Raw genomic sequence first — 42,555 nt, 5'->3', positions numbered from 1 at the left:
TGCTCGAGATCGGTGGTGACTTTCACACACGGAAACGTGCGGCGCCCACTGTCGTTGATCCCTGGAGAGATGCCGGCCCTGTCTGCCCCCGGCCCCGCCTGCCCCCCGGCCCCGCCCGCACGACAAAGGGTCGCGAATTGGGGGTGTCGATCGTGGACGACCCCAATTCGCGACCCATTGTCGCCGTGAGGGAGGTGAAGCGGGCGCGGAGGGGAGGGCGAAAGGAGGGTGAGCGTCAGCTCTCCTGCGTCGCCTCGACCCACGCGAGGTACTCGGCGTCGATGTCGCCGGCGATGTACTCGCCCGTGAAGCAGCTCTGCTCGAGCTCGGTGACGCGGGTCTGCCCCTCGAGAATGGCGCGGTTCATGCCGTCGACGCTCAGGTAGACGAGGTGGTCGGCGCTGATCGCCTCGGCGATCTCGGCCGGAGTGCGGCCGTGCGCGATGAGCTCGCCGGTCGACGGCATGTTGATGCCGTACACGTTCGGGTAGAGCACCGGCGGTGCCGCCGACGCGAAGATGACCGACTTCGCGCCCGCGCTGCGCGCCATCTCGACGATCTCGCGCGAGGTCGTGCCGCGCACGATCGAGTCGTCGACGAGCAGCACGTTCTTGCCCTTGAACTCCGAGCTCATGGCGTTGAGCTTCTGGCGCACGCTCTTCTTGCGCACCGACTGTCCGGGCATGATGAAGGTGCGGCCGACGTAGCGGTTCTTGAAAAAGCCCTCGCGGTAGTTGGCGCCGAGGCGCTGCGCGAGCTGCATCGCGCTGGGGCGGCCCGAATCGGGGATCGGCATAACGACGTCGATGTCGACGCCCTCGAGCTGCTCGGCGATCTCTTCGGCCAGCACGTCTCCGAGGCGCAGGCGGGCCTCGTAGACCGAGATGCCGTCGAGCACCGAGTCGGGGCGGGCGAGGTAGATGTATTCGAACGCGCATGGCGCGAGGCGCGACTGCGCGGCGCACTGGCGCGACTGCATCGTCCCGTCGGGCGAGATGAGGATCGCCTCGCCGGGCTCGACGTCGCGCACGACTTCATAGCCGCCGGATTCGAGCACGAGCGACTCGGAGGCGACGACCCACTCGTCGGAGCCGGTCGCGCCCGTGCGGCGGCCGAGTACGAGAGGACGGATGCCGTTCGGGTCGCGGAAGGCGAGCAGGCCGTAGCCGGCGATGAGCGCGATGGCCGCGTACGACCCCTCGACGCGCTCGTGCACGCGCTCGACGGCGCTGAACACCTGGTCGGCGTCGAGGGTGATGCCGGTGATACCCGCCTGCAGCTCGTTCGCGAGCACGTTCAAGAGCAGCTCGGTGTCGGAGTGCGTGTTGAGGTGGCGGCGGTCGACGTTGTAGAGCTCGGCGGTCAGCTCGCGCGTGTTCGTGAGGTTGCCGTTGTGCACGAGGATGATGCCGTAGGGCGCACCGACGTAGAAGGGCTGCGCCTCCTCCTCGGTGGCCGCCGACCCCTTGGTCGCATAGCGCACGTGGCCCAGCCCGACGTTGCCGAGCAGGCTGCGCATGTCGCGGGTGCGGTACGCCTCGCGCACCTGCCCCTTCGTCTTCACCATGTGGAAGAAGTCGCCGTCGAGCGTGGCGATTCCCGTCGAGTCTTGACCGCGGTGCTGCAGGAGCAACAGGCTGTCGTAGATCTGCTGGTTGACGGGTTCGGATGAGACGATTCCGACGATGCCGCACATGCTGTGTTGTTCGCTCCCTGTGGAATGGGGTGAGCGCCGAACTGGCGTAACGTCTAGTGTCGCATATGCGGCAGGGATCAATCCCCAGGCACGGTACGATGTTGGGGTGACCGAGAACTCGTCGATCTATGCCCAGTCCGGAGTGGATACCGCTGCCGGAGACCTCGCCGTCGAACTGATGAAGTCGGCCGTGACGCGCACGCACGGCCCCGAGGTGCTCGGCGGCGTCGGCGGCTTCGCCGGCATGTTCGACGCTTCGGCGCTGCTGCAGTACCAGCGGCCGCTGCTCGCCTCGTCGACCGACGGCGTCGGCACGAAGGTCGCCATCGCCCAGGCGATGGACAAGCACGACACTATCGGCCAGGATCTCGTGGCGATGGTCGTCGACGACATCGTCGTGGTGGGCGCGAAGCCGCTCGTCATGACCGACTACATCGCCTGCGGCAAGGTCGTGCCGCAGCGCATCGCCGATATCGTGCGCGGCATCGCCGAGGCCTGCGAGGCCACGGGCACCGCGCTCGTCGGCGGCGAGACCGCCGAGCACCCGGGCCTGCTCGGGCCCGACGACTACGACGTCGCGGGCGCCGCGACGGGCGTCGTCGAGGCCGACAAGCTGCTGCAGCCGTCGCTCGTGCAAGACGGCGACGTCGTGCTCGCGATGGGTGCCTCGGGGCTGCACTCGAACGGCTTCTCGCTCGTGCGCCACATCCTCGCCGAGCGCGGGGTGTCGTACACCGACCACGCCGCCGATCTCGGCGCCTCGTACGGCGAGGCGCTGCTCACCCCGACCGCGCTCTACACGACGCCGCTGCTGCGCGTGCTCGAGGACCCGGCGACCGACGGCGCGATCCACTCGCTCAGCCACGTGACCGGCGGCGGCATCGCCGCGAACCTCGCCCGGGTGCTGCCCCAGGGGGCATGGGTCGAGGTCGATCGTTCGAGCTGGTCGCCGCTGCCCGTCTTCCGTCACCTCGCCGACCTCGGCGGGCACTCGCTCGAGTCGCTCGAGGGCGCCTGGAACCTCGGCGTCGGCATGTTCGCCGTCGTCGCGGCAGACCGTGCCCCGCAGGTGGCCGCGGCCCTCACCGCCGAGAAGCTCGACGTGTGGGTCGCCGGCACCGTGTCGATGTCCGCCCGCGATTTCGAGGGCTTCGAGCAGGGCGCGAAGGGCGTCGACGGCGGCGCCGTGCGCCTCGTCGGGGCGTACGCCTCCTAGGGCATTCGGCCAGGGATCCCTGGCCCTGCGGCTGCCAGCGGCCGGCCCCGGGCCCTGCTGCGCGCCGCCCCGCCCGAATTTCGGCCCTCACCCGTATTTCGGATCGATTCGTCGATTCTGCTCCGAAATACGGGTGAGGGCCGAAGTATTGGTGCGCCCGTGCCGAATTCACGAACCGGCCCGACGTGTTGTCGGGGGCCGACGGTAGTGTGGAGCGCATGAGCGTTGTGATTGATCCCGCATTCGATCCTGTCCCTTCTCTGCAGCACTCGCCGCGAGTGAGCGTCTCGGCCGAACCGCCGAGTTCGGCCGCAGCGATCGCGGTATTCGTCGCCGCCGAGGGCGACCTGCCCGCAGCGCTGAGCGACGCGTCGCTCAGCCGTGAGGCGCTCGCCGCGGCCGGCTTCACCGGTGCCAAGAACCAGACCTTCGTGCTGCCCGGAGCGCCGATGCGCGTGCTCGTCGGCACCGGCGCGAACGGCGTCGAGACGGACGCGCAGCTGCGCGACGCCGCGGCTGCCGTGAGCCGCGCCGCGCGCGAGGCCGGCACCATCGGCATCGACCTGCGCGACCTCATCGCCGGCGGTGATAGCGGCGCCGAGGAGTGGGACGCCGATGTGGCCGTGCAGGCCGTCATCGAGGGCGCGGTGCTCGCCCGGTACCGCTACGACGCGCTGAAGAACGACCCGAAGACCGTCGCGCTCGACGAGCTCGAGCTGCAGCTCGGCGAGGGCGAGCACGATGCGGCGGCGTTCGGCGTCGAACGCGCCCTGATTCTCACCCGCACCGCCACGATCGCGCGCGACCTCGCGAACACCCCGCCGCGCCACCTCAGCGCCGTGAAATTCGCCGAGGTCATCGAGCAGCTCGCGCCCGAGTTCGGGCTCGACGTCGAGGTGTTCGATCACGAGGCGCTGACTGAGCTCGGCACCGGGGGGCTCCTCGGTGTGAACGCCGGCAGCGTCGAAGAGCCGCGCATGATCAAGGTCTCGTACCGCCCCGCCGACCCCGAGGGGCACCTCGCTCTCATCGGCAAGGGCATCATGTACGACTCGGGCGGCATCAGCCTGAAGCCGTCGAACGCGATGCACGCGGCGATGAAGTTCGACATGATGGGCGCGGCCGCCGTCTTCTCGTCGATGACGGCGCTGCGCGACCTCGGTGCGAGCACCGCGGTCACCGGCTGGCTCATGTGCACCGACAACATGCCCTCGGGCAGCGCGACGAAGCTCGGCGACGTGCTCACGATTCGCGGCGGCAAGACCGTCGAAGTGAAGAACACCGACGCCGAGGGCCGCCTCGTCATGGCCGACGGCCTCGTGCTCGCCACCGAGGACGAGTCGGTCGCGGGCCGCCGCCCCGACGCGATCGTCGACATCGCCACCCTCACCGGCGCAGCGATGGCCGCGCTCGGCACCCGCACCGCGGTGATGCTCGCGAACAACGACCGCATCGCCGAGCAGCTGCAGCTCGCAGCCGACGCGACCGATGAGAACATCTGGCGCTTCCCGCTCGATCACCGCTACATGGATCAGCTGAAGTCGAACGTGGCCGATCTGTCGAACATCGGCGGGCAGTACGCGGGGGCGATCCTCGCCGCGCTGTTCCTGAACGAGTTCGTCGACGGTACCCCGTGGGGCCACCTCGACATCGCCGGCACCATGCAGGCCGAGAACGACGACCTGTGGCGCTCGGTCGGGTCGACCGGCTTCGGCGCGCGCCTGCTCGCCGAGTTCGTCGACGGCTTCGAGGCGCCCGAAGCGGCAGACGGCGGCGTGAGCGCCGAGACCGCGGAATGAACGCCGCAGCCTCGCAGGCCGCGTCGCGTCGCTCGCGCCGCAGCCGCTCGCCCCGTGCGCCGCAGAACCTGCTGAAGGAGCGCGACGCCTACATCGACTACCTCTCGAGCTTCATCGCCGACGCGCCGTCGTCGTACCACGCGGTCGCGGCGCTCACGGCGGCGCTCGAGAACGCCGGGTTCGTGCGGCACGACGAGTCGGAGGAGTGGGCGGCCCTCGAAGGCGGCTCGCTCGGCTTCGTCTGCCGCGACGGCGCCCTCATCGCGTGGCGCGCGGGCGCCTCGGTGGGGCCGGCGAGCCCGGTGCGCATCATGGGCAGCCACACCGATTCGCCCGGCTTCGCCGTGAAACCGCAGGCCGATTTCACGGCGCAGGGCTGGAGCCAGGTCGGCGTCGAGATCTACGGCGGGCCGCTGATGACGTCGTGGCTCGACCGCGACCTCGAGTTCGCGGGCCGCATCGTCACCTCGAGCGGCGACGAGCACCTCGTGCGCACGGGGGCCGTCGCACGCATTCCGCAGCTCGCCATCCACCTCGACCGCGAGGCCAATACCGGGCTCGCGCTCGACCGGCAGCGGCAGACGCAGCCCGTCATCGGGGTCGACGGCCCCGATGCGCCGACGCTGCTCGGCCTCTTGGCGGCGGCCGCCGACGTGCAGGCCGCCGACATCGCCGGCATGGACGTGCGTACGCACGACACGCAGCCGCCCGCGCGCATCGGCGCGACGAGCGAGCTCTACGCTTCGCCGCGGCTCGACAACCTCAGCTCGGTCGTCGCGAGCCTCGTGGCGCTGCTCGCGACGGAGCCCGCAGACGGCACCGTCTCGATGCTCGCCGCCTTCGATCACGAAGAGCTCGGCTCGAACAGCCGCTCGGGCGCCTGCGGGCCGTTTCTCGAGGACGTGCTGCGCCGGCTGCGCGCCGGTCTCGGTGCGACCGCCGACGAGGCGGCGCGGGCGATGGCCGACTCGTGGTGCATCTCGGCCGACGCGGGGCATTCGGTGCACCCGAACTACGCCGAGAAGCACGACCCGCACGTGCGGCCGGTCGCCGGCGGCGGGCCCATGCTGAAGATCAACGCGAACCAGCGCTACGCGACCGATGCGCACGGCGCGGCGCTGTGGCAGCGGGCCTGCGATGCGGCCGGGGTCGCCTCGCAGAAGTTCGTGTCGAACAACACGGTGCCCTGCGGGTCGACGATCGGCCCGTTGACCGCGACGCGCATCGGCATCCGCACGGTCGACGCGGGCGTGCCGCTGCTGTCGATGCATTCGGCGCGAGAGCTCGCGCACGTCGACGACCTGCACGGGCTGGCCCGCGTCATGTCGGCGTTCATCGCAGGCGCGTAGGCCGCGCACAGCGCGGACGGCGCGGCGGTGCGCGGCGCGATCCCTGGCGAGGAGTCCTGCAGGATTCCGGTGCGAGGGGTCGCGCGGCACCGCGATTTTCGGGTCCTATCGTCGGCAGACTCATTTCGCTAGTATCGAGCTATGAGTGAGATGCAGCACACGGGAACGGGCAGCGTCGCGCTTTCGACTGAGCGACTCATGCCCAGCATGCAGCGCATCGGAGCGCGTGACATCGAGATCACGTTCCTCGGGCCGAACGCGCAGGGACAACCCACGTGGGTGATGTGGAACGCGAGCGAACCGCACCTCATCGGGCTGCTGTCGCAGGGTCGCATCGGCTACCACTTCGAGCAGCGCACCAGCTCGGGCGTCTTCGTGCACGAGAACATCTCGTTGGCCCGGGTGCAGCGGGCACTCGGCGGCTGACACCGTCGGGCGAGACGTGCCCGCCGGCCGTCGGCCGTACGGGCCCGCCGCCTGCGGTTCCGGGCCCGTTCACGGAGGCGACACGCCAGGGATACCGTGAACTTCGGCCCCGATTTGCACCGCACCGCGAACTCCACGTAGTATTTCATCTCGGTAGCAAGCGGGAAATCGCTTCGGCCCCATCGTTTAGCGGCCTAGGACACCGCCCTTTCACGGCGGCAGCACGGGTTCGAATCCCGTTGGGGTCACTAACTACCGCCCACAACTTAATACATCATGGCCCTGTAGCGCAGTTGGTTAGCGCGCCGCCCTGTCACGGCGGAGGTCGCGGGTTCAAGTCCCGTCAGGGTCGCTGGATGAAGAGCCCTTCTTCGGAAGGGTTTCTTCGTCTCTGGCGATCGACATATGATTGCTCGGCTCTGTAGCTCAGTTGGTAGAGCGTTCGACTGAAAATCGAAAGGTCACCGGATCGATGCCGGTCGGAGCCACGTAACGGCTATTACACCGTTGCTGAACCCCCGCGTAGCTTCTACATCGCGGGGGTTCTTTCATTCTCGCCGGTGGGTTCGAGCGCAGTAGCTCGGGGCGGAACTGGTGCGTTCAGCCGTTCGCGGCGGTCGGCAGCGTGCGGAGCGCGAGGGTCTGGCTCGCTGCGAAGAGCGCAACGCTGGCGGCCACAGCGAGAACGGCGATCGCAGCCGGTACGGTCGCTGCTGCGAGCGCGCACACCGCGACGAGCAGGGCGGCCACGATATTCACGCCCAGCACGAGCCGCAGTGCGGTGCGGAGGCGCAGCTTCGTCGGCATCCAGAGCACGATGCCGGCCCAGAGTACGACGACGACGCCGACGGCGGCGATCAGAGGGAAGGGAAGCGCCACGGCTGCAGAGATAGGTTCCGCACAGATTGCGACTGCGGCGCCCAGGAACGCGCAGTAGATCGCGTCGAGCCGAAGGCTCCACTTGCCGAGCGTGCGCCCGTCGATCTGCTTCATGCCGCCGCAGTCTACCCGCAGCGGGTGGGGTGCGGCTTTGGCGTGGCGGTTCGACTGTCTTCGTCGGCCGGTGAATGGACTTCTGGTGCCGTGCGCAGGCGGGAGCGATCAGCTCGATAGAAGGGATGCCGATGGCGTGCGCGATGGCGTGCAGCGTCGAGACCCCTACAGCTACTCGACCGACTTCGATCTGGATGATCGTCTTTCTGCGTACACTTTGGGCTTCTGCGAGGTCGGCGATCGGCCGGGGCCGTCCCCGCCGCAGCAGGACGATGTGTATACCGAGGGCGCGCATATCGGGGATCGGTGCTGCCCTTCTGCATATCCTTCGCTATTGGTAAATAAAGCACAGGTACTTTAAGGCTCGTTATTTCAGGTATGGTGTGCGAGGAACGTGGTGTTCCTATGCCACTCCGGTACCTGTCAACCCGAGAGAGACGTGAAACTCATGCGCCGACTGACTACCTTCGTTCTGCCCGCCGCATTGTTGGCCGCGACCGTCGGGCTCACTGCCTGCTCGCTGGGTTCGAAGCCCGATACGCCGAGCGGTGTTGCTCAGTCGTATCTCAAAGCGTTGGAAAAGGGCGACATGGAACGAGTGATGGAGTTGACTGCAACAGAATTGCATGGTGATGCCAGTGACGCGGTACAAGTTGACCCGCCCAAGCAGCGCATCTCAGACGTCCAGATCCGTGAGGAGTCTTATACCGACGGGTTCCCGACGGTAGCCGCCACGTACAAGCTCGGTGATAGAGCTCTGAGTACGAAGGTCACTTTGGGTCAGGTGATGATCGACGGAGAGCCGAGCTACGTCGTTACGAATGAGCTGCCGGTAGTGAGGCTGGGCAGCAGCGACTCCGAGGACAGCCAGTACTCGATCAACGGCGAAGAAGTGGAGCCCGGAAGCGCGCTGCTTGTTGTTCCTGGGGTATACGACGTCGAACGGCGCTTCACAACCCAATATCTGGAGGAACCGACGTGCACGGGCATCGCAGCAGTGACACTGGGGGAGAGCGGTGCGATAAGCACAGAGATGAAGTCTGCTGACGACTGCCTGACGGTCGATATCCGAGACCTTGAACCCAGCGGGAAGAAGACTAACGGGGCTCTGAAGGAAATTGAGGCGGCCATTGCGACGCTAACTGAGAAGTGCTCAGGGGCCTGCGACTCGAAAACGTGGGAGCCGGTGGGGCCGGACGGGATGCGCGAAGGCGTCGGGTGGAATTCGGGTGGCGGAAACCGCGGTCCGCTAGTGAGGCTCGCGGCACACGGAGAACAGGGCGTGACTCTGAGCTTCGCCGACAGTGCAGGTGGCGAACTCTGGTTCACGGACTCGCTGTGGAAGACCGAGTACTGCTGGCAGGAATGCACTCTCCCCGAGAGCTGGAGCGTCTCAACTCGGGGTAATGGGGACGACATTCTCGACTTGGAGGACAGCGCACTCATGAGTAACGCGCTGAAAGGCTCTTTCGACGACGGAGAGATCGAGTTCTGGACACGCTAGCTCGGCGCGTACCCATCGATCTGCGCCATACCGCAGCAGTTTCCCTGCAGCGGGTGAGGCCGGGTGCTGGCGCGGCGCTGGTGCTCAGCCTGGCCGCTGGGTCAGCTTGGCCTCAAAGTCTCGATGCACGACAGACGCCATCTCCGGTCTGGGGCAGATGCATGAGACCGCACGCGCATACACGGAGCGGCACCGGGAATGGGTCGACCGGTCATTTGCCCGTGCGTTGAGCGGTTCCCCGCAAGCAGGCATTCAGGTGGAACCGCGTTGAGAAGATCTGTCAATCAATAGAAACAGAGCTGCACATATGTTTCAGCTGTGCCGACTACGAAGGATTTACAGGTGAAGACTGCGCGCCGACGGAAGGACATCCAAGCGCTCCGCGCCATGGCGGTCATGCTGGTCGTACTGAACCATTTCTGGCCGCTTCGAATCAGCGGCGGGTTTGTCGGCGTCGATGTGTTCTTCGTGATCTCCGGGTTTCTCATCACCGCCCATTTGCTCGCTGAACTCCAATCCACGCACCGCATCAGACTGGCGCGCTTCTACCAGCGCCGCGCGAACAGACTGCTCCCAGCAGCGCTACTCGTAACGCTCGTCTCGCTCGGGCTCACCGTGTTCCTGCTTCCCGTACCGAACTGGGCTGCGGGCGCGACAGAAGCACTCACCAGTACGGCGTATGTGCAGAACTGGTGGTTGGCCTCGCAGGCGGTCGACTACTTCGCGCAGCAAAACAGCGCCACCATGTTCCAGCACTACTGGAGCCTCTCCGTTGAAGAGCAGTTCTACCTCTTCTGGCCGCTCCTGCTGCTCGCGCTGTGCGCGCTGACACTCAAACTCAAACAGTCACCGCCGAGCAGAGCGCAACTCACTGCGGTCATCGGTGCCCTCTGGGCCGCATCTCTCGTGTACTGCGTGCTCCAGACTGCGCAGTCGCCTGCAGCGTATTTCAATACCTTCGGGCGGGCCTGGGAGCTCCTCACCGGTGCGTTGATCGCCCTGCACGTGCGATCCCTGGCCCGTGTATTTATGAGGAGCAAGCCGTTGAATCGCGTACTGCAAGCCGTGGCGCAGCTCGCAGGCTACGGGATGATCGCGTATGCAGCGCTGCGTTTCACCGCGGAGACGGCGTTCCCGGGCCCGTGGGCGCTGATGCCCGTGCTCGGAACCGCGCTCGTCATCGCGGCTGGACCGGGCATTGCTCCCCTCAATCCGGGCCGACTCGGTGAGCTGCCGCCGGTGCAATTCATCGGCGACATCTCCTACTCCCTGTACCTCTGGCACTGGCCCCTGCTCATCGTGGCACCCTATGCACTGAAACGGACGGTGACATCGAAGGATCTGGTCATCCTGCTGCTCGTCAGTATCGCGCTCGCCGCTGCAACGAAAGTGTTCGTAGAGGACCGCTTCCGAGACCGGCTCCTCGTTCCGCGCCGCCCGCGAACGACAGGCCTGCTCGTCATTGCCAGCATCACCACGGTCGCACTGCTCGGAGGGTACGTGGGTGTCGTGCATGCTCCGAACTCGCTCGCGGCCATCGAACGTTCGATGGCCGCAGCGCAGAAACACGCTGACCCGAACTGCGTCGGCGCCGCAGCGCTCGACCCCGAGCGAGGATGTGTCGACCCCTTCGGCCCCGCCACTACTCTCGCGGACTGGAGCAGGGACGAGCCGCTCCTTGCGACGCGCCATGAATGCGAGCCGCGGGAAGACCTGGGCCTCTCTCTGGGGCCGATCATCGATTGCGACTTCACTGACGGTGCCGCGGATGCGCGCACCGTGCTGCTCGTCGGCGACTCTCACGCCGCGCATATGGTCGGGGCGCTCCTCCCCGTTGCCCAGCAGGAGAAATGGCGCTTCTTCCACACCTACGCTGCAGGCTGCAGCCCGTTGGACGTCACTGTGACGAAGCTTCGGGGCGGAAGATTCCCTGCGGATGCCGCGGCGCAGTGCGTGACATGGGTGGGTGAGGTAGGCGAACGCGTCACAGCGATGAAACCGGATGTCGTACTCATGGTGAACCACGCCAACAAGGAAGTCGCTGATGGGACAGGGCGTTCCCAGCCCGACCAGCTGAGGGATGCACTGCAACGCGTTACTGAACCCTGGGCAGCTTCTGGCACCCGACTCGTCGTGATCCGCGATGTGCCGGAGGGCGGAGGCACTCTCGGGCCCGATTGCACCCTCAGCTTCGGATCGCGAGACCGCGGCTGCGTCGCGCCGCAGAGTCAGCAACTGCTGCCCGACCATCTTGCAGCCGCGGCGGTGTCGCTTGGAGTGCCGGTGGTAGACCTCAGCGACCGGCTCTGCGACGGTGACATGTGCTCCGGGGTGATCGGCGGGCTGCCGGTGTTCATCGACGGCGATCATCTCGCGCTCCGCTTCGCAGAAACGCTGTCCGTGCCGCTTGCCGAACGCCTGCGATCTGTGATGTGAGCTGTGATCGATGCTGACAGTTCCCCGGGGAGCAGCACTCTCAGGCACTGAGTCTCCTCCTCGCCGAGGTGCTCTACCGCTTCATCGAACTCCCGTTGATCCAGGCGGGTCGACGCCTCTCGCGTCGTCGGAGAGGCGAGATGCGGCTTTGCGCGTAGGGTGGCCTCTCTGATGCCGAACTCGGCCGGCGACGGTCGGAGTCGAAGCAGCGGGCGAGTGACGGATGAGCGCGTTGCGTCGAGCCATGCAGTAGCGTGAAGGCACCCGAGGCGGAGGCGAGGTGACCGATGACGCGAACACCCGTGCGCTGGGTGCTCGCTGTATCGGGCGGGCTCATCGTCCTCATGTGGATTCTCACCACGGTGCGCTCGCAGTTCACGATGCCGTGGAACAACGAGTGGCTCGTCATGCTCGTGCTGCTCGCGATCGTGGCGTTCGTCGGGCTGCCGCATTACACGCTGCCGCTGCCGCAGGGCGCCTCACGCGCGCGAGACGCCGACGGCGAGCTCATCGAGAAGCCCGAGTATCCCTACCCGTTGCTGCGTACGCTGTCGACCTTCATCGCTCTGTTCCTCGGGCTGACCTGGCTACTCATGGCCCCGATCCCGTCGAGCGAGGGGGCGCGCGGATCAGCGGTCGTGGAACGCGATGGACGGGATGTCGCCTATGTAGCCTACGACCGCTACGGGCCGCAGGGCATGCTGCAGATCGCGCTTCGAAACTTCTTCCCGCAGAACGTCGTCGCGATCGACGTCGAAACGGGCCAGCATCTCTGGGCGACGAGGATCGCGGAGGACAACTTTCTCGACGCTCGTGTGGTCGCCGCGAACGAGGAGTACGTCTACGTCGCGTACGGCGCAGGGCTCCGCGTACTCGATGCGGAAACCGGGCGAACTATCGTGACACCCGAAGATTTCGCGGGGCTCGACGAAGGGAGCATCGGCGTCGGTCGTTTCGTGCACGACCGCGCGACGGACCGCATCCTCGCGCAGACGAGCAACGGTCTCGCGCAGATCAGCGTGGGCGAACTGGCTGCGACCCGGGCGACCGAGGAGGACGGCTACACCTGGACACCGCTGTTCGGCGACGAATACCACGATCTCGTCGCGACCTTCCCGACCGCCGATGAAGCTGCGGCGGGCGACGCGCTCATCGAGATCGACGACGACGGCATCACCGTGCGGCGCGCGGACGAGGCCGCCGAACTGCTCACCGATCACCGATTCGAAGGCGGTGATCTGGTCATCGACCCGGTACCGCCGGTGCGCGCGACGCAGCAGTTCAGAGCGGTGGGCGTCGACCCGCACCCGCTGATCCCTGCCGACACCTCCGATGCCATCGGAGCCGCGGGCGGATACGTCGTCGTCAGCGAATCCTCCTACAGCGATCGCACGAGAACACGACTGACGACGGTGAGCCTCGAAACAGGCGAATCGCTCGACTCGATCGTCGTAGACGAGATTCCTACCGGTGGGGCGACCTCGGCGACCGGGTCGAGCGTCATCACTCTGCGCGAACGATTCATCGGCACGTCGCCCGTGGTGCTCATCTCCCCTCGAGGCGCCCTTTCGACCTCGATGGTCGGTCGCGCCGATTTCTTCGGCACCGCGCTGTGAGGGCGGGAGAACACCGGGGCCGCGAACGCGGGCGCAGAAGCCGTCGCTCTACGCGGGCTGCTCGGCGGGCTGCTCGGCCGGCTGCTTCGCGGGCCGTTCGGCCTGCTGCTTCGCCGGGCGTACTCGCTGGTAGGGCTTCGCGATCGATTCGCCGATCGTGTCGGCGATGAGCTGCTCGGCCGAACGATTCTTGCGCGAGAGCTTCGCGATCCACTTCGTGAAGCGGGCGCCCCGCGCGAGCTCCTTCGCACTGCGATCTTCGACCGCAAAGAAGTAGAGCGCGGTCTCGGGCAGCAACGACAGCACGCCGTTGATGATCTGCCGCGCGACCCACTTCGCGATGGGGCCCTTCACATCGGGGTGGCGCAGCGAATGGCCGGCGAGGGCCGCGAAGATCGTGAGCGCCTTCGTGTGGAGCTCCTCGCGGATGTACGCGTCGAGGTCGGCGAACGTGGTGAAGTACGGGCCGGGCACATGGATGCTCTCGGCGCCGTGCCGGGACTCCTGTACGAGCTGGTCTGCCTCGGCGGTCGTCATGCCCGGGCCGAACTCCTGGTAGCCGCGCACGGCCGACCAGATGTACGTCCACCACGTCCACCGCTGCCACGCCGGCTGCTTCGCGCTCGTCACTTCGCCGGTCTCGGGGTTCGTCCATGACGCGCGCTCGTGCAGGCGGTCGACGTGGGCCGCAGCGGCGTCGGCGTGCGCCTTGTCGGCGAAGACCGCGTCGCGCAGATAGGCCGAGGTGCGGTCGAAGCGTGCGGCCATCTGCTCGGCCCCCTCGCTGGTGAGCGAGACCCGTTCGAAGTGGGTCATCATGCCCGGCTCGAGCATCTGCAAGAAGAGGGCGTTCTTCGCGCCGAGCATCGACCCCGGGTCTGAGAACACGCGCCACGACATGCTGTCGGGGCCGTAGTACCCCTCGTCGGCGCGCGGTGCATCGGCGAGCGTGCGGCTCGGATTCTCTTCGGTCACGGTTCCCCCTCGGCGGTGACATGAACTCCATTCAGGGGACAGCGTAGTGAGCAGCGGTCTGCCGCGCCCCCGAAATCGGGGCCAAGTCATGCAAAGTCGGGCCAGTTCGCGTGCCACGGGAAGAATCGCGCTGAACAGGGGTGTTCGATGTATGCCCGCAGCTGTATATTGATGCCATGCGGTCGGCTTCGGCGCCGCAATGGGCGTGCGTCGGCGCGGCCCGATGCGTGCGAAGGAGACCGAGATGTCGTATCCACCAGCCGGTGCACCGCTGCCGAAGGGATTCGCGCTCGGCTCGCTCATCGCCGGCCTCGCGGGTCTGCTGCTCCTGGTGGTCTTCTATACGAGCATGGCGGGGGTCGTGCTCTTCATCGGCGCGGCCGTCGCGGGCGTGCTCGCCGTGATCCTCGGCATCATCGGGCTGAAGCAGCGGCAGCCGAAGGGTTTCGCTGTCACCGGCCTCGTCATCGGCGCGGTCGTCGCGGTGCTGTGCGCCGCGATCTTCGTGTTCGCGCTGCTGTTCCTCGGTGCGTTCGCCGCAGGCTAGGCGAGCACGGTCGTCGGCCGGGCCGGGCCGGGCCGGAGCTCGGAGCGGTACACTCGACCGCGTGAGTTATCGAGAGCTGTACTCCCAGCGTCAGGAGGTCGTCGGCGAAGCGCTCGCCGACGGTGATTGACGCAGCCCGCCGTGCCCGCCGAATCCCCGGGCATGGCGACCCGTCGACCCTTCTTGACACAGTACGAGGGGCGGGAGCGCCAGTGCGCGGGCCGCGAGCCCGGTGCGCTTCGCACCACGCCCCGGAAAGCAGACTCATGCAACCCCTGACCGAATCGACCATCCGCGCCTCCTTCATCAACGCCTCGCGTCGCGAGGTGAAAGAGCTGATGCTCCCGACCGGATTCGACGAACTCACGGCCGCCGACTGGGAGGCCCGCGACTTCTTCGGCTGGCGCGACCCGAAGTTCGCCCGTCGCGCTTACGTCGTGTTGCCGCGGCTCGACGCCGAACCGGCGGGCGTGCTGCTCACCCAGGCAGAGGCTTCGCCCCGCTCGCGCGCGATGTGCAACTGGTGCCAGGACGTGCGGCTGCCGAACGAGGTCGTGTTCTGGGGTGCGAAGCGCGTCGGCGAGGCCGGGCGCCGGGGCAACACCGTCGGCACCCTCATCTGCCGCGAGTTCCAGTGCTCGCGCAACGTGCGCAACGACCCGCCCCCGGCGTACGAGGGCTACGACGTCGCGGCCGCGAGAGTGCGCCGCATCGACGATCTGCGGCTCAAAGCGGCCGGGTTCGCGGAGATGCTGATCGCGGGCCGCTGACTCCGGCCCCCGAAAACGGGCCCGCTGACATGCGCGGCCAGGGATCGCCGGGCGTGCAGCCGGAGACCCCTGGCCCGCACCTCAGCGCAGCGAGGTGCGTCGCTCGACCGAGCGCGCCCCGCGCCAGGCGAACAGCACCGTCACGACGAGGCTGAGGAGCACGATGCCGACGCCGAGCACGCCGGGCTGCGTCTCGCCGGTCGGGTCCGAGACCGCTGCGACGAAGCCCGAGAGCATGCCCTCGGCGACGAATGACCCGGTATCGGGGCCGTCGACGCGTATGCCGAGCGGGATGAACAGCGTTGCCGCGAGCCCGAGGACCTGCATGCCGAAGTAGGTGATGACCGCACCGATCACCGGGGCGCCGAAGCCGAGATGGTTGAAGCGGGCCTCCGAACCGATCGACATGAGCGCTGCGCCGGTGACGACGATGGAGACGAGCTGCAGCAGCAGCGCGCCGGCGAAGAAGACGGACACACCGACGCCGACCAGCTCGATGCCCGTGCCGAGTTGCACGAGCACGTCGCGCACGATGTCGAAGGGGCCGAGCCCGTCGGCGAGCGCCGCCGCAATGCCGACCCCGGCGAGGATGAGCGCGGCCACGACGAGCGCCGCGACCGAGGCGGCCAGAGCATAGAGCACTTTCGCGGTGAAGAGGTCGCGACCGTGCACGGGCAGCGTCATGGTGAAGTACCCCTGGCGGCCGTACATCGTGCGCCAGTAGCTCGCGGCAAGGATGCCGAGCACGAGGGGGAGTACGGCGATCGCGGCGATGGTGCTGCCGCCGATGCCGAGCGTGCCGAGTATCGGGATGCGCAGGGCGGCGGCCGCGAGCGCGACGACGGTGCAGAGCACGAGGATGCCGACCGCGGTGCAGAGGGTTCTGCGGGTCGTGCGGAACTCCTGGGCGAAGAGCGTGCCGATCATGATGCGTACACCTTTCGGAAGAGGGCGTCGAGGCTCGACCCGTGCTCGGCGCGCAGGTCGTCGGCGTCGCCCTGCAGCAGCACGCTGCCGCCGCGCAGGAAGACGACGGAGTCGACGACCGCCTCGATGTCTTGGATGAGGTGGGTCGAGACGAGCATCAGTGCGTGCTCGTCGAAGTTCTGCAGGATGCCGCGCAGGATCACGTCGCGGGATGCGGGGTCGACGCCCGAGATCGGTTCGTCGAGCAGGTAGACGTGCGCTCGCCGCGACATGGCGAGCGAGATCTGCAGCTTCTCGCGCATGCCCTTCGACATCTCCTGCAGCGTGCGATCCCACGGCAGGCCGAAGAAGTCGACCATTTCGCGAGCCTTCGCCTCGTCGAAGTCGGCGAAGAAGCGCCGGTACTGCGCGATCGCGTCGGCGGGTTTCTGCGAGTCGGGCAGGAACGAGGCATCGGGCAGGAAGGAGACGAGCGCCTTCGACTCGGGGCCGGGGGCATGGCCCGCGATGCTCACGCTGCCGCTCCAGTCGGCGAGCACGCCCGCGAGGATCTTGAGCAGCGTCGTCTTGCCCGAACCGTTGTCGCCCATGAGGCCGACGATCTGGCCGGGGGCGAGGCTGAGGGTGAGGCCGCTGAGCGCCTCGCGCCCGCGGTACGTCTTGGTGAGGCCCGCGACTTCGACGGCGGGTGCGGTGCGGGCCGGTGCGGTACTGGTCATCGTTCCGTCCTTTCGGGTGAGGGGCGCGGTGCGGTGTCGAGCCGCGCCCAGCGTTCGGCGAGCAGCCGCTCGGCATCGGCGAGCGGCATGCCGAGCCCGGAGGCGGCCTCGGCGAAGGCGTCGGCAGATGCGGCGGCGAGTTCGCCGCGGCAGCGCGCGATCACGGCGTCGTCGCTCGTGACGAAGCGGCCCGAAGTGCGCTCGGCGGTCGTGAAGCCCTGGCGGTCGACCTCGGTCAGCGCCTTCTGCACGGTGTTGGGGTTGACGCCGAGCTCGAGCGCGAGCTCGCGCACCGACGGCACTTTCGCGCCGGCGGACCATTCGGCGGCGGCGATGCGTCGGCGGAACTCGTCGACGAGCTGCGCCCAGATCGGCCGGGAGTCATCGATCTGCACGGGCGCCTCCTTCTGCGATGCGGGCGAGGGATCACCGCTCGGTGATGTGTCCCACTGTATTACTACATTAATACAGATGCAAGCCCCGCCCCGCGGTCACCCGCGGGCGCCGACCCGATTCTTCGCCCGCACCGCGAAGAGCGCGCAGCCGACGACCGCGAGGCCGCCCGCGACGGTCGACCAGCCGATGTGCTCGTGCAGCAGCAGCCCGGCCCACAGGATGCTCATCACCGGCTGCGTCAGCTGCACCTGGCTGACCGTCGCCATCGGTCCGATCGCGAGACCCCGGTACCAGGCGAAGAAGCCGAGGAACATGCTGACGACCGCGAGGTATGCGAACGCGCCCCACTCGATGGCGCCGCCGCGCGGCGGCTGCTGCACGATCGAGACGACGGTCAGCGCGGTCATGAGCGGGAAGGCGAGCACGAGCGCCCACGAGATGGTCTGCCAGGAGCCCAGCTCGCGCGCGAGCAGTCCGCCTTCGGCGTAGGCGACGGCGCACGAGACCACCGCGCCGAAGAGCAGTAGATCGGCCCACTGCAGCCCGCCGAATCCGCCGCCCTGCAGCGCCGCGAAGGCGACCGCGGCGCAGGCCCCGAGCCCCGCCGCGACCCAGAACGAACGGTCCGGGCGCTCGCCCGTGCGCAGCACCGCGACCACGGCGGTCGCTGCAGGCAGCAGTGCGATCACGACGGCGCCGTGGCTCGCGGGCGCGGTCGTCAGGGCGAACGCCGTGAGCAGCGGGAAGCCGAGCACCGCGCCCCCTGCGACGACCGCGAGCTGCAGCCACTGCCGGCCGCGCGGCATGCGCTGTCGGGTGAACCAGAGGGCCGCGGCCGCAAGCAGGGCCGCGACGACCGCGCGGCCCGCCCCGATGAAGAGCGGCGACATGAGGTCGTCCGCGACCGCGAAGCGCGTGAACGGCACGGTGAACGAGAAGGCGGTGACTCCGAGCAGCCCCCACCACAGGCCGCTGCGCGGCGTGGATATCGGTTCGCGAAGCTGAAGAGTAGCGGTATCATGTGTCGACATGACTCAGAGTAGCAGTGATCGCATCGTTCAGGCACTCCGGAGCTGGGTGGCGAACTCCGCGGCGGGCGCGCAACTGCCGTCGACCCGCGCCCTCGTCACGCAGTTCGAGGCGAGCCCGGTCACCGTGCAGCGGGCACTGCGCGTGCTCGTCGCGCAGGGGCTCGTCGAGTCGCGGCCCGGCATCGGCACCTTCGTGCGCGCCGTACGCCGAGCGAAGCCGAACGACTACGGGTGGCAGACCGCGGCCCTCGGCGCCCCGCAGCACCGCATCCCGCAGCTGACCGCCGCCCTGCGCACGGCCCCGAACGACGTCATCGCCCTGCACTCGGGCTACCCCGACAAGGAGCTGCTGCCCGAGCGTCTCGTGCGGGCAGCCTTCGCACGTGCAGCCCGCAGCGAGACGGCTATGAGCCGCACCCCGAGCGCCGGCCTCCCCGAACTGCAGGCCTGGTTCGCGACCGAGCTCAGCAGCTTCACCCCGGCAGGCCTCTCGGCGCCCGAAGCGCGCGACGTCGTCATCCTGCCCGGCAGCCAGAGCGGCCTCAGTACCCTCTTCCGCACCCTCGTCGGCGCCGGCCGGCCGATGCTCATCGAGTCGCCGAGCTACTGGGGCGCCATCATGGCGGCGGCGCAGGTGGGGGTGCGGCTGATCCCTGTCGCGACCGGGTCTCACGGGCCCGACCCGGAGGACCTGCGCCGCGCGTTCGCGCAGACCGGCGCGCGCGCCTTCTACGCGCAACCGAACTACGCGAACCCGTCGGGGGCGCAGTGGTCGCCCGAGCTCGGCCGGCAGGTGCTCGACCTCGTGCGCGAGCACGGCGCCTTTCTCATCGAAGACGACTGGGCGCACGACTTCGGCATCAGCAGCGACCCGGTGCCGGTGTCGGCGTTCGACGACGGCGGGCACGCCGTGTACATCCGCTCGCTCACGAAGAGCATCTCCCCGGCGGTGCGCGTCGCGGGCATCATCGCGCGCGGCCCGGCTCGCGAACGCATCCTCGCCGACACCCAGGCGCAGGCGATGTACGTGAGCGGAGCGCTGCAGGCGGTCGCACTCGACGTGGTCACCGGGCCCGGCTGGCGCACGCACCGCCGCTCGCTGCGGTCGCTGCTCGAGGCCCGCCGCGACCTGCTCGTCGCGTCGCTGCGCGAGCACGCCCCCGCCGCGCACCTCGAATCAGTGCCCCGCGGCGGCCTCAACCTCTGGCTGCGCCTGCCCGACGGCACCGACCTCGCGCGGCTCACCCGCGAGTGCGAGGCGGAGGGCGTCATCGTCGCCCCCGGAGTCGACTGGTTCCCGGCCGAACCGACCGGCCGCTACCTGCGGCTGAACTACTCGGGGCCGCGGCCCGGCGAGTTTCCCGAGGCGGCGCGCGTGCTCGGGCGGGTGCTCGGGTAGCCGGGCGGTACGGGCTCCGGGGCGGTGCGGGCTCCGGGGCGGTGCGGGCTCAGACGCCGCCCGCGAATCCCTGCTGCCGCCACGCCTCGTAGACGGCGATCGCCGCGCAGTTCGCCAGGTTCATCGAGCGCCGCGACTCGAGCATGGGAATGCGCAGTCGGTCGGTCACGGCCGCATGATGCAGTATCTCGTCGGGCAGCCCGGTCGGCTCGGGCCCGAACATGAGCACATCGCTCGGCTCGTATGCGACGTCGGTGTAGCGCCGCTCGGTCTGCGCCGTGAACGCGAAGATGCGCGCCGGCCCCAGCGCCTCGAGCGCCGCCCCGAACGAATCGTGCACGTGCACCACGGCGAGGTCGTGGTAGTCGAGGCCCGCGCGGCGCAGCTTCGCATCCTCGAAATCGAACAGCGGTCGCACGACGTGCAGTTCGGCGCCGGTGCCCGCCGCGAGGCGGATGGTGCTGCCGGTATTGCCCGCGATGCGGGGCTCGAAGAAGAGTATGCGGGTCACCAGCCCAGGGTACTCGATGGGGTGCGGCCCGGCGCGGCTATCGGCGGTGCCCTTACGCACGGGAGGTGCTGTTGCGTGCGGTGCATCAGGGCACCTCTCGTGCATACGGGCACCTTCGGGCACCTTCGGGGAGCTCGGGGGCGCGGGGGCCTCGACAGGGATCGCGCGGGCGCCCGGCCCGGGCGGTGTTCGCGGCGGAGTTTGAGATGATGGTGCCATGCGTGCACATTCACCGGGCGACCATGGGACGGGCGACGACGGGCTCGCGATCTGGGCGCTCGCGGGCGTGCCCGAGGTGCGTGCCGGCGACGACCTGGCCGAGCTGATTGGGGCGGCGCTCGCCGCCGATGCCGAAGCGCGCCCCGAACGGCGGCTGCGCGACGGCGACATCCTCGTCATCACGAGCAAGATCATGTCGAAGGCGGAGGGCCGTATCGTGCACGCCGACGACCGCGAGGCCGCCATCACCAGCGAGACGGTGCGCGTCGTCGCATCGCGCCGCCGCAAGAACGGGCCGGGCTCCACGCGCATCGTCGAGAACCGTCTCGGCATCGTCGGCGCTGCGGCCGGCGTCGACGCGAGCAACACCGCCGAGGGCACCGTGCTGCTGCTGCCCGAAGACCCGGATGCGTCGGCCGAGCAGATCAGAAACGCTATCTCCGAACGCTTCGGCGTCGCGATCGGCGTTGTCGTCTCGGATACGCTGGGGCGCGCCTGGCGGGTCGGGCAGACCGACATCGCGATCGGCGCCGCCGGGCTCCGGGTGCTGCACGACCATCGTGGCGGTATCGACGCGGGCGGGCGGCCGCTCGACGCGACCCAGGTCGCCGTCGCCGATGAGCTCGCCGCCGCCGCCGACCTCGTGAAGGGAAAGGCGAGCGGCCGGCCGGTCGCCGTGGTGCGCGGGGCTGGCCATCTGCTGCAGAGCGAGGGATCGCCGAGCCGTGCCCGCGATATCGTGCGCACGGGCCCGGACGACATGTTCCGCCTCGGCGTCGATGAGGCGATGGCCGAGGGCTACCGGCGTGCGCTCGCGGGGGAGCCGCTCGAGCAGTAGCGCCGCTTCTACGCGGGTATCTCACCGGAAGTTCCGCGGCCCCGGGTCCATCCGTGCATGACGATGAGTGTCTTGGTGCCGGCGACCTTGCCGGTTCTGCGGATCGCGTTGACGACCCGCTGCAGATGATCGACATCGTCGGCGCGGAGCCGGATCAGTACATCGGGGTCGCCCGAGAGCGTGTGGAACTCCTCGGCCTCAGGGATCTGCCGCACGATGTCGGCGACCTCGTCGGTCTCGGTCTGGCCGTTGAGCCGCACTTCGACGAACGCTTCGAGGGTGCCGCTGCGGTGCTCATCGATGATGGCGGTGTAGCCGCGGATGACCCCGAGCGACTCGAGCCGCTCGATGCGCCGCTGCACCGGAGCCGGCGTGAGGTTCACTCTGCGCGCGATCTCGCTGATGGGAACCCTGGCGGAGCCGCGCAGGATCGCGAGGATCTGCCGGTCGACGGTATCGATGGAGTCTGACATCTTGCTCGCGATCGGTTCGTGCGTTGGGTGCACGAAAGTCTAGTAATTTCTGGCGCTTCGCGCTTGATTCTAGTGTATTCGCATCAGCCTTTGCGTGAATCGAATGTTCGACCGCTCGGTGCGGTGGGATGGGGATGCGGAGGCTCTCGGGCCTCGAGTTCTTTGATCTGAGCACTGTCGCACAGGAGGTAGCGCGTTGACGCATACAGTGGAGCTTCGCAGAGAGATGCATGCCGTGGAGACACGGCTGCGCCCGATCGCTGATCGGGTGCGGTGGCTCGCTACGGCGATGGTCGACCACGCGAATCGCGTGCGGCCGAACCCCGCCGGGCTCAAGGTCGGCGGGCACCAGGCATCGTCGGCGTCCATGGTCGAGATCATGGTGGCGCTGTGGTTCCACGCCCTTCGCCAGGAGGATCGTGTTGCGGTCAAGCCGCACGCGTCGCCGGTGCTCCACGCGATCAACTACCTGCTCGGAGACCTGGACGAGCGTTATATGACGACTTTGCGTCAGAAGGGCGGGCTGCAGAGCTACCCGAGCCGCACGAAAGACCCGGACACAGTGGATTTCTCGACCGGCTCCGTCGGTATCGGGGCTACTGCGCCGGTGTGGGCCGCGATCGCGCACCGATACCTGCGTGCGCATGATCCGGAGACTCCCGAGGCCGGCCGCTTCATCAGCCTGGTCGGCGATGCGGAGCTCGACGAGGGCGCGATCTGGGAGGCGCTGGGAGACCCGGCGGTATCGAAGCTCGGCGAGCTGCTGTGGGTCGTCGACCTCAACCGCCAGTCGCTCGACCGCGTCGTACCCGATATCCAGAGCCTGCGTCTGCAGCGCCTCTTCGAAGCGCAGGGCTGGGAAGTCATCACTCTGAAGTGGGGCACCTATGTGAGCGCCCTGTTCGGGCGCGAGGGCGGAGACCTGCTGCGGCTGCGGCTGGAGACCATGGGCAACGAGGAGTACCAGCGCATGCTGCGGGCCGACGCCGTCGAAGTGCGCAGTCGGCTGCTCGGCGGCGAACCGGAGCTCGGGCTCGCGGCTCTCGTCGATTCGTTGAGCGATGACGAGCTCGCCCGCGCGGTCCGAGATCTGGGAGGGCACGACCTCGGTCTGCTCGTCGAGACGTTCGACGGCACTGACCGGACACGGCCGACCGTGGTGCTCGCCTACACGGTGAAGGGCCGCGACTTGCCGGTCGAGGGGCATCCGGCGAATCATTCGGCGCTGCTCAGCGAGGCCCAGATGATCGATCTGGCTGCCCGAAGCGGAATGAGCCTGGAGCAGCCGTGGCAGCGTTTCGGCCCCGAGAGCCCCGAAGGCGAACTCTGCGCGCAGCGGCGTACCGAACTCGCGCGGCAGCCGTTCGAACCGGCCGCCGCCTCCCGCGAACTCGTGCTGCCGGTGAGTCGGCCGCGCAAACCGATCTCGACGCAGGCCGCGTTCGGACGATTCGTGGGCAACTTGCGCTACGACGCCCCCGAGATCGCCGAGCGCGTGGTGACCTGCAGCCCGGATGTGGCGTCGAGCACCAATCTCGGCGGCTGGATCAATAAGACCGGCGTGTGGTCGGTGAAGGATCGTCTCGACTGGTTCGCCGACGAGGCGCAGCGCGTGCTGCGCTGGCAGGAGGGCGAACGCGGCCAGCATATCGAGCTCGGGATCGCGGAAGGCAACCTCGTGGGCCTGCTCGCGGAGCTTGGCAGCACGTGGAGCCGCTGGAACAAGCCGCTGATCCCGATCGGCGTGCTCTACGACCCGTTCGTGACGCGGGCGCTCGAGCCGTGGTCGTACGGCATGTATGCGGGCGGCCAGTCGATCCTCGTCGGCACGCCCTCGGGCGTCACGCTCGCCCCCGAGGGCGGCGCGCACCAGTCCATCATGACGCCGTCGGTCGGCCTCGAACAGCCCGGCTGCATCGCCTGGGAGCCCGCGTTCGCGAGCGATCTCGAGTGGTGCCTCATGCATGCGATGTCCCGGATCGGCGCGCCCGGCGGCACCTCGGCCTACTTCCGGCTCTCGACGCGCGCGATCGATCAGAACCTGGCCCGTCTCCCGCAGGACGAGATGCTCCTCGCGCGGCGACGCAAGCAGGCGATCGCCGGCGGTTACCGTCTTTCGGAGCGGAACGCCTCGACCGATGAAGTGACGCTCGTCGGAGCGGGAGCGATCATGCCGGAGGTGCTCGCCGCGGCGGAGACGCTCGAGCAGGCGGGCGTGCGCGCCGGCGTCGTGTGCCTCACGAGCCCGGATCTCGTCTTCCGGTCCCTGCAGCAGCGCGGCCGCATCGACGCTGCTGTGGGCTCCGACATCATCTCGACGCTGTTCCCGTCGGAGTCGCCGGCGCCTCTCGTGACGGTGCAGGACGGGCATCCGCACACGCTGTCGTTCCTCGCCGGTGCGCGGGGCGACCGGGTGCGCAACCTCGGCGTCACCGAATTCGGGCAGTCCACCGACCTCGCGGATGCCTATGCGCTGCACGGCATCGACGCGGCCTCGATCGTCGATGCCGCATTCGAAGTACTGGGTCGTTAGCGGCAATGGGAAAGCCCCCGCCGAGGCGGGGGCTTTCCCATTGCCGCGAATCCGCGAAGCTCCGGGTCAGAGCGCGGCGACCTTCGCGAGCGCCTGGTTCACGTCGGCGATCAGGTCGGGCAGGTCTTCGCAGCCGACCGAGAGGCGCACCATGAAGTCGCGCTTCGGCATCGGGTAGGCGAGCGTGTGCAGATCGCCGAGGCTCACCGCGACGCCGGCGAGCTCGAGCGATTCGCAGAAGGTCGCCATCGCCGGCTGACCCTTGGTCATGTGGAAGGAGATCATGCCGCCGAAGCCGCGGCTCATGTACTTCGAAGCGACCTCGTGGGCCGCGTCGGTATCGAGCCCCGCGTAGCGCACCCAATCGACCTCGGGGTGCTCGCGCAGCAGCTCGGCGATCGCCTGACCGTTCTCGGAGTGCTGGCGCATGCGCAGCGGCATCGTGCGCATGCCGCGCGAGAGCAGCCACGAGTTGAACGGCGCCGCGGCGGCGCCGACGGCGTCCATCTGAATGCGGGCGAGCCCCATGTCTTCGGCGCTGCCCGCGACGAGGCCGCCGACCGCGTCGCCGTGGCCGCCGATGTACTTCGTCGCCGAGTGCACGACGATGTCCGCGCCGAAGGCGAGCGGCTTGAGCAGCGACGGGGTGAAGAAGGTGTTGTCGACGATGAACTTCGCGCCGGCATCGCGCGAGATCGCAGCGAGCGCATCGAGGTCGGCGAAGCGCATGTAGGGGTTCGATACCGACTCGGTGAAGATCACCTGGGTGTTCGGCTGCACGGCGGCGCGAACGGCATCGAGATCGGTGATCTCGACCGGGGTGACCTCGACGCCGAGGCCGCCGAGCGTCTGCGTGATCAGGATCTCGGTGATCACGAACATGTTGTCGGAGATGATGAGGTGGTCCCCGGCCTTCAGCTGGCTGAGCAGTGCAGCGCTGACCGCACCCATGCCCGAGGCGCAGGCGAGCGCGTCCTCGGCTCCCTCGAGAGCTGCGGCCTTCTCCTCGAAGACGCGGTTCGTCGGGTTCGAGGTGCGCGAGTAGAAGTAGGCATCGGGGGCGCCGGCCATCGAGGCGTCGACGGCGTCCTCCTTGGCCTGCGCGGTCTCGAACGAGAACGTCGCCGTCTGATAGATCGGTGCAGCCAACGCGCCGGTGGCGGGGTCGACCTTCTCGCCGGCGTGGATCGCCGCGGTCATCTCATTCATTCGTTGATTGCCTTTCTTGCTTTCATAGGTGCACTAGCTCAGCCGCGACAGGAAGCGCTTGGTGCGCTCGTGCTGCGGGTCTCCGAACAGGGTCTCCGGGGCGCCCTCTTCGATGACATAGCCGCCGTCCATCATGACGACGCGGTCCGCCACCTCTCGGGCGAAGGCCATCTCGTGGGTCACGACGACCATCGTCATGCCTCGTGAAGCGAGGTCCTTCATGACGGCGAGGACTTCTCCGACTGTCTCCGGGTCGAGGGCCGAAGTGGGCTCGTCGAAGAGCATGACCTTGGGCTCCATCGCAAGCGCGCGGGCGATTGCGATTCGCTGCTGCTGACCGCCTGAGAGCTTCGCCGGGTAGGCGTGCCGCTTGTCGCTCATATTGACTCTCATTAGCAGGGCCTCGGCTCGTGCCTCGGCGTCCTCTCTCGAGACGCCGAGGAGCCTTATCGGTCCCTCGATGATGTTCTGCATCACGGTCATATGCGGCCAGAGGTTGAAGCGCTGGAAGACGAACCCGATATCACGGCGTTTTCGAGCGATATTGGTCTCCTTGTCACGGACGAGGCCTCCGTCGGGGCCTTCGACATATCCCACGAGTTCGCCGTTGACGAAGATGCGACCGCCGTCGATCTCCTCAAGGTGATTCATGCAGCGCAGAAACGTGGTCTTGCCCGAGCCGGAGGGGCCGATGATGCAGATGACTTCGCCTGACTCGACCGTCAGGGAGACGTCTTGGAGCACAACATTGCCTCCGTACGCCTTGCGCACATTCTGCGCTGCGACTACCGGAGTCGCAGCGGCGGGGCTGCTCTGATCGCTCACCAGATCACTTCCTTGCTCTGCTTCTCGATGGCCCGAGCACGCTTGCGGTCTTCGGCGGGTTCGCGTTCGCTGCGCGATAGACGGCGCTCGATCATCCGCTGGATCAAATTCCAGATCGTCGTCACGACGATGTACCAGACCGCCACCGCCATGAACACCTCGACCGGCTTGAACGTGTTCGAATACGTGACCTGGGCATCGAGGAAGATCTCGTATATGCCGATGAACGCGAGGAGCGAGGTCATCTTGATCATGCCGTTGAACTGGTTGCCGAGTGGCGGGACGATCGTGCGGGCGGCCTGCGGGAAGATGATGCGGCGCATGGCGGTGCGCTTGGTCATGCCGATAGCCGCAGCGGACTCGAACTGGCCGAGGTCCACGGAGGCGATTCCGGAGCGGATGATCTCGCTCATATACGCGCCCTCGGCGATACCGAGCCCGACGATGCCGGCGAGTACCGCGCCGGGAATGACGAAGAGTCCGAGATTCAGCGATTCCGGGAAGAGGTCGACACCGAAGATCATGTTCGCGCCGTAATAAATGAAGAACACCAGCACGATGACCGGCGTGCCGCGAACGATATAGATGTAGGCGCCTGCGAAAAACTGCAGGATCTTGAAGCGCGAGCGCTGCATGAGCGCCGAGATCGTTCCAAGGATGATCCCGAGCAGCTGCGAGAACACGGCGATCGACACAGTGAGGCCGAGAGCCGACCAGAACGCCGGAGTAGGGTTGAAGATTCGCTTGACCAGCAGGCCCCAGTCGATATCGCCGGGGCCTGCTGCGAGAAGGATGTCGAATGCGTGCACGGTAGTCGGTGCGCTCCTAGTTCTGCTGGCCGTCGAACGCGATCACTCGACGATCTCACCCTGCTGGTCGGCGGGCAGTGACTCCTTGTCCATGTCCCATTCCTCCAGGATCTGAGTCATCGTCCCATTCGCGTAGAGCTCCTTGATCGCCTCGCTCAGGCCTTCGAGCATCTCGGCGTCGTCCTTGCGTACCGTCACCGCGAGTAGTTCGGGGTTCACGAGCTCACCCGTGACTTCGAGCTGATCCGATGCCTGCTTGACGCGTTGCATGACCGAGGGGCCTGCCGCGAAGTATGCGTCCAGCTTGTTCGATATGAGAGCGGCCGGCGCGTCGGTGTCTTTCGAATAGGTGGTGATCTTGACGGGAGGCTTGCCCGCTGTTTCGAGCTCGGTGTTGAAGTCCTCGAGCACCTTGGCCTGCGAGCTGCCCAGCATGACGCCGACGCGCATACCGCTCAGGGACTCGAGCGAATCGAGTCCCTCGGGGTTGCCTTTCGGCACCAGGATCAGTGTGCCGTTCTGCTGGTAGACGACGAAGCTTACCGCCTCGAGGCGCTCGGGGAGCGGCGACATGCCACTGAGGGCGACCTGGCACTTCTCGGTCTGGACCGCGGCGATCAGGCCTTCAAAACCGACATTGAGGTGGGTCGTTGGCACGCCCCACAGATCACCGATCGCTCGAGCGACGGCGATGTCGGAGCCGTCGGGCTCCTGTGTACCGTCCTTGAAGAACTCGTAGGGAGGGTACGCAATATTGGCGCACACCTTGAATTCTCCGGCTTCGGTGACCGACGCAGGAGGAGCCAGGGTGGCCTTCGAGGGCGCCTCCTCGCTGCTCGCGCTGCTGCAGCCGGTGACGACGAGGAGACTCGTGGTCAGAATGCCGAGAGTGAGCATGGATTTCTTCATCGTAATCCTCTAAGTCAGTGCTTCCGGATGACGAATTCGCCACCCTTCTGGTTTTACTAAGTGAAATCAAGTATCATTTTAATTTAGTCGATGGTTCAGACAGCGTCAATACGGCCAAATGCGCATTCGCTGCGCTGTTTCAAGGCCGCCCCTCAGGTGTGGCCGGTGAATGAGGTAGCCCATGAATGACTACACGATCGAGTCGGTGAGGCGCGCTGCGCGTGTGCTCGATGCTTTGATGTTTGAACCCGGGCAGACTCTGCAGGAATTATCCGAGCGGATCGGACTGAACAAGTCCACGACTTTCCGGCTGCTCTTCACCTTGATGCAAGACGACCTGGTCGCACAGGAGGCAGACAGCAAGCGCTACCGTCTCGGCCCGATGACGATCTCCCTCGGGCAGAGCGCGATCGAATCTACAAGCCTCATCGATGTCGCTCGGCCATTCATGGAAAGTCTGTACGCACGATTTCACGTAGTGATCACGTTGAACATGCCGAGCCGCGATGCGGTTTTCGAAGCCTTGCGCGTGCCGCAATTCGGTCGCGGTGAGTTCATTCCGGCCGGCACGCCACTGCCTTACCATGGCTGCGCTTCCGGGCAGGTGTTTCTCGCTTTCTCGGACGCATCGCTGTTCGAACATGTAGTAGAGAAGCCGCTCGATAAGCGGGCTTCACGCACTCCCACGACGCAGGAACAGCTCGAGGAGGCGATCGCCCGAGTGCAAGCGAAGGGTTGGGCCATGGTGCACGACACGCTCGAAGAAGGCGTGACAGCTGCTGCTGCACCGGTGCGGGGGCATCGTGGAGACGTCGTCGGCGCTCTCGGTTCTGCCGCCCCGAGCGGTGCGCTCTCCGAAAGCGAGTGGCTTGAGCTCGCTGCGGCGCTCGCCGAGGCAGCGGCGAACGCCAGCGTGGGGCTCGGCGCCCGCTAGTCTCCGAGCGACAGCGCGAAGGCGAGGGCATCGGCCGCGAGACGCCGGCTCGTCGCCTCGTCGCGCATCCACAGTGGCACGGCGGAGGCGGCGAGCCCCGCTGCCTCGAGCGCGGAAAGCGCAGCGGCATCGACCGTGTCGACCAGCCAGCCGTCGATGATGCCGCCCCGGCTGCGCGCACCGTAGCCGAGACCGACTGCCTCGGCCGTGCACGGCTGGGCGAGCGCCTCGAGGCACTGGCGGGCCATGCCGCGCAGTGGGCTCGACTCGATGATGGGGGAGACGCCGACGACGGGGGCCGCCGAGGCGCGGAGGGCCTCGGCGATCCCTGGCAGGCCCGCGACGCCCGCGCGGCCCGCCCCGCCCGGGAAGCCCGCCATGGTGCCGATCGAGACGACCGGGTTCGACGGCGCCACGATGACGACGTCGGCCGCGCCGATCGCGGCGACCGCGGTCGGGCTCGCGACGGCCCCACCGCCCTCCCGGCCGCGGCGCTCGAAGCGGACCGCGGGCACAGTGGCGCGCAGGCGCACCCACCACTCCTCGAAGTGCAGCGCCTCGGGCTCGCCCGCGGCTCCCGGGTGCTCGGGGTCGAGCACGACCCAGGTCTCGGCGTCGTCGTCGCTCGCGGGCAGCAGCGTCACGCCCAGCTCCCAGCGCTCGTTCAACCGCGCTGTCGCCTCGGTGAGCGTGAGACCGTCGCGCAGGAAGCCCGTGCGCGCGATGTGCGTGCCGAGGTCGAGGTCGCCGAGGGTGAACCACGGCCAGCCGGCGCCGTACGCGGTCATCTCGGCGCTGACCCGCTCGCTCTCGCCCGCCCGCCCCCAGCCGCGCACCTCGTCGTTCGCGCCGGCGAGGGCGTACATCAGCGAATCGAGATCGGGGCACACCTTGAGCCCGCTCAGCCACATGTCGTCGCCGACGTTCGCGACGATGCTCAGCTCGGCCTCCGGATGTTGCGCGCGCAGCTCGGCGCGCAGGCCCTGGGCGAACTTGGCGCCGCCGACGCCTCCGGCGAGCAGGGCGATCTTCATGCAGTGGCCTCCTGGTGCGTGCGGTGCGTGCGGTGCGCGGTGGCGCGGTGGGCGGCGATCAACTCGCGAGCGCCTCGGAACGTTCGACGGCCCGCTTCGTCGCGGCGCCGATGCCGCGCCGCAGGGCGCGGTCGAGATCCTCCGGGGTGTCGACATCGCGGCGCAGGCCCGACCCCGTGGGCACCGGCAGCTCCTCGTAGCCGAGGCCCCGGTGCAGCGCCGCCGAACCCGGGCCGAAGCTCGGCCGGTGATCAGCCGCGTCGGGCGCGGTGATGAGCGTCGTGCCCGTTTCGCAGTGGTCGGTGACCATGCCGAGCGGCACGTCGTCGGCCGCGCGCAGGGCCGCCTCGAGCTCGGTCGCGGCGAGGCTCGGCAGGTCGCCGAGCATGACCGCCACCCGGCCTCGACCGGCGCGTTCGAGGCCCAGCTCGATCGCGTCAGCGAGGCCCGTGGAGTGCTGCTGCACGACATGCACCTTCGACGAGGCGAGCAGTTCGGGGCCGAGCCAATCGGTCTCGTCGGTCACGAGGAGCACGCGCCCGACCGCTCCGCAGGCGCGGGCGGCGGCGAGGGTGTCGCGGGCGATGGCGGCGTTCACGGCGGCGCCGGCGCGCAGACGGCTCTTACCGGTGCGGGGGTCGCGGATCGGGATCACGACCGTCCAGTCGCCGGGTCGCTGTTCGTCGGGCACCGCACCGCCCCCTCTCGCGTTTGTCGGGCTACTCCGCCGGGTACTGCGGGAGCCACCCAGCGTACCCCCTCATTCAACCGGAGTGGGGCCGGAGAGGCGGATTGGCAAATTGTAAAAAACGGTACGTCAACTTTGACGGCTTGAGCCTGCCGGACCCCATCGGGGCCGACCAACATGGGTACCACGGTAACGAGGGTTCCTGAAGACGGACGCTCCGAACGCCGCACCGACCCGAACGGGCACGACAGCGAAGTCGCGCCGCGCGGGCGGCATGTGCGGGGTGCGGATCGGCGACCGGCGGACGGAGTGCTCGCCACGTGGTGGTGGATATTCAACCGAACCGGGGCGCGCTGCGAAGCGGACCCCACGCACAAGGGAGTGACATAGCTGATGACTACCGTACGTGTAGCCGCGACACAGGCGAAGTGGACCGGCGACAAGGAGTCGATGATCCAGAAGCACGAGGAGTTCGTGCGCCAGGCCGCCGCAGAGGGCGCCCAGGTGATCTGCTTCCAGGAGCTGTTCTACGGCCCCTACTTCGGCATCACCGAGGAGCGCAAGTACTACCGCTACGCCGAAGCCGCCGACGGGCCCATCGTGCAGCGCTTCGCGGCGCTCGCGAAGGAGCACCAGATGGTCATGGTGCTGCCCATCTACGAAGAGGACATGCCCGGCGTCTACTACAACACCGCCGTCGTCGTCGACGCCGACGGGACGATCGTCGGCAAGTACCGCAAGAACCACATCCCGCACGTCGACTTCTTCTACGAGAAGTTCTACTTCCGCCCCGGCAACATGGGCTGGCCGGTGTTCGACACCGCCGTCGGCAAGATCGGCGTCACCATCTGCTACGACCGCCACTTCCCCGAGGGGTGGCGCGTGCTCGGCCTCGGCGGCGCGCAGATCGTCTTCAACCCGAACGCCTCGAAGCCCGGCCTGTCGAACCGCCTGTGGGATCTCGAGCAGCCGACCGCGGCCGGCGCGAACGGCTACTACGTCGTCGTGCCGAACCGCGTCGGCAAGGAGGACAACGAGTACGGCGAGCTCGCCGTCGACTTCTACGGCACGTCGTACATGGTCGACCCCCGCGGCAACTTCGTCGGCGAACGCGCGAACACCACCGACGAGACGCTGCTGATCCGCGACCTCGATCTCGACCTCATCACCGAGGTGCGCGACGAGTGGCAGTTCTACCGCGACCGCCGCCCCGACGCCTACGGCCCGATCGTCGCCCCGTAAGCACCGCATGCCTGAACGGACCACATGAAGAGGAGTAGCAACCGATGAAAACGCTCATCATCAACGGAACCGTCGTCAACGCGACCGGCACGGTCGCAGCCGACGTGCTGATCGAGGACGAGAAGATCGTCGCGGTCGTCAGCCCCGGCACCTCGAGCGCCGACGCCGACAAGATCATCGACGCGGCCGGCAAGTACGTCGTGCCCGGCGGCATCGACGGCCACACGCACATGCAGATGCCGTTCGGCGGCACTGAGGCCAGCGACACCTTCGAGACCGGCACCCGCGCCGCGGCGTGGGGCGGTACGACCACCATCATCGACTTCGCGATCCAGCGCCACGGCGAGCGCGTCGAAGACGGCCTCGCGCACTGGCACGAGCTCGCGGCAGGCAACTGCGCCATCGACTACAGCTTCCACCAGATCATCGGCGGCGTCGACGACAACTCGCTGAAGGCGATGGACATGCTCGTCGACGAGGGCGTCACCTCGTACAAGATGTTCATGGCCTACCCGGGCGTCTTCTACGCCGATGACGCGCAGATTCTGCGCGCCATGCAGAAGGCCAAGGAGCTCGGCATGCTCACGATGATGCACGCCGAGAACGGCCCCGCCATCGACCTGCTCGCCGCGCAGCTCGTGGAGAAGGGCAAGACGAGCCCGTACTACCACGGCATCGCACGCGCCTGGCAGATGGAGGAGGAGGCGACGCACCGCGCCATCATGCTCGCCGATGTCGCCGATACGCCGCTCTACATCGTGCACCTGAGCGCCAAGCAGGCGCTCGAACAGGTCGCCTGGGCGCGCGACAAGGGCAAGAACGTGTTCGCCGAGACCTGCCCGCAGTACCTCTACCTCTCGATCGAGCAGCAGCTCGGCGCGAAGAGCGAGGAGTGGGGCGACTTCGAGGGCGCCAAGTGGGTCTGCTCGACGCCGCTGCGCTCGGAGGAGGAGGGCCACCTCGACGCCATGTGGAAGGGCCTGCGCACCAACGACCTGCAGACCCTGTCGACCGACCACTGCCCCTTCTGCATGAAGGATCAGAAGGAGCTCGGCCGCGACGACTTCCGCCTCATCCCGAACGGCATCGGCTCGGTCGAGCACCGCGTCGACCTGCTCTATCAGGGCGTCGTCGACGGGCGCATCTCGCTGCCGCGCTGGGTCGAGCTCATCTCGACGACCCCGGCGCGCATGTTCGGCATGTACGGCAAGAAGGGCGTCATCCAGCCCGGTGCCGACGCCGACATCGTCGTCTACGACCCGAAGGGCAAGACGAAGCTCGGCATCAACGAGACCCACCACATGAACATGGACTACTCGGCCTGGGAGGGCTTCGAGATCGACGGCCACGTCGACGTCACGATGTCGCGCGGCAAGGTGCTCATCGAGAACGGCGAATACCACGGCTCGAAGAGCCACGGCCAGTTCGTCAAGCGCAGCCTGAGCCAGTACCTCATCTAGGTCGACCCGCAGCTTTCGAAAGGACAGAGACAACATGGAATTCGGTGCCGTTGTTCAGACGAACCCGCCCGCCGCCCGCACGCTCGGCCTCGCCAAGCTCGCGGAGCAGCACTCGTTCGACTACTTCTGGACGTACGACTCGCACGTACTGTGGCAGGAGCCCTACGTGCTGTACTCGCTGATCCTCGAGCAGACCGCCCGCATCAAGGTCGGCCCGATGGTCACGAACCCCGCCACCCGCGACTGGACCGTCACGGCGTCGACGTACGCCACGCTGAACGCCCACTTCGGCAACCGCACCATCTGCGGCATCGGCCGCGGCGACTCGGCTGTGCGCGTGCTCAACGACAAGCCCGTCACGCTGCGCGACTTCAAACGGTCGATCGAGGTCATCAAGGATCTCGGCAACTCGCGTTCGACACTCATCAACGACGCGCACATCCAGTTCCCGTGGAGCAAGGGCTCCGAGCTCGACGTCTGGGTCGCCGCCTACGGCCCCCGGGCGCTCGCGATCGCCGGTCAGGTCGGCGACGGGTTCATTCTGCAGTGCGCCGATGTCGAGATCGCCGAATGGATGATCACGTCGGTGCGGAACGCGGCGGTCGAGGCGGGGCGCGACCCCGACGAGATCGCGTTCTGCGTCGCCGCGCCGTTCTACATCACCGACGGCACGGAGGAGAACCGCAAGCACGCCATCGAGCAGTCGCGCTGGTTCGGCGGCATGGTGGGCAACCACGTCGCCGATATCGTCACGCGCTACGGCGCCGACAGCGAAGTACCGAAGGCGCTCACGGACTACATCAAGGGCCGCGAGGGATACGACTACAACGAGCACGGGCGCGCGGGCAACTCGCACGCGAACTTCGTGCCCGACGAGATCGTCGAACGGTTCTGCCTCATCGGCACTGCCGAGGAGCACGAGGAGAAGCTGCGCCGGCTCGAAGCCATCGGCATGACGCAGTTCGCCGGCTACCTCGCGCACGACAACAAGGAAGAGACGCTGCGCCAGTACGGCGAGAAGGTGATCCCTGCCTTCGCCGATCAGATTCTCGCGAAGTCCTAGCCCCGGCCACGCGGCCCGAGAGGAATGTATGAGTGATATTCGTATCGGCTATAAGGCCTCGGCCGAGCAGTTCGGGCCGCGTGACCTCGTCGAGTACGCAGTACTCGCGGAGAAGCACGGCTTCGACTCGACCACGGTCTCCGATCATTTCCAGCCCTGGCGGCACACGGGCGGCCACGCGCCGTTCTCGATCGCCTGGATGTCGGCAGTGGGGGAGCGCACCGAGCGCATCATGATGGGCACCTCTGTCATGACCCCCCACTACCGCTACAACCCGGCGGTCATCGCCCAGGCCTTCGCGACCATGGGCATGCTCTTCCCGGGCCGCGTCATGCTCGGCGTCGGCACCGGCGAAGCGCTCAACGAGATCGCGACCGGCTGGGCCGGCGCGGGCGACCAGGCGAAGCCGTGGCCCGAGTTCAAGGAGCGCTTCGCCCGCCTGCGCGAGGCCGTCAGGCTCATCCGTGAGCTGTGGCGCGACGAGCAGGTCGACTTCGACGGCGAGTACTACGAGACCCGCGGCGCATCGATCTACGACCGGCCGACCCCCGAGGTGCCGATCTACATCGCGGCCGGCGGCCCTGTCGTCGCGAAGTACGCGGGGCGCGCGGGCGACGGCTTCATCTGCACCTCGGGCAAGGGCATGGAGCTCTACACCGAGAAACTGATGCCGGCGGTCGCCGCAGGGGCGAGGCTCAACGGGCGCGACCCGAACAGCGTCGACCGCATGATCGAGATCAAGCTGTCGTACGACACCGATCCCGCCGCCGCCCTCGAGAACACGCGCTTCTGGGCGCCGCTCTCGCTCAGCGCCGAGCAGAAGCACTCGATCGAGGACCCGGTCGAGATGGAGCGCGCGGCGGACGAGCTGCCGATCGAGCAGGTCGCGAAGCGGTGGATCGTCGGCTCCGACCCCGACGAGATCGTCGCCGCCGTCAAGCAGTACACCGACGCCGGGTTCAACCACCTGGTGTTCCACGGGCCCGGCCACGATCAGCGCCGGTTCCTCGAACTCTTCGAGAACGACCTCGCCGAGCCGATCCGTGCTCTGCAGCCCGGGGCGATGCCCGAGGAGCCCGCAGCGGGGGGAGACGCGGGATGACGATCACCCCCACTCAGCTGGTGTCGACGATGCCACCGGCTGGGGCGAAACCGCGCAGGCAGCGCAAACCGTTCGACTTCAAAATGGTGATCTGGGGCGCGGTCGGCCTGCTGATGCTCGTCGTGCTCTGGGAGGGCTACAAGGCCTTCGGGCCGGCCGAGGGGCTGGTCATCGGAGACACGAGAGTGCTGCCGCGCACCACCGATCTCGCGATGCCGCACATCTGGGACATGTTCAGCCGGCTCATGGAGGGGACGACGCGTTCGTCCCGCGCCGATCCGCTCTGGTACACCGTGATGATGGCGTCGCTGGTGACGCTCGGCATCTCGCTGCTCGGCTGGGCGGCCGGAGCCATCATCGGCCTGCTGCTCGCCTTCGTGATGCTGCGCTGGAAGTTCGCCGAGTGGGGCCTGCTGCCCTGGATCATCCTGTCGCAGACCGTGCCGCTCATCGCGTTCGCCCCCGTGGTCAGATCGTGGGGCGCGCAGATACAGATCGGCCCGCTCGAATGGACCGACTGGATGTCGGTCGCGCTCATCGCATCGTGGCTCGCCTTCTTCCCGATCGCGGTCGGCGCGCTCGAAGGCCTGAACTCCCCGGAGACGGCGCACGTCGAACTCATGCGCACCTACGCCGTGGGCTGGTGGCGCACGCTCTTCGTGCTGCGCTTCCCGGCGGCCGTTCCGTTCCTGCTCGCAGCGCTCCGCCTCGGAGCCGCCAACGCGGTGATCGGCACCGTCGTCGCCGAGGTCTCGACCGGTATGGGCGGCGGCGTCGGCCGACTGCTCATCCAGTACGCCGGCCAGGCAAGCAGCGACCCGGCGAAGGCCTGGGCACCGATCTTCGGAGCGATCGCTCTCGGCCTCCTCTCGGCCGGATCCGTCGCCCTGCTCGGCGCCACATTGAAGAAGTACCGACGAACGGAGGCGTGATTCCGATGACGCAGAACACACACAGTCGCCCCGACACCGATTCGACGCCCGCCGTCGAGGTCTCCGGGGTCGACAAGATCTTCAACACGGCGGCCGGCCAGGTGAACGCGCTGCAGAACATCGACCTGACCGTCGCACCCGGCGAGTTCATCTCGCTCATCGGCCCGTCGGGCTGCGGCAAGTCGACGCTCATGCGCATCATCGCCGACCTCGAGACGCCGACCCGCGGCGAACTCAAGGTCTTCGGCAAGGATGCGCAGCAGGCGCGCAAGGATCAGGACTACGGCATCGCGTTCCAACGCGCGGGCCTCCTGCCCTGGCGCACCGTCAGCGACAACATCGGCCTGCCCCTCCAACTGCACGGCATCGGCGCGGCCGAGCGCAAGCAGCGCGTGGCCGAGATGCTCGAGATGGTGGCGCTCGAGGACTTCGGAGACCACTTCCCCGATCAGCTCTCGGGCGGAATGCAGCAGCGCGTGGCGATCGCCCGCTCCCTCGTCGAGCGCCCGAAGCTGCTGCTCATGGACGAGCCGTTCGGCGCGCTCGACGAGATGACGCGCGAGCGCATGCAGACCGAGCTCCTGCGCATCTGCGCCGAGACCGGGGCCTCGGTCGTGTTCGTGACGCACTCGATCCCCGAGGCCGTGTACCTCTCGGACCGCGTCGTCGTGATGTCGCCGCGCCCCGGCCGTATCGCCGAGATCGTCCAGATGCAGCTCGCCGACACGTCCCAGCGCGGCGAAGAGCTGCGCGAGGACACCGGCTACTTCGAGATGATCACGGCCGTGCGCGAAGCCCTGCACGGGGGCACCCCCGTAGCGCGCGGAGTGGAGACACGATGAGTCCCCGCGCGCAGACCTGGGGCAAGATCCTCGCGCCGGTCATCGTCGGCGTGCTGATCCTCGCCCTCTGGCAGTTCCTCGTCGGCGTCGTCGGCGTCAGCAGCTACCTGCTGCCGACGCCGCAGGACATCCTGCAGCAGGCGGGCGAGTACTTCGACTCGATCGTCGAGGGCACGTGGATCACGGGCTCCAACTCGCTCATCGGCCTCATCATCGGCACCGTGCTCGGCGTCTGCATCGCGGCCCTTGCCGCCGCGATCCGCCCCGTCGACTACATGGTGAACCCGATCGTGGCGGGGCTCGCGGTCATTCCGATCGTCGCGCTCGCGCCGATCCTGAACAGCATGTTCGGCACGACCCAGTTCCCCCGCCAGGCGATCGCGGCCCTCGCCTCGTTCGTTCCGGTGTTCATCTCGAGCCTGCGCGGCCTGCGCCAGACGAACCCCGAGCATCGAGACCTCATGCGGGCGTATGCGTCGAGTGGCATGCAGACGTTCCGCACGATCACCCTGCCGACCGCGGTGCCGTTCATCTTCACCGGTGTGCGCATCGCCTCGTCGCTCGCGGTCATCTCGGCGCTCGTCGCCGAGTACTTCGGCGGCCCGCGCGGCGGCCTCGGCGGCATCATCTCGCAGGCGGCATCGTCGAGCCAGTACGCGAGAGCGTGGGCGTACGTCCTCGCCTCAATCGTTCTCGGTCTGTTATTTTACCTCGTTACGCTGGGCCTAGAACGGCTCGCGAACCGCGGCAGGCCGGCGAAGACCCCCTAGATTCCATCTCCGACATACATCACGCAGTGAATCTCCCAGCAGGGCAATAGAAAGGTAATGAACATGAGGCTTACAAAGACGTCGGCCACATCGAAGCTGAAGCGGTGGACGCAGATCGGCATCGCCGGTGCGGCCATCGCCGCGCTCGCCGCCTGCTCCGGCGGCGGCGGTGGCAGCGGTGACTCGGGCGGCGACGGGGGCGGAGAGCTGACCCCGGTCAGCCTGCAGCTCCAGTGGCTGCCGCAGGGCCAGTTCGCCGGATACTTCGCGGCGCAAGAGCTCGGCTACTTCGAAGAGGAGGGTCTCGACGTCGAGATCATCCCGTCGGGCGGCGACATCGTGCCGCAGGATGCGCTCGCGACCGGCCAGGTCGATTTCGCCATCGCCTGGGTGCCGAAGGTGCTGCAGACGCTCGAGTCCTCGGACGCCGAGCTGACGAACATCGCCCAGGTCTTCCAGCGCTCGGGCACCCTCCAGGTCGCCTGGGCCGACAGCGACATCAAGTCGGTCGCCGACTTCGAGGGCAAGCGCATCGGTTCGTGGGGCTTCGGCAACGAGTGGGAGATCTTCGCCGCCATGGCGCAGGAGGGCCTCGACTCGACGACGGTCGACATCATCACGCAGTCGTTCGACATGAACGCCTTCCTCGAAGGCGACATCGACGCCGCCCAGGCGATGACGTACAACGAGTACGCGCAGCTGCTCGAGGCCACGAACCCCGAGACCGGCGAGCTCTACCAGCCGGAGGACTTCCACGTGATCTCGTACGCCGACACCGGCGGCGCGATGCTGCAGGATGCGATCTGGGCCGACACGAAGCGCCTCGCCGACGAGCCCGAGTACGCCGACACCGCGGTGAAGCTGCTCAAGGCCGTCGCGAAGGGCTGGGCGGCCTCGGCCGAGGACCCCGAGCAGGCTTCGGAGTTCACGATCGATGCGGGCTCGGGCTGGGACCCGGTGCACGAGCTGTGGATGACCAACGAGAGCAACAAGCTCGTCTGGCCCGCCGATAGCGGCTTCGGCATGATCGATCAGGCCGCCTGGGATGCGACGGTCGAGAACGCGCTGATCGCGAAGAACGAGCAGGGCGTGACCCCGATCACGAAGAAACCGGCCGATACGGCCTGGACGAACGAGTACATCGAGAAAGCGCTCTCCGAGCTCGAAGCCGACGGCTTCGACACGAAGGGTACGGGCTTCGAGCCGATCACGGTGAAGTTCGGCGAGTAGTCGCTCGCAGCGAGGCCCCGCTCCGGCGACCGCCGGGGCGGGGCCTCGCCCGTGCCCGGGCAATCCGCGTTAGAGGGGGTGCAAATCTCCCGCATCCGTGTAGTCTTGAAATCGAAGCACTGAAGCCTCGAGTGCAGCACCCGCACCCGCCTCCGCAATATGCCCGGAGCCGAGGGGCGACCGAGCACTCCATCTTGAATATTCACCCCAGGCTTCGGCTGCTGTTCCGATCGGATCGACTTCTCATCTTCTCCACGCAAGACTCTCGGGGCTCCTCGACCTCGACGCTCGGCCGTGCGGAACCCGCACCGCACCGGATCACCGGTGCCATGAACTCCGCGACGGCATCGCCGGCGCGGTCATCCGGACTGCTCCCGTGGTCCACGACACTGTAAGGAAAGGCGCTATGGCAACTGGCACCGTCAAATGGTTCAACTCCGAGAAGGGCTTCGGCTTCATCTCTCCCGATGATGGGTCCCGTGATGTGTTCGCGCACTTCAGCGCGATCTCCGGTTCCGGCTACCGCAGCCTCGAAGAGAACCAGCGCGTCGAGTTCGACACCGAGGAAGGCCCCAAGGGCCCCCAGGCTGCGAACATTCGCGCACTCTAAGGCCTGCTGTACTCGAGCCGCCGCCCGGGGCTGATCTCTGATCGACCCCGGCGGCGGCTCGTTTCGTTGCACGGGTAGAATCCTCTTCCGTGCCCCACTCTTCCGCGCCTCTGCAGCGCGTGCCCGCGAGCCTGCTCGCCTTCGTCGGCATCTGCAGCGTGCAGTTCGGCAACGCGATCGTCGGGTCGCTCTTCGCGTCGGTCGGGCCGCTCGGCGCGGCTGCCTGCCGGCTCGGCTTCGCGGCCGTGATCCTGCTGGCCTTCGTGCGCCCGCGCATTCGCGGGTGGGATCGCCGCACCTGGCTCGGGGTGCTGCTGCTCGGCCTCGGCCTCGGCGGCATGAACGTCTTCATCTATCTCGCCATCCAGCAGATTCCGCTCGGCGTCGCGGTCACGATCGAACTGATGGGGCCGCTCGCGGTGGCGGCCATCGGCATCCGGCGCGTTCTCGACGCGGCCTGGGTGCTGCTCGCGGTGCTCGGCGTGGTGCTGCTCGGCCTCGACGGGGGCGACACGCTGACCGCGGCCGGTGTCGCGTTCGCCGCGACGGCCGCCGCGTTCTGGGCGATGTACATTCTGAGCTCGGCGAAGCTCGGCGCCCGCGTGCGCGGCGTCGACGGCCTCGTCATGGCCACCGTCGCGGCCGCGCTCTTCGTGGTGCCGTTCGGCGCGGCCGATGCGGTCTCGGCCGTCGCGCTCGACCCGGCGCTGCTTCTCGCGTTCCTGCTGCTCGCGGTGATGACCTCGGTGATTCCGTACGCCCTCGACTTCATCGCGCTGAAGCGGATGTCGTCGCGCGTCTTCGGAGTGCTGTCGAGCCTCGGCCCCGTCATGGCGGCGCTCGCCGGCCTCGTCGTGCTGCATCAGCGGCTGCTGCCGCTGCAGCTGCTCGCGATGCTGCTCGTCGTCGTCGCGAGTGCCGGGGTCGTGCTCGGTTCGCGGCGCCGGTAGCGGCGAGCAGGTCGTCGCCGGCCGGCGCCCTCCGGCCGCGCAGGGTTCGGAATCGGCGCGCAGAGCTTCTCCATGTCTGCAGCACAGAAGAGCGCGGAAAGCTCGCTGATCCGGGCGCAGCACCGCATCTTTCAGTGCTCTGGAGCCCGGACGGTGCTACCGTGTTCGAGAACCTGCAAGCGGTGGGATAAGGGGATATCTATGAGCGACCGTCGGATCGACAGACGCAGAAGCGTGCTCGGTACGGTCGGCGCGACCCTGATCGCGGGTCTGCTGCTGCTCGGAGGTCAGATCGCGGCGCCCCCGGCGCACGCCCTCGATCTGCCCACGTGGGAAGAGGTCGAGCAGGCGAAGGGCAATGAGGCCGCCGCCGCCGCGAAGGTGAAGGAGATCGAGAAGCTCATTGCCGACGGCGCGGTCGAGCTCGACCGCCTGCGCAACCTGCACTCGTCGACCATCCAGGAGCTGCAGGCGGCCGAGGCCGCGCTCGCGGCCGCCGCAGACAAGGCGAAGACCCTCGAGGAGCAGGCGGCGAAGAGCCGCGAGGAGGCCGACGTCGCCGCCGAGCAGGCCGCAGCGATCGTCGCGCAGATGTACCGCTCGGGCGGCATCGACCGCAGCGCCGAGCTCTTCCTCGAGACCGAGGGCGAGACGGCCGACGCGCTGCTCGACCGCCTCGCATCGATGTCGAAGGCGACCGAGCGCAACACGACGATCTCGGAGGCCGCCGAGCAGGCGAAGAACACCGCCGAGTCGCTCGGCAAGCAGGCGCAGGCCGCGGCCGAGGAGCGCGAGGTGCTGCGCCAGGACAAAGAGGCCAAGGAGCAGGCGGCAGCCGAGGCAGTGAGCACCCAGGGCGCCCTCGTGCAGGCGCAGGAGCAGCAGCAGGCCGACCTCGAGATCAAGCTCGAGGCGCTGAAGGACACGACGACGAAGACCGTCGCCGGGTACCAGGAGCGCCTGCGCATCGAGGAGGAGCAGCGCAAGGCGGCAGAGGAAGCCGCACGCAAGGCCGCGGAGGAAGCCGCACGCAAGGCCGCAGAAGACGCTGCCAATAGCGGTGGCGGTGGCGGTGGCTGGACGCCTCCGCCCCCGAGCGGCGGTGGCGGCGGTGGCGGCGGTGGCGGTGGCGTCAGCAACGGCTGGGTCATCCCGACGACCGGCTACTACGTCTCCGAGGGTTTCGGCCTCTACCCCCGCAACCACACGGGCATCGATCTCGCGACAGCGTGCTGGACGCCGATCTACGCCGCAGCCGAAGGCACCGTCGGGCTCACCTACTTCGAGTACGGCGCCGGCGGCAACATGGTGACCATCAACCACCCGAACGGCTGGCAGACCCGCTACGCGCACATGGTGCAGTGGGCGAGCGTCTCTCCGGGCCAGTATGTGTACGCCGGGCAGATCGTCGGCTACGTCGGCACGACCGGCGCGAGCACCGGCTGCCACCTCCACTTCGAGATGCGCCCGAACCAGGACAACGGCTGGTACGGCTTCGTCGACCCGGCCTGGTACATCGCCTTCTAGTCAGGCGGGTACGCCGCAGAACGACCGAGGGGCGCAGGGATCATCG

39 protein-coding genes and 3 tRNA genes are annotated in these 42,555 nt (G+C 67.9%); 27 read left to right on the top strand and 15 right to left on the bottom strand.

Annotated features, from left to right (window positions below; translation table 11 throughout):
* Positions 1-235: 235 nt before the first annotated feature.
* Positions 236-1,696: an amidophosphoribosyltransferase gene (gene purF, locus NHL51_RS13435; protein ID WP_434144548.1), complete on the bottom strand. Its 1,461-nt coding sequence runs from the start codon at positions 1,694-1,696 to the stop codon at positions 236-238.
* 106 nt (positions 1,697-1,802) lie between these two features.
* On the opposite strand from purF, the gene purM reads away from it, so the two are divergent.
* The 7 genes from purM (at position 1,803) to NHL51_RS13400 (ending at position 6,974) form a co-directional block, all read left to right on the top strand.
* Entirely contained in the window at positions 1,803-2,912 is a 1,110-nt protein-coding gene (purM, locus tag NHL51_RS13430; protein ID WP_434144546.1) for a phosphoribosylformylglycinamidine cyclo-ligase, read from the top strand.
* A gap of 218 nt (positions 2,913-3,130) precedes the next feature.
* Entirely contained in the window at positions 3,131-4,711 is a 1,581-nt protein-coding gene (locus NHL51_RS13425) for a leucyl aminopeptidase family protein (protein ID WP_434144545.1), read from the top strand.
* A complete protein-coding gene (locus NHL51_RS13420) occupies positions 4,708-6,060 on the top strand; it encodes a M18 family aminopeptidase (RefSeq protein ID WP_434144543.1) in 1,353 nt (450 codons plus the stop codon). Before NHL51_RS13425 ends, NHL51_RS13420 begins: the two co-directional genes overlap by 4 nt.
* A 141-nt stretch (positions 6,061-6,201) precedes the next feature.
* Positions 6,202-6,486 carry a hypothetical protein gene (locus tag NHL51_RS13415; protein ID WP_434144541.1) on the top strand — a complete coding sequence of 95 codons (285 nt, stop codon included), beginning with the start codon at positions 6,202-6,204 and terminating at the stop codon, positions 6,484-6,486.
* A gap of 175 nt (positions 6,487-6,661) precedes the next feature.
* Positions 6,662-6,734 (top strand) — tRNA-Glu (locus tag NHL51_RS13410).
* A gap of 30 nt (positions 6,735-6,764) precedes the next feature.
* Positions 6,765-6,838: transfer RNA gene (locus tag NHL51_RS13405), tRNA-Asp, on the top strand.
* Positions 6,839-6,901: 63 nt separating this feature from the next.
* Positions 6,902-6,974, top strand: a tRNA-Phe gene (locus tag NHL51_RS13400).
* Between the two features lie 112 nt (positions 6,975-7,086).
* On the opposite strand, the gene NHL51_RS13395 is transcribed toward NHL51_RS13400, so the two are convergent.
* Positions 7,087-7,479 (bottom strand): hypothetical protein, encoded by a 393-nt coding sequence (locus NHL51_RS13395; protein ID WP_434144539.1) that lies wholly within the window; start codon positions 7,477-7,479, stop codon positions 7,087-7,089.
* Positions 7,480-7,927: 448 nt separating this feature from the next.
* On the opposite strand from NHL51_RS13395, the gene NHL51_RS13390 reads away from it, so the two are divergent.
* From NHL51_RS13390 to NHL51_RS13380, 3 genes are all read left to right on the top strand, one after another.
* Positions 7,928-8,983, top strand: a complete 1,056-nt coding sequence (locus NHL51_RS13390; protein WP_434144537.1) for a hypothetical protein — start codon at positions 7,928-7,930, stop codon at positions 8,981-8,983.
* 342 nt (positions 8,984-9,325) lie between these two features.
* Complete coding sequence (locus NHL51_RS13385; protein WP_434144534.1) at positions 9,326-11,419, top strand: acyltransferase family protein; 2,094 nt, start codon at positions 9,326-9,328, stop codon at positions 11,417-11,419.
* A 287-nt stretch (positions 11,420-11,706) separates the two neighbouring features.
* Positions 11,707-13,035, top strand: a complete 1,329-nt coding sequence (locus NHL51_RS13380) for a PA2928 family protein (protein WP_434144533.1) — start codon at positions 11,707-11,709, stop codon at positions 13,033-13,035.
* Between the two features lie 48 nt (positions 13,036-13,083).
* On the opposite strand, the gene NHL51_RS13375 is transcribed toward NHL51_RS13380, so the two are convergent.
* The gene (locus NHL51_RS13375) at positions 13,084-14,010 is read right to left on the bottom strand and encodes an oxygenase MpaB family protein (RefSeq protein WP_434144532.1); all 927 of its coding nucleotides are present in this window, start codon (positions 14,008-14,010) and stop codon (positions 13,084-13,086) included.
* Positions 14,011-14,254: 244 nt separating this feature from the next.
* Here NHL51_RS13375 and NHL51_RS13370 point away from each other — a divergent pair, with 244 nt between their 5' ends.
* Positions 14,255-14,557, top strand: coding sequence for a hypothetical protein (locus tag NHL51_RS13370; RefSeq protein ID WP_434144530.1), 303 nt, complete (start codon positions 14,255-14,257; stop codon positions 14,555-14,557).
* 266 nt (positions 14,558-14,823) lie between these two features.
* Positions 14,824-15,327: an FBP domain-containing protein gene (locus NHL51_RS13365; protein WP_434144528.1), complete on the top strand. Its 504-nt coding sequence runs from the start codon at positions 14,824-14,826 to the stop codon at positions 15,325-15,327.
* A gap of 81 nt (positions 15,328-15,408) precedes the next feature.
* Here NHL51_RS13365 and NHL51_RS13360 read toward each other — a convergent pair whose 3' ends face one another.
* The 4 genes from NHL51_RS13360 to NHL51_RS13345 form a co-directional block, all read right to left on the bottom strand.
* Complete coding sequence (locus NHL51_RS13360; protein ID WP_434144526.1) at positions 15,409-16,254, bottom strand: hypothetical protein; 846 nt, start codon at positions 16,252-16,254, stop codon at positions 15,409-15,411.
* The gene (locus NHL51_RS13355; protein WP_434144525.1) at positions 16,251-16,973 is read right to left on the bottom strand and encodes an ABC transporter ATP-binding protein; all 723 of its coding nucleotides are present in this window, start codon (positions 16,971-16,973) and stop codon (positions 16,251-16,253) included. Before NHL51_RS13355 ends, NHL51_RS13360 begins: the two co-directional genes overlap by 4 nt.
* Positions 16,970-17,368, bottom strand: a complete 399-nt coding sequence (locus NHL51_RS13350) for a GntR family transcriptional regulator (protein ID WP_434144523.1) — start codon at positions 17,366-17,368, stop codon at positions 16,970-16,972. Before NHL51_RS13350 ends, NHL51_RS13355 begins: the two co-directional genes overlap by 4 nt.
* Positions 17,369-17,464: 96 nt before the next feature.
* The gene (locus NHL51_RS13345; RefSeq protein WP_434144521.1) at positions 17,465-18,400 is read right to left on the bottom strand and encodes a DMT family transporter; all 936 of its coding nucleotides are present in this window, start codon (positions 18,398-18,400) and stop codon (positions 17,465-17,467) included.
* On the opposite strand from NHL51_RS13345, the gene NHL51_RS13340 reads away from it, so the two are divergent.
* Positions 18,399-19,799 carry a PLP-dependent aminotransferase family protein gene (locus tag NHL51_RS13340; protein WP_434144519.1) on the top strand — a complete coding sequence of 467 codons (1,401 nt, stop codon included), beginning with the start codon at positions 18,399-18,401 and terminating at the stop codon, positions 19,797-19,799. The genes NHL51_RS13345 and NHL51_RS13340 overlap by 2 nt on opposite strands.
* A gap of 49 nt (positions 19,800-19,848) precedes the next feature.
* Here the strand turns inward: NHL51_RS13340 and NHL51_RS13335 are convergent, their stop codons facing one another.
* On the bottom strand, positions 19,849-20,310 hold the full coding sequence (locus tag NHL51_RS13335; RefSeq protein ID WP_434144518.1) for a tRNA (cytidine(34)-2'-O)-methyltransferase: 462 nt from the start codon (positions 20,308-20,310) through the stop codon (positions 19,849-19,851).
* Between the two features lie 217 nt (positions 20,311-20,527).
* On the opposite strand from NHL51_RS13335, the gene NHL51_RS13330 reads away from it, so the two are divergent.
* Positions 20,528-21,367: a coenzyme F420-0:L-glutamate ligase gene (locus NHL51_RS13330; RefSeq protein WP_434144516.1), complete on the top strand. Its 840-nt coding sequence runs from the start codon at positions 20,528-20,530 to the stop codon at positions 21,365-21,367.
* 8 nt (positions 21,368-21,375) lie between these two features.
* Here NHL51_RS13330 and NHL51_RS13325 read toward each other — a convergent pair whose 3' ends face one another.
* Positions 21,376-21,840, bottom strand: a complete 465-nt coding sequence (locus NHL51_RS13325) for an Lrp/AsnC family transcriptional regulator (protein ID WP_434144514.1) — start codon at positions 21,838-21,840, stop codon at positions 21,376-21,378.
* A 226-nt stretch (positions 21,841-22,066) separates the two neighbouring features.
* Here NHL51_RS13325 and NHL51_RS13320 point away from each other — a divergent pair, with 226 nt between their 5' ends.
* Positions 22,067-24,373 carry a transketolase-like TK C-terminal-containing protein gene (locus tag NHL51_RS13320; RefSeq protein ID WP_434144549.1) on the top strand — a complete coding sequence of 769 codons (2,307 nt, stop codon included), beginning with the start codon at positions 22,067-22,069 and terminating at the stop codon, positions 24,371-24,373.
* 66 nt (positions 24,374-24,439) lie between these two features.
* On the opposite strand, the gene NHL51_RS13315 is transcribed toward NHL51_RS13320, so the two are convergent.
* The 4 genes from NHL51_RS13315 to NHL51_RS13300 are packed head-to-tail and all read right to left on the bottom strand — an operon-like array spanning position 24,440 to position 28,125.
* Positions 24,440-25,582 (bottom strand): trans-sulfuration enzyme family protein, encoded by a 1,143-nt coding sequence (locus NHL51_RS13315; RefSeq protein WP_434144512.1) that lies wholly within the window; start codon positions 25,580-25,582, stop codon positions 24,440-24,442.
* A gap of 33 nt (positions 25,583-25,615) precedes the next feature.
* Positions 25,616-26,407 carry an amino acid ABC transporter ATP-binding protein gene (locus tag NHL51_RS13310; protein ID WP_434144510.1) on the bottom strand — a complete coding sequence of 264 codons (792 nt, stop codon included), beginning with the start codon at positions 26,405-26,407 and terminating at the stop codon, positions 25,616-25,618.
* Positions 26,404-27,216 (bottom strand): amino acid ABC transporter permease, encoded by an 813-nt coding sequence (locus NHL51_RS13305; RefSeq protein ID WP_434144508.1) that lies wholly within the window; start codon positions 27,214-27,216, stop codon positions 26,404-26,406. The genes NHL51_RS13310 and NHL51_RS13305 overlap by 4 nt, the downstream gene beginning before the upstream one ends.
* 42 nt (positions 27,217-27,258) lie before the next feature.
* A complete protein-coding gene (locus NHL51_RS13300; protein ID WP_434144506.1) occupies positions 27,259-28,125 on the bottom strand; it encodes an ABC transporter substrate-binding protein in 867 nt (288 codons plus the stop codon).
* A 181-nt stretch (positions 28,126-28,306) separates the two neighbouring features.
* Here NHL51_RS13300 and NHL51_RS13295 point away from each other — a divergent pair, with 181 nt between their 5' ends.
* On the top strand, positions 28,307-29,059 hold the full coding sequence (locus NHL51_RS13295) for an IclR family transcriptional regulator (RefSeq protein WP_434144504.1): 753 nt from the start codon (positions 28,307-28,309) through the stop codon (positions 29,057-29,059).
* Here the strand turns inward: NHL51_RS13295 and cofD are convergent.
* Both cofD and NHL51_RS13285 read right to left on the bottom strand, forming a co-directional pair.
* Positions 29,056-30,093 carry a 2-phospho-L-lactate transferase gene (gene cofD, locus NHL51_RS13290; RefSeq protein ID WP_434144502.1) on the bottom strand — a complete coding sequence of 346 codons (1,038 nt, stop codon included), beginning with the start codon at positions 30,091-30,093 and terminating at the stop codon, positions 29,056-29,058. The two genes, NHL51_RS13295 and cofD, sit on opposite strands and share 4 nt — an antisense overlap.
* A gap of 58 nt (positions 30,094-30,151) precedes the next feature.
* The gene (locus tag NHL51_RS13285) at positions 30,152-30,784 is read right to left on the bottom strand and encodes a 2-phospho-L-lactate guanylyltransferase (RefSeq protein ID WP_434144501.1); all 633 of its coding nucleotides are present in this window, start codon (positions 30,782-30,784) and stop codon (positions 30,152-30,154) included.
* Positions 30,785-31,174: 390 nt separating this feature from the next.
* Between NHL51_RS13285 and NHL51_RS13280 the strand changes: the two genes are divergently transcribed.
* From NHL51_RS13280 to NHL51_RS13230, 11 genes are all read left to right on the top strand, one after another.
* Positions 31,175-32,023 carry a nitrilase-related carbon-nitrogen hydrolase gene (locus tag NHL51_RS13280; RefSeq protein WP_434144499.1) on the top strand — a complete coding sequence of 283 codons (849 nt, stop codon included), beginning with the start codon at positions 31,175-31,177 and terminating at the stop codon, positions 32,021-32,023.
* Between the two features lie 44 nt (positions 32,024-32,067).
* A complete protein-coding gene (hydA, locus tag NHL51_RS13275) occupies positions 32,068-33,483 on the top strand; it encodes a dihydropyrimidinase (protein WP_434144497.1) in 1,416 nt (471 codons plus the stop codon).
* A gap of 34 nt (positions 33,484-33,517) precedes the next feature.
* A complete protein-coding gene (locus NHL51_RS13270; RefSeq protein ID WP_434144495.1) occupies positions 33,518-34,546 on the top strand; it encodes a TIGR03842 family LLM class F420-dependent oxidoreductase in 1,029 nt (342 codons plus the stop codon).
* Positions 34,547-34,574: 28 nt separating this feature from the next.
* Positions 34,575-35,648 (top strand): glucose-6-phosphate dehydrogenase (coenzyme-F420), encoded by a 1,074-nt coding sequence (gene fgd / locus NHL51_RS13265; RefSeq protein ID WP_434144493.1) that lies wholly within the window; start codon positions 34,575-34,577, stop codon positions 35,646-35,648.
* Positions 35,645-36,580 (top strand): ABC transporter permease, encoded by a 936-nt coding sequence (locus NHL51_RS13260; RefSeq protein WP_434144492.1) that lies wholly within the window; start codon positions 35,645-35,647, stop codon positions 36,578-36,580. Before fgd ends, NHL51_RS13260 begins: the two co-directional genes overlap by 4 nt.
* Positions 36,581-36,585: 5 nt before the next feature.
* Positions 36,586-37,422, top strand: coding sequence for an ABC transporter ATP-binding protein (locus NHL51_RS13255; protein WP_434144490.1), 837 nt, complete (start codon positions 36,586-36,588; stop codon positions 37,420-37,422).
* Positions 37,419-38,192: an ABC transporter permease gene (locus tag NHL51_RS13250; RefSeq protein ID WP_434144488.1), complete on the top strand. Its 774-nt coding sequence runs from the start codon at positions 37,419-37,421 to the stop codon at positions 38,190-38,192. The genes NHL51_RS13255 and NHL51_RS13250 overlap by 4 nt, the downstream gene beginning before the upstream one ends.
* A 63-nt stretch (positions 38,193-38,255) precedes the next feature.
* Entirely contained in the window at positions 38,256-39,422 is a 1,167-nt protein-coding gene (locus NHL51_RS13245) for an ABC transporter substrate-binding protein (RefSeq protein ID WP_434144487.1), read from the top strand.
* A gap of 406 nt (positions 39,423-39,828) precedes the next feature.
* Complete coding sequence (gene cspE / locus NHL51_RS13240; protein ID WP_434144485.1) at positions 39,829-40,032, top strand: transcription antiterminator/RNA stability regulator CspE; 204 nt, start codon at positions 39,829-39,831, stop codon at positions 40,030-40,032.
* Between the two features lie 89 nt (positions 40,033-40,121).
* A complete protein-coding gene (locus NHL51_RS13235) occupies positions 40,122-40,982 on the top strand; it encodes an EamA family transporter (RefSeq protein WP_434144483.1) in 861 nt (286 codons plus the stop codon).
* Between the two features lie 201 nt (positions 40,983-41,183).
* Entirely contained in the window at positions 41,184-42,509 is a 1,326-nt protein-coding gene (locus tag NHL51_RS13230) for a peptidoglycan DD-metalloendopeptidase family protein (RefSeq protein WP_434144481.1), read from the top strand.
* The last annotated feature ends 46 nt before the right edge of the window (positions 42,510-42,555 follow it).

It is taken from the genome of Leucobacter sp. gxy201 (genome assembly GCF_051043335.1).
GTDB lineage: Bacteria > Actinomycetota > Actinomycetes > Actinomycetales > Microbacteriaceae > Leucobacter.
Note: the sequence above shows the minus strand (reverse complement) of the source record. Positions and strands in the feature narration are given on the sequence as shown.

What these genes read in the sequence shown, in the direction of transcription:
- purF (WP_434144548.1), bottom strand. Translation starts at nt 1,696, where the DNA reads ATGTGCGGCATCGTCGGAATCGTCTCATCCGAACCCGTCAACCAGCAG.
- NHL51_RS13425 (WP_434144545.1), top strand. Translation starts at nt 3,131, where the DNA reads ATGAGCGTTGTGATTGATCCCGCATTCGATCCTGTCCCTTCTCTGCAG.
- NHL51_RS13420 (WP_434144543.1), top strand. Translation starts at nt 4,708, where the DNA reads ATGAACGCCGCAGCCTCGCAGGCCGCGTCGCGTCGCTCGCGCCGCAGC.
- NHL51_RS13415 (WP_434144541.1), top strand. Translation starts at nt 6,202, where the DNA reads ATGAGTGAGATGCAGCACACGGGAACGGGCAGCGTCGCGCTTTCGACT.
- NHL51_RS13395 (WP_434144539.1), bottom strand. Translation starts at nt 7,479, where the DNA reads ATGAAGCAGATCGACGGGCGCACGCTCGGCAAGTGGAGCCTTCGGCTC.
- NHL51_RS13390 (WP_434144537.1), top strand. Translation starts at nt 7,928, where the DNA reads ATGCGCCGACTGACTACCTTCGTTCTGCCCGCCGCATTGTTGGCCGCG.
- NHL51_RS13380 (WP_434144533.1), top strand. Translation starts at nt 11,707, where the DNA reads ATGACGCGAACACCCGTGCGCTGGGTGCTCGCTGTATCGGGCGGGCTC.
- NHL51_RS13370 (WP_434144530.1), top strand. Translation starts at nt 14,255, where the DNA reads ATGTCGTATCCACCAGCCGGTGCACCGCTGCCGAAGGGATTCGCGCTC.
- NHL51_RS13365 (WP_434144528.1), top strand. Translation starts at nt 14,824, where the DNA reads ATGCAACCCCTGACCGAATCGACCATCCGCGCCTCCTTCATCAACGCC.
- NHL51_RS13360 (WP_434144526.1), bottom strand. Translation starts at nt 16,254, where the DNA reads ATGATCGGCACGCTCTTCGCCCAGGAGTTCCGCACGACCCGCAGAACC.
- NHL51_RS13355 (WP_434144525.1), bottom strand. Translation starts at nt 16,973, where the DNA reads ATGACCAGTACCGCACCGGCCCGCACCGCACCCGCCGTCGAAGTCGCG.
- NHL51_RS13340 (WP_434144519.1), top strand. Translation starts at nt 18,399, where the DNA reads ATGACTCAGAGTAGCAGTGATCGCATCGTTCAGGCACTCCGGAGCTGG.
- NHL51_RS13345 (WP_434144521.1), bottom strand. Translation starts at nt 18,400, where the DNA reads ATGTCGACACATGATACCGCTACTCTTCAGCTTCGCGAACCGATATCC.
- NHL51_RS13330 (WP_434144516.1), top strand. Translation starts at nt 20,528, where the DNA reads ATGCGTGCACATTCACCGGGCGACCATGGGACGGGCGACGACGGGCTC.
- NHL51_RS13325 (WP_434144514.1), bottom strand. Translation starts at nt 21,840, where the DNA reads ATGTCAGACTCCATCGATACCGTCGACCGGCAGATCCTCGCGATCCTG.
- NHL51_RS13320 (WP_434144549.1), top strand. Translation starts at nt 22,067, where the DNA reads ATGCATGCCGTGGAGACACGGCTGCGCCCGATCGCTGATCGGGTGCGG.
- NHL51_RS13315 (WP_434144512.1), bottom strand. Translation starts at nt 25,582, where the DNA reads ATGAATGAGATGACCGCGGCGATCCACGCCGGCGAGAAGGTCGACCCC.
- NHL51_RS13300 (WP_434144506.1), bottom strand. Translation starts at nt 28,125, where the DNA reads ATGAAGAAATCCATGCTCACTCTCGGCATTCTGACCACGAGTCTCCTC.
- NHL51_RS13295 (WP_434144504.1), top strand. Translation starts at nt 28,307, where the DNA reads ATGAATGACTACACGATCGAGTCGGTGAGGCGCGCTGCGCGTGTGCTC.
- cofD (WP_434144502.1), bottom strand. Translation starts at nt 30,093, where the DNA reads ATGAAGATCGCCCTGCTCGCCGGAGGCGTCGGCGGCGCCAAGTTCGCC.
- NHL51_RS13280 (WP_434144499.1), top strand. Translation starts at nt 31,175, where the DNA reads ATGACTACCGTACGTGTAGCCGCGACACAGGCGAAGTGGACCGGCGAC.
- hydA (WP_434144497.1), top strand. Translation starts at nt 32,068, where the DNA reads ATGAAAACGCTCATCATCAACGGAACCGTCGTCAACGCGACCGGCACG.
- NHL51_RS13270 (WP_434144495.1), top strand. Translation starts at nt 33,518, where the DNA reads ATGGAATTCGGTGCCGTTGTTCAGACGAACCCGCCCGCCGCCCGCACG.
- fgd (WP_434144493.1), top strand. Translation starts at nt 34,575, where the DNA reads ATGAGTGATATTCGTATCGGCTATAAGGCCTCGGCCGAGCAGTTCGGG.
- NHL51_RS13260 (WP_434144492.1), top strand. Translation starts at nt 35,645, where the DNA reads ATGACGATCACCCCCACTCAGCTGGTGTCGACGATGCCACCGGCTGGG.
- NHL51_RS13255 (WP_434144490.1), top strand. Translation starts at nt 36,586, where the DNA reads ATGACGCAGAACACACACAGTCGCCCCGACACCGATTCGACGCCCGCC.
- NHL51_RS13250 (WP_434144488.1), top strand. Translation starts at nt 37,419, where the DNA reads ATGAGTCCCCGCGCGCAGACCTGGGGCAAGATCCTCGCGCCGGTCATC.
- NHL51_RS13245 (WP_434144487.1), top strand. Translation starts at nt 38,256, where the DNA reads ATGAGGCTTACAAAGACGTCGGCCACATCGAAGCTGAAGCGGTGGACG.
- cspE (WP_434144485.1), top strand. Translation starts at nt 39,829, where the DNA reads ATGGCAACTGGCACCGTCAAATGGTTCAACTCCGAGAAGGGCTTCGGC.
- NHL51_RS13230 (WP_434144481.1), top strand. Translation starts at nt 41,184, where the DNA reads ATGAGCGACCGTCGGATCGACAGACGCAGAAGCGTGCTCGGTACGGTC.